This window comes from Cellvibrio mixtus subsp. mixtus J3-8, from assembly GCF_000766945.1.
Classification (GTDB): domain Bacteria; phylum Pseudomonadota; class Gammaproteobacteria; order Pseudomonadales; family Cellvibrionaceae; genus Cellvibrio; species Cellvibrio mixtus_A.
Map to the genome: position 1 here is coordinate 1 of NZ_ALBT01000079.1, position 57,671 is coordinate 57,671.

54 protein-coding genes are annotated in these 57,671 nt (G+C 46.4%); 35 read left to right on the forward strand and 19 right to left on the reverse strand.

The features are described 5' to 3' along the window. Nucleotides 1-132: 132 nt before the first annotated feature. On the forward strand, nt 133-774 hold the full coding sequence (locus tag A596_RS04285) for a hypothetical protein (protein ID WP_039912898.1): 642 nt from the start codon (nt 133-135) through the stop codon (nt 772-774). A 304-nt stretch (nt 775-1,078) separates the two neighbouring features. Here the strand turns inward: A596_RS04285 and A596_RS04295 are convergent, their stop codons facing one another. Further along, a complete protein-coding gene (locus A596_RS04295) occupies nt 1,079-1,477 on the reverse strand; it encodes a RidA family protein (protein ID WP_039912900.1) in 399 nt (132 codons plus the stop codon). Nucleotides 1,478-1,630: 153 nt separating this feature from the next. On the opposite strand from A596_RS04295, the gene A596_RS04300 reads away from it, so the two are divergent. Further along, a complete protein-coding gene (locus A596_RS04300; protein ID WP_039912901.1) occupies nt 1,631-2,218 on the forward strand; it encodes a TetR/AcrR family transcriptional regulator in 588 nt (195 codons plus the stop codon). A 317-nt stretch (nt 2,219-2,535) separates the two neighbouring features. Here A596_RS04300 and A596_RS04305 read toward each other — a convergent pair whose 3' ends face one another. Further along, entirely contained in the window at nt 2,536-2,853 is a 318-nt protein-coding gene (locus tag A596_RS04305; protein WP_039912902.1) for a hypothetical protein, read from the reverse strand. 513 nt (nt 2,854-3,366) lie between these two features. On the opposite strand from A596_RS04305, the gene A596_RS04310 reads away from it, so the two are divergent. From A596_RS04310 to A596_RS04325, 4 genes are all read left to right on the forward strand, one after another. Beyond that, nucleotides 3,367-4,080: a spondin domain-containing protein gene (locus A596_RS04310; RefSeq protein ID WP_039912903.1), complete on the forward strand. Its 714-nt coding sequence runs from the start codon at nt 3,367-3,369 to the stop codon at nt 4,078-4,080. Between the two features lie 11 nt (nt 4,081-4,091). Continuing rightward, complete coding sequence (locus tag A596_RS04315; RefSeq protein WP_052417223.1) at nt 4,092-4,916, forward strand: spondin domain-containing protein; 825 nt, start codon at nt 4,092-4,094, stop codon at nt 4,914-4,916. 145 nt (nt 4,917-5,061) lie between these two features. After that, on the forward strand, nt 5,062-5,799 hold the full coding sequence (locus tag A596_RS04320) for a response regulator transcription factor (protein ID WP_052417224.1): 738 nt from the start codon (nt 5,062-5,064) through the stop codon (nt 5,797-5,799). Then, on the forward strand, nt 5,799-7,313 hold the full coding sequence (locus A596_RS04325; RefSeq protein ID WP_084128037.1) for a sensor histidine kinase: 1,515 nt from the start codon (nt 5,799-5,801) through the stop codon (nt 7,311-7,313). The genes A596_RS04320 and A596_RS04325 overlap by 1 nt, the downstream gene beginning before the upstream one ends. Before the next feature lie 280 nt (nt 7,314-7,593). On the opposite strand, the gene A596_RS23715 is transcribed toward A596_RS04325, so the two are convergent. Beyond that, a complete protein-coding gene (locus A596_RS23715) occupies nt 7,594-8,004 on the reverse strand; it encodes a septal ring lytic transglycosylase RlpA family protein (RefSeq protein ID WP_039912904.1) in 411 nt (136 codons plus the stop codon). Nucleotides 8,005-8,175: 171 nt separating this feature from the next. On the opposite strand from A596_RS23715, the gene greB reads away from it, so the two are divergent. Both greB and A596_RS04340 read left to right on the forward strand, forming a co-directional pair. Further along, the gene (gene greB, locus A596_RS04335) at nt 8,176-8,649 is read left to right on the forward strand and encodes a transcription elongation factor GreB (protein ID WP_039912905.1); all 474 of its coding nucleotides are present in this window, start codon (nt 8,176-8,178) and stop codon (nt 8,647-8,649) included. A gap of 125 nt (nt 8,650-8,774) precedes the next feature. Then, nucleotides 8,775-9,680, forward strand: coding sequence for a ChaN family lipoprotein (locus A596_RS04340; protein ID WP_152600095.1), 906 nt, complete (start codon nt 8,775-8,777; stop codon nt 9,678-9,680). 80 nt (nt 9,681-9,760) lie between these two features. Here A596_RS04340 and A596_RS04345 read toward each other — a convergent pair whose 3' ends face one another. Further along, nucleotides 9,761-11,632, reverse strand: coding sequence for a S9 family peptidase (locus A596_RS04345; RefSeq protein WP_039912963.1), 1,872 nt, complete (start codon nt 11,630-11,632; stop codon nt 9,761-9,763). 17 nt (nt 11,633-11,649) lie between these two features. On the opposite strand from A596_RS04345, the gene tilS reads away from it, so the two are divergent. Further along, nucleotides 11,650-13,002 (forward strand): tRNA lysidine(34) synthetase TilS, encoded by a 1,353-nt coding sequence (gene tilS, locus A596_RS04350; RefSeq protein WP_235425618.1) that lies wholly within the window; start codon nt 11,650-11,652, stop codon nt 13,000-13,002. A gap of 129 nt (nt 13,003-13,131) precedes the next feature. On the opposite strand, the gene A596_RS04355 is transcribed toward tilS, so the two are convergent. Together A596_RS04355 and A596_RS04360 are read right to left on the reverse strand one after the other, a co-directional pair. Further along, a complete protein-coding gene (locus A596_RS04355; RefSeq protein ID WP_039912906.1) occupies nt 13,132-15,387 on the reverse strand; it encodes an FG-GAP repeat protein in 2,256 nt (751 codons plus the stop codon). Between the two features lie 302 nt (nt 15,388-15,689). After that, entirely contained in the window at nt 15,690-17,606 is a 1,917-nt protein-coding gene (locus tag A596_RS04360) for a di-heme-cytochrome C peroxidase (RefSeq protein WP_052417227.1), read from the reverse strand. Nucleotides 17,607-17,675: 69 nt separating this feature from the next. On the opposite strand from A596_RS04360, the gene A596_RS04365 reads away from it, so the two are divergent. Both A596_RS04365 and A596_RS04370 read left to right on the forward strand, forming a co-directional pair. Further along, complete coding sequence (locus A596_RS04365; RefSeq protein ID WP_152600096.1) at nt 17,676-17,951, forward strand: hypothetical protein; 276 nt, start codon at nt 17,676-17,678, stop codon at nt 17,949-17,951. A gap of 142 nt (nt 17,952-18,093) precedes the next feature. After that, nucleotides 18,094-18,480: a hypothetical protein gene (locus tag A596_RS04370; protein ID WP_039912909.1), complete on the forward strand. Its 387-nt coding sequence runs from the start codon at nt 18,094-18,096 to the stop codon at nt 18,478-18,480. A 36-nt stretch (nt 18,481-18,516) separates the two neighbouring features. Here A596_RS04370 and A596_RS04375 read toward each other — a convergent pair whose 3' ends face one another. Further along, nucleotides 18,517-18,909, reverse strand: a complete 393-nt coding sequence (locus tag A596_RS04375; RefSeq protein WP_039912910.1) for a hypothetical protein — start codon at nt 18,907-18,909, stop codon at nt 18,517-18,519. Nucleotides 18,910-18,919: 10 nt separating this feature from the next. Then, a complete protein-coding gene (locus A596_RS04380; RefSeq protein WP_039912911.1) occupies nt 18,920-20,257 on the reverse strand; it encodes a flavohemoglobin expression-modulating QEGLA motif protein in 1,338 nt (445 codons plus the stop codon). A gap of 198 nt (nt 20,258-20,455) precedes the next feature. Between A596_RS04380 and A596_RS04385 the strand changes: the two genes are divergently transcribed. The 8 genes from A596_RS04385 (at nt 20,456) to ruvC (ending at nt 26,440) form a co-directional block, all read left to right on the forward strand. Beyond that, on the forward strand, nt 20,456-20,764 hold the full coding sequence (locus A596_RS04385) for a Rieske (2Fe-2S) protein (protein WP_039912912.1): 309 nt from the start codon (nt 20,456-20,458) through the stop codon (nt 20,762-20,764). Between the two features lie 21 nt (nt 20,765-20,785). Next, nucleotides 20,786-21,253 (forward strand): DUF4124 domain-containing protein, encoded by a 468-nt coding sequence (locus A596_RS04390; protein ID WP_039912913.1) that lies wholly within the window; start codon nt 20,786-20,788, stop codon nt 21,251-21,253. A gap of 12 nt (nt 21,254-21,265) precedes the next feature. Next, nucleotides 21,266-21,958 (forward strand): monofunctional biosynthetic peptidoglycan transglycosylase, encoded by a 693-nt coding sequence (gene mtgA / locus A596_RS04395; protein ID WP_039912914.1) that lies wholly within the window; start codon nt 21,266-21,268, stop codon nt 21,956-21,958. Nucleotides 21,959-22,098: 140 nt separating this feature from the next. Continuing rightward, complete coding sequence (locus tag A596_RS04400; protein ID WP_039912915.1) at nt 22,099-22,356, forward strand: FmdB family zinc ribbon protein; 258 nt, start codon at nt 22,099-22,101, stop codon at nt 22,354-22,356. 47 nt (nt 22,357-22,403) lie between these two features. After that, nucleotides 22,404-24,212: an aspartate--tRNA ligase gene (gene aspS, locus A596_RS04405; RefSeq protein WP_039912916.1), complete on the forward strand. Its 1,809-nt coding sequence runs from the start codon at nt 22,404-22,406 to the stop codon at nt 24,210-24,212. A 113-nt stretch (nt 24,213-24,325) separates the two neighbouring features. Further along, nucleotides 24,326-25,069 carry a YebC/PmpR family DNA-binding transcriptional regulator gene (locus tag A596_RS04410; RefSeq protein WP_039912917.1) on the forward strand — a complete coding sequence of 248 codons (744 nt, stop codon included), beginning with the start codon at nt 24,326-24,328 and terminating at the stop codon, nt 25,067-25,069. Between the two features lie 106 nt (nt 25,070-25,175). After that, entirely contained in the window at nt 25,176-25,793 is a 618-nt protein-coding gene (locus tag A596_RS21880) for a helix-turn-helix transcriptional regulator (RefSeq protein ID WP_052417228.1), read from the forward strand. A 125-nt stretch (nt 25,794-25,918) separates the two neighbouring features. Further along, nucleotides 25,919-26,440 (forward strand): crossover junction endodeoxyribonuclease RuvC, encoded by a 522-nt coding sequence (ruvC, locus tag A596_RS04420; protein ID WP_039912918.1) that lies wholly within the window; start codon nt 25,919-25,921, stop codon nt 26,438-26,440. Nucleotides 26,441-26,476: 36 nt separating this feature from the next. Here ruvC and A596_RS04425 read toward each other — a convergent pair whose 3' ends face one another. Beyond that, entirely contained in the window at nt 26,477-27,070 is a 594-nt protein-coding gene (locus A596_RS04425; RefSeq protein WP_052417229.1) for a hypothetical protein, read from the reverse strand. Between the two features lie 7 nt (nt 27,071-27,077). After that, a complete protein-coding gene (putA, locus tag A596_RS04430; RefSeq protein ID WP_039912919.1) occupies nt 27,078-30,251 on the reverse strand; it encodes a bifunctional proline dehydrogenase/L-glutamate gamma-semialdehyde dehydrogenase PutA in 3,174 nt (1,057 codons plus the stop codon). 190 nt (nt 30,252-30,441) lie between these two features. Here putA and ruvA point away from each other — a divergent pair, with 190 nt between their 5' ends. From ruvA to A596_RS04480, 10 genes are all read left to right on the forward strand, one after another. Further along, nucleotides 30,442-31,056, forward strand: coding sequence for a Holliday junction branch migration protein RuvA (gene ruvA / locus A596_RS04435; RefSeq protein WP_039912969.1), 615 nt, complete (start codon nt 30,442-30,444; stop codon nt 31,054-31,056). A 54-nt stretch (nt 31,057-31,110) separates the two neighbouring features. Then, a complete protein-coding gene (ruvB, locus tag A596_RS04440; RefSeq protein WP_039912920.1) occupies nt 31,111-32,136 on the forward strand; it encodes a Holliday junction branch migration DNA helicase RuvB in 1,026 nt (341 codons plus the stop codon). Between the two features lie 27 nt (nt 32,137-32,163). Next, nucleotides 32,164-32,586, forward strand: coding sequence for a tol-pal system-associated acyl-CoA thioesterase (ybgC, locus tag A596_RS04445; protein ID WP_039912922.1), 423 nt, complete (start codon nt 32,164-32,166; stop codon nt 32,584-32,586). 6 nt (nt 32,587-32,592) lie between these two features. After that, nucleotides 32,593-33,279, forward strand: a complete 687-nt coding sequence (gene tolQ / locus A596_RS04450; RefSeq protein ID WP_039912923.1) for a protein TolQ — start codon at nt 32,593-32,595, stop codon at nt 33,277-33,279. A 38-nt stretch (nt 33,280-33,317) separates the two neighbouring features. Continuing rightward, nucleotides 33,318-33,746, forward strand: coding sequence for a protein TolR (gene tolR / locus A596_RS04455; RefSeq protein ID WP_039912925.1), 429 nt, complete (start codon nt 33,318-33,320; stop codon nt 33,744-33,746). 4 nt (nt 33,747-33,750) lie between these two features. After that, nucleotides 33,751-34,590: a cell envelope integrity protein TolA gene (gene tolA, locus A596_RS04460; protein ID WP_039912927.1), complete on the forward strand. Its 840-nt coding sequence runs from the start codon at nt 33,751-33,753 to the stop codon at nt 34,588-34,590. Beyond that, a complete protein-coding gene (gene tolB / locus A596_RS04465) occupies nt 34,587-35,867 on the forward strand; it encodes a Tol-Pal system beta propeller repeat protein TolB (protein WP_039912928.1) in 1,281 nt (426 codons plus the stop codon). The genes tolA and tolB overlap by 4 nt, the downstream gene beginning before the upstream one ends. Before the next feature lie 45 nt (nt 35,868-35,912). Next, nucleotides 35,913-36,380 (forward strand): peptidoglycan-associated lipoprotein Pal, encoded by a 468-nt coding sequence (gene pal, locus A596_RS04470; protein WP_084128039.1) that lies wholly within the window; start codon nt 35,913-35,915, stop codon nt 36,378-36,380. 14 nt (nt 36,381-36,394) lie between these two features. After that, entirely contained in the window at nt 36,395-37,132 is a 738-nt protein-coding gene (ybgF, locus tag A596_RS04475) for a tol-pal system protein YbgF (RefSeq protein ID WP_039912929.1), read from the forward strand. Nucleotides 37,133-37,664: 532 nt separating this feature from the next. Continuing rightward, nucleotides 37,665-38,921, forward strand: coding sequence for a hypothetical protein (locus A596_RS04480; RefSeq protein ID WP_200882863.1), 1,257 nt, complete (start codon nt 37,665-37,667; stop codon nt 38,919-38,921). A gap of 70 nt (nt 38,922-38,991) precedes the next feature. Here A596_RS04480 and A596_RS04485 read toward each other — a convergent pair whose 3' ends face one another. The 3 genes from A596_RS04485 to A596_RS04495 all read right to left on the reverse strand — a co-directional run bounded on the left by A596_RS04485 (nt 38,992) and on the right by A596_RS04495 (nt 42,101). Then, nucleotides 38,992-40,146 (reverse strand): lipid A deacylase LpxR family protein, encoded by a 1,155-nt coding sequence (locus tag A596_RS04485; RefSeq protein ID WP_235425619.1) that lies wholly within the window; start codon nt 40,144-40,146, stop codon nt 38,992-38,994. Nucleotides 40,147-40,360: 214 nt separating this feature from the next. Continuing rightward, the gene (locus A596_RS04490) at nt 40,361-40,951 is read right to left on the reverse strand and encodes a TetR/AcrR family transcriptional regulator (protein ID WP_039912931.1); all 591 of its coding nucleotides are present in this window, start codon (nt 40,949-40,951) and stop codon (nt 40,361-40,363) included. Between the two features lie 130 nt (nt 40,952-41,081). Then, the gene (locus A596_RS04495; protein WP_039912934.1) at nt 41,082-42,101 is read right to left on the reverse strand and encodes a nucleoid-associated protein; all 1,020 of its coding nucleotides are present in this window, start codon (nt 42,099-42,101) and stop codon (nt 41,082-41,084) included. Between the two features lie 111 nt (nt 42,102-42,212). Here A596_RS04495 and A596_RS04500 point away from each other — a divergent pair, with 111 nt between their 5' ends. The 3 genes from A596_RS04500 to A596_RS04510 all read left to right on the forward strand — a co-directional run bounded on the left by A596_RS04500 (nt 42,213) and on the right by A596_RS04510 (nt 46,376). Next, nucleotides 42,213-42,563: a RidA family protein gene (locus tag A596_RS04500; protein WP_039912935.1), complete on the forward strand. Its 351-nt coding sequence runs from the start codon at nt 42,213-42,215 to the stop codon at nt 42,561-42,563. A gap of 94 nt (nt 42,564-42,657) precedes the next feature. Then, nucleotides 42,658-43,830 carry a PilT/PilU family type 4a pilus ATPase gene (locus A596_RS04505; protein ID WP_039912937.1) on the forward strand — a complete coding sequence of 391 codons (1,173 nt, stop codon included), beginning with the start codon at nt 42,658-42,660 and terminating at the stop codon, nt 43,828-43,830. Between the two features lie 74 nt (nt 43,831-43,904). Continuing rightward, nucleotides 43,905-46,376, forward strand: a complete 2,472-nt coding sequence (locus tag A596_RS04510) for a bifunctional acetate--CoA ligase family protein/GNAT family N-acetyltransferase (RefSeq protein ID WP_039912938.1) — start codon at nt 43,905-43,907, stop codon at nt 46,374-46,376. Between the two features lie 22 nt (nt 46,377-46,398). On the opposite strand, the gene A596_RS04515 is transcribed toward A596_RS04510, so the two are convergent. Beyond that, the gene (locus A596_RS04515; protein WP_039912973.1) at nt 46,399-47,349 is read right to left on the reverse strand and encodes a histone deacetylase family protein; all 951 of its coding nucleotides are present in this window, start codon (nt 47,347-47,349) and stop codon (nt 46,399-46,401) included. Nucleotides 47,350-47,519: 170 nt separating this feature from the next. On the opposite strand from A596_RS04515, the gene A596_RS04520 reads away from it, so the two are divergent. The 3 genes from A596_RS04520 to A596_RS04535 all read left to right on the forward strand — a co-directional run bounded on the left by A596_RS04520 (nt 47,520) and on the right by A596_RS04535 (nt 51,310). Beyond that, the gene (locus A596_RS04520; protein ID WP_039912939.1) at nt 47,520-48,383 is read left to right on the forward strand and encodes a hypothetical protein; all 864 of its coding nucleotides are present in this window, start codon (nt 47,520-47,522) and stop codon (nt 48,381-48,383) included. Nucleotides 48,384-48,423: 40 nt separating this feature from the next. Further along, nucleotides 48,424-49,521, forward strand: coding sequence for a zinc metalloprotease (locus A596_RS04525; RefSeq protein WP_039912940.1), 1,098 nt, complete (start codon nt 48,424-48,426; stop codon nt 49,519-49,521). A 196-nt stretch (nt 49,522-49,717) separates the two neighbouring features. Beyond that, nucleotides 49,718-51,310: a beta-N-acetylhexosaminidase gene (locus tag A596_RS04535; RefSeq protein WP_052417231.1), complete on the forward strand. Its 1,593-nt coding sequence runs from the start codon at nt 49,718-49,720 to the stop codon at nt 51,308-51,310. Nucleotides 51,311-51,440: 130 nt separating this feature from the next. On the opposite strand, the gene A596_RS04540 is transcribed toward A596_RS04535, so the two are convergent. From A596_RS04540 to dusB, 5 genes are all read right to left on the reverse strand, one after another. Continuing rightward, the gene (locus tag A596_RS04540; RefSeq protein WP_039912944.1) at nt 51,441-52,763 is read right to left on the reverse strand and encodes an OmpP1/FadL family transporter; all 1,323 of its coding nucleotides are present in this window, start codon (nt 52,761-52,763) and stop codon (nt 51,441-51,443) included. 269 nt (nt 52,764-53,032) lie between these two features. Next, nucleotides 53,033-54,319 (reverse strand): phosphoribosylamine--glycine ligase, encoded by a 1,287-nt coding sequence (gene purD, locus A596_RS04545; protein ID WP_039912945.1) that lies wholly within the window; start codon nt 54,317-54,319, stop codon nt 53,033-53,035. A 131-nt stretch (nt 54,320-54,450) separates the two neighbouring features. Continuing rightward, a complete protein-coding gene (purH, locus tag A596_RS04550; RefSeq protein ID WP_039912947.1) occupies nt 54,451-56,031 on the reverse strand; it encodes a bifunctional phosphoribosylaminoimidazolecarboxamide formyltransferase/IMP cyclohydrolase in 1,581 nt (526 codons plus the stop codon). 128 nt (nt 56,032-56,159) lie between these two features. Beyond that, nucleotides 56,160-56,456, reverse strand: coding sequence for a DNA-binding transcriptional regulator Fis (fis, locus tag A596_RS04555; protein ID WP_039912949.1), 297 nt, complete (start codon nt 56,454-56,456; stop codon nt 56,160-56,162). Then, entirely contained in the window at nt 56,453-57,442 is a 990-nt protein-coding gene (gene dusB, locus A596_RS04560) for a tRNA dihydrouridine synthase DusB (protein WP_039912950.1), read from the reverse strand. Before dusB ends, fis begins: the two co-directional genes overlap by 4 nt. Between the last annotated feature and the right edge of the window lie 229 nt (nt 57,443-57,671).

Here is a 57,671-nt window from a genome sequence, read left to right on the forward strand (position 1 = left end):
TTATCTCCCGCTAAATATGAAGAGGCGTATTTTCAGAGGCTTGAAAGTGTCTAGCGAAGCCTGGGAAGTCCAAAAATCTTGAAAAATATACTACAAGCGTAGTCGGTTTTTCTTTGAGAAAATAGGTGCTTTATGAAATTAGTAAATTTGCTTATTGTTATGTTTTTGTCGAGTTCTGCGGTGGCCTCAAATGAGGACAATATCAAACAGAGGATTTTAGATGTAAATGCACCGTTCTGTGTGGAGCTTAAAAAGGAACTAGAGCTTGTATCTTATAACTACGAAAAATTTGCGCCTAATGGAAATCTTGAGAAGAAACAATTTGTTGGCGGGAGTCGACTAAAAAACAATCCGAATGATTACTATCTGCGGGTGAATGCTTATGACATTTCCAACGATGGTGTAGATGATCTTATTGCTACTGATTGGATTCAGAAAGGTCAAGGAAACTTCTATTTAGCTGTGTATGTTTATTCAAATCGAGGGGATCTTTATGCAAATAGGATTGAATTAAAAAAATTTTTAATGGATAAGAAAATCAGCCCAAGACACAAAGATGGGTATTTCCCATTGATTTTAGAAAAATTTAATATTACATCAAATTATGGTGATGAAATTGAAGAGAATTTTGTTGGTTATAACTTAATTAGGCCAATAGTTTTTAAGGGAGATATTCATCTTCTTGCTGAGAAAAATAGTGAAGGTAATAAGAAACATCTTATTTTTACTATAAAAGGAGAGTTAAAAAACTTAAATTTAAGTTGCGTTATTTGAATGTCGAATCAAGAGTTCCGGACTGCTGCAAATAATTTGAATTTGAATCAACAACAAGCTTCAGATCTCTTAGAAACAACGCAGGAGACCTATCAGAATCAATTGGAAAATCGCTTAAATCAAGCGCCTTATGACATTGATATTAACGATTTGCCGCGATCCAACATGAGAGCTGTATTGCTAGATCTGGTCTTTAATGGGGGCCAAGGGTTGATTGGCAACGAATAGGATCAGATGACAAACTCATTATCAATTGTACTAGTCGCGATCTGATCTGCATCAATCCCTCGACGCAGTCGATTTTTTATTTTGCTTGCGGCAAACGTGCAATCACCTTGATTTCAACATCGAAACCGGCCAACCAGTTGACGCCGATGGCGGTCCAGTTTGGGTACGGTGCTTCACCGATGTTTTTCTCTCTTACCGCCATGAAAGTTTCAAATTGTTTTTCGGGATCGGTATGAAAACTGGTCACATCTACCACATCCTGAAATGTGCAACCCGCTGCTTTTAAAACATTGTTTAAATTATCGAAGGCCAGTTGCACCTGGCGCGCAAAATCCGGTTCGGGTGTGCCATCTATTCGACTTCCAACCTGCCCGGAGATAAAAAGTAAGTCGCCGGATTGTATTGCGGCTGAGTAACGGTGTTGCTCATAGAGCGCATGCCGCTCTGCCGGAAAAATTGCCTGACGCTGGTTCATTGTTGATTCCTCTATAAAAGTGACTGATAGCCAGCCCTATGGACTAAGCAAATGTTGAGTTAACGGATCGATCCATTTAACATACGGCGCGTATGTAAATAATAAATACATACGTTTCGTATGTAAATAGATGAATTCCGGAGGGCTGGTTGTATGAAACGAGCTGAGAAAGTCGAAGATACGCGCCGCAAGCTCATCCAGGCGGCACGTAGAGCCTTTGCTGAAAAGGGTTACGCTGCGGTTTCAATGGATGACATTACCGCATCTGTAGGTCTCACTCGTGGTGCTCTCTATCACACCTTTGGTGACAAGAAAGGGTTACTACAGGCAGTGGTGGATCAAATAGATACGGAGATGGCATCTCACGCCCATGCAGTGGCAAGTGAAGCGGCGAGCTTATGGGACGGGTTAATCGCCGAAGGAGTCGCTTACGTGAAAATGGCCCTCAACCCGGAAGTGCAACGAATAGTTTTGCTCGATGGTCCAGCAGTTCTTGGCGATCCATCCCAATGGCCGAGTCAAAATAATTGTCTCCAGATGACAATTCGTACGCTCGACAAATTGATTGAGGAAGGTACGGTCAATCCTGTAAATACCGAAGCGGCAGCGCGCTTATTAAATGGGGCAGCATTGAATGCTGCATTATGGATCGCTGCTAGTGACACTCCCGAGGACGTCGTTGATAAAGCGATTGAAGCGTTTCTGTGGATGGTCGATGGGTTGAAAATCACCAAGCCATAAAGTGAAACAACTGGCAACTTGAATTTTCCAATTAACAAAAAAAGTTTCAACATCGGCTAGCTTAATAAGGATAAAAAAATAGTATTCACTCTTAATGAGAATAGAGAGGATGAGATCCTGTTTATTTTCCACGTAGCGGCATTCGTCTCAGACGATTTTAAATGATGAAAATACTAGTGAGGTATAACAAAGTACTGATCCAATCGGGCAAAAAGATTTTTTCTCAAAAAACATGGGAGGCAATGTATTCGTAACATTGCCGATGAAAAGCCGGGACTCGCAGGACTTGGATTGCGAACCCCGACCCAACCAAAAATCTACATCGATAACTGTTCCCTAATATGCAAATCAATCCTGTCAATCACCCGCGCAATACTGTTGAGTGCCCATTGCGGTAATTTCACGCGCTCATTAACTTCATAAAACAATTTTTCCAACACATGCGTTTGGCAATACAGTTGGTAAATCGCATCTTCATCCGTTATGACTGGCCATGGTTTGCAAAGTACAGTGATCGCTTCGCCGGCGGGCGAATGAATTTCAAGGCGGGATTTTTTGTAATACGCGTATTGGATTTGATCGAGTTTAATAATGCAAACGGAAGGTGAAGCGGAGGGAGGAGTAACATTATCCATAATAGTGTCTCTGTGTTGAGGTAAGGTATCCCACCTCCATGAGGTTGCAACTCATGGAGGCGACTGGACAAGGTTGCAACCACCGGCCTCAACAACACCGGCCCGCCCGAAGGCGGCCTCATCCAGCCGCCATAACACAGGCGTAGCTGTACGAGGACACAAAACACCAGAAGTGTCGTGTGCCTGTTGAGAATTACCGGGGGTTGCAATCCCGACAGCGTTTTTTTCGCTGCGGGGGCAGAGTAGTGGAAGCGGTTGGTGCTGTCAATTCGATGAAATAATGAACATCGTTCTTACAGGCGTTAGTGATGACATTGGTTTAATTTCAGTTAAAGGGGCAGCAAAAAGAACGAAGAGGGAGTATGAAACAAGAACGTTTTATATTCGGAGAATCATGTGAGTGAAACAGATGCCAGTGAACAGAATCAGCATGCTTTCGTGATAATTTCGTGATGATTGCGCATAACGTTTCGCGCATTCTGCCTGTGCTAATAACTTCACAGGAATCATATTATGAAAAAAAATCTTATCGCTGGTTTGATTTCACTCTCTGCACTTCCGTTGCTGATGGCTACCCAGGTATTTGCTGCTGACTACAGTGTAAAAATAGAAAACCTCACCCATGGCACCTACTTCGCCCCACTGCTTGTTTCAGCGCATCCAGTAGGAATAACGCTTTTTACTAGTGGCATGCCTGCTTCAATAAGCCTGCAAAAAATGGCGGAAGGCGGTGATATTAGTGGCCTTGAGGCTGATTTGATGGCAGTAGGCGCAACTAATGTTGTTAATCCAGCCGCGGGATTATTAATGCCAGGGAAATCTACTATTGCACACCTCGCAAACCCGGCTGCTGCGAATACCCAGCTATCGATTGTCGCCATGATGGTGCCAACCAATGATGGTTTTGTAACTTTGAACAACCTCACGCTACCTACTACGCCAGGTATCTATACCTATCTTTTGAATGCCTATGATGCTGGTACTGAAGCTAATAATGAGATTCGGGGTAGCGGTGCAGTGGGTATGGCAGGTATGCCGGTTCCGCCGCCACTGGATGCACTTGTCGGTACAGGTGGTGCGGGAATCGGCGCAACGGCTGAAGGTTTTGTGCATATTCATCGCGGGGTATTGGGAGATCACAATTTGACGGGCGGCATGAGCGATATAAATGCATCGAGTCAACGTTGGTTGAACCCGGTGGCTCGTGTGACTATCACGGTTCAATAAGGAGCGTTACGATGAAGCATCAATTATCCAGCCTCATTTGTATTGCTCTCGTGCTTGGTGGCTGTGGTGGAAGTCATTCAACATCACACACTAAATCGTCCAGTTCGATGGCAATAAGTAGCATGATGGCTGCCAGCAGTAATACGGCAATGATGAGTAGTATTGCAACCGTTAGCAGTCAAATGGCTAATTCGAGTATGGCCGCTACGACCGAATTAAAATATTCGATAACAGTGACCAACCTCACCGCAGGGCAACCTTTTTCACCACTGACCTACAGTTTTCATTATTCGGGGTTCAGTCCATTTACTATCGGAATGCCTGCGACGATTGGCCTGGAAAAAATAGCCGAGTCCGGTGCAAACGATGATTTTTTAGCAGCGGCAATGGCTAATCCTGATGTTGTACTGGCTGATCATGCTGCCGGGTTAACCCTCCCCGGTGAAACCAAAATGTTAAGCGTAAACTTGAATAGCGAAATGGCGAACATCAACCAACTGCGTTTTAGTGTGGTGAGTATGTTGGCTAACACTAATGATGGTTTCAGTGGCGTTAACAGTATTGCCATTGGTGAGCTTGCTGTGGGTGAGAGCCTGACAATAAATGCAATGAGTTATGACGCAGGCACGGAAATGAATAGCGAGTCTCAAGCTACAATACCGGGGCCAGCAGGTGGGGGCGAAAGCTTCGCTGCACGGGATGACATGGTTAATCATGTCACTATGCACCCGGGAGTAGTTACCCGAGACGATGGCAAGATGGATTCAACGCTCACGCAAATGCACCGCTGGGATAACCCGGTTGCAAGAATCGTCATTACTCGTCTAACACCTTAAGCGGAATTTTCTGAAGTTATATTTGATAACTTCAGATTTTTTGCGTTTTTTAACGGCTGTTAAACCTTGCAAATTGCATACTTATTGATTTCGCATTTGCTCTTAATAAAAACGATACGCCGCATAAAAATCGGAGAAGTTACATATGTCAAAAACCAATGTTGCTGCGTTATACCCATCGTCACGTCATCGATTCCTGATTATTGAAGACGAAGCGGACCTTGGCAATTTGATTAAACTTTATTTGCAGGATTTTCATGCCGATATCGAATGGGTTGGACGCGGGGACATTGGTCTTCAAAAAGCATTAAGTGAACAGTGGGATTTGATCATTCTGGATCTCAGATTGCCAGGTATGGACGGATTGGAAATTTGCCGCACGCTGCGCAGCAAAGGATTTGAATATCCACTAATGATGTTAACCGCTCGTTCCACCGAACTGGATCGTGTATTAGGTTTGGAATTGGGGGCTGATGATTATCTCACCAAACCATTTAGCTCACTCGAGTTGGCGGCGCGCGTACGCGCATTGCTGAGGCGCGCAGCGCGCGCACAGCACATAGATGCACAAGAGCCTACGCAAATTACCATTAACCAACTCAGCCTGGATAAATTGCAACGTCGAACGTTATTAAACGATATTGATATTGAAACCACTGCCCGCGAATTTGATTTGTTATGGTTTTTTGCCAACAACCCTGGACGTGTTTTCAATCGTGCTGAATTATTGGATAAGGTTTGGGGATACGGACACGAAGGATATGAGCACACAGTAAACAGCCATATCAATCGCTTGCGCGGCAAAATTGAGCGAAATCCATCTGCGCCGGAATATTTATTAACGGTATGGGGCGTTGGTTATAAATTCTGTGAGAACAACTAATGATGAATCGTTTAAAGCCAGGCCTGTTTTCTAAATTGTATGTGCGTTTGGCGCTGGCGTTTGTGGGGCTGTTTTTGCTGCTGGGGCTTGCCTTTTTAGCACTTGCCAATTGGAGTAACAATCGCTATTACGAAGAGGTAACCCAAAACCTTAATCAAAGCCTGGCAATGTATATTGTCCAGCGTGCACCACTTATCCACAATAACATTGTCAATCAAGCCGCTATGGTTGAATTGGCGACATTGGTAATGACGGTAAATCCCATCGTTGAAGTGTATTTGCTGGATGAGACAGGCAAGGTGCTCTCACACACTTTACCTGCCGATACAGTGTTGCGCACGTATGTCTCTCTTCAACCGCTACAGGATGTGTTGGCGAAAAAAAATCCTTTTCCTGTTTTGGGAGAGAACCCTCGCGTACAGCACGGGGAGCAGATTTTTTCAGTCTGGCCAGTGATTGACGATAACAAACTTGCGGGTTATCTCTATGTGATTCTGGGGGGGCAAAATGTACAAAGTCTTAGCGCTACACTGCGCGGTAGTTATATTTTAAAACAAAGTTTCGCCGGGCTTGTAGTAATTTTATTATTTGCAATCGTTAGTGCGTTATTAATTTTTGCTGTGCTCACTAATCCTTTACGCAAATTGGCACAACAAATGGATAATTTCCAACAACAGGAACTTCAACCCCACACATTGGAAAAACCTGTAACTGTAACTCCAATCAGCGATGAAATAGCTTATCTGCGCTCTGCATTCATTGCCATGCGCAATCGCATCCATGAGCAAATGCAAAAACTGGAAGAAACGGACCGTTTACGGCGCGAACTTATTTCCAATGTATCTCATGATTTGCGCACGCCACTGTCCTCCATGCAAGGGTATCTGGAAATGCTGACTCGCCCGGCTATTACCGCGGAGGATCACCAACATTTTATGGATATTGCATTCAAACACTGTCGCCGCATGACCCGGCTGGTGAAAGAGCTATTTGAATTAAGTAAATTGGATGCGGGCCGGGAAGTACCACAATTCGAAAATTTTTCGCTAGCGGAGTTGTTGCAAGATGTGGTTCAAAAATATTCTCTGCACGCACAACAAAAAAATATCAGCTTGAGGGCTGCGTACACCGATCAATTATATATGGTCAATGCTGATATTGCCCTGATTGAGCGAGTCCTGGAAAATCTTATTGATAATGCCCTGCGCTACACCCCAGAAAATGGTCATGTAGAAATTACCCTTACACAAAAACCACACTGTGTGGAGGTTGGTGTGCAAGATACCGGTATTGGCTTGGCTGCAGAAGATATTCCCCGCATTTTTGAACGGTATTATCGCGCACAAAATCCAACCGGCTATCACGAGCAAAGCACGGGATTGGGATTAGCGATCGTAAAACGAATATTAGAATTACACGGTAGTGTAATCCGGGTGGAGTCGATTCCCCAGGAGGGAACTCGCTTTGAATTTCTATTGCCGATGCAAATGTCAACTAAAAAAGCAGCAGCATAATTTTCTCCAGTCGATAAGGCATAACAACTTCAAGAGAATAGCGAAATGGTAAACAATAATTCGGAGTTCTTACTTAATGCCGCACTGTTAAGGCAAGTGATTTATATAAGCCTAATTATTGGAAATTTTTTATTTATCATGCTCCATCCAACAGATTTTCGTATTAGCGTTGTTCATGCTCTTTCTGTTGTACTTTAATGAGGTGATGATCATCAATAGGCTTGGAAACCCCTATCACTTCACTTTTTAACGCTTACCTTGGTGGTAGAAGTGGTTTGCGTTATTCAATGACTTCAATTTTTACCTCAATGATACCTGACGATACACTTGCTATGCTGCTAAATGCAGATTTCGAAAGATCAAGGATTCGGCCTCTAATAAAAGGACCGCGATCATTAATTTTCACGATAACCGTTTTTCCATTCGCCAAATTAGTAACCCTGACTTTCGTACCAAAAGGCAAGTTCTTATGGGCTGCTGTATTTAGTTTATGATCGTAAATTTCTCCGCTTGCAGTTTTCTTCGCTTGATGCAGGTTTGCATAGAATGAGGCTTTGCCTGTTTCGGTATAGCTTGGTCGATCCCTGGTCGCCGTAGATTGTGCAGAAGGATCTACTGGTTTCATTGAGCTACAACCCCACATAAAAGCAGAGATAAGTATTGCAACCAGTGTCTTTACAACGAATCTCATATTGTTTCCCTCTCTATTATCTGTTGCTTAAGACTGAATGATAAAGAATTAATTCACCGGAATGCGAGCAGAAATATTATCCAATTGGTTTGGAAAACTTGACTAAAGCGGCCTCTCCGTGATCATTTTGTTTATAATCGCCGCTCTGTGTAAAAAGAAAGGGTGAATAGATTGCATACGCCATTGATAACACAACAAGGGTTAGAAGATCTAAGAAAAGAACTTGATGAGCTGTGGAGGGTTGAGCGGCCGGATGTTACGAAAAAGGTGTCCTGGGCGGCAAGCCTGGGGGATCGCAGCGAAAACGCGGATTATCAATATAATAAAAAGCGCCTCCGGGAAATAGATCGCCGTGTTCGATACCTGCGCAAATGCCTGGAGAATCTTAAAGTAGTGGAATACCGCCCGGAGCAGGAAGGGAAGGTTTTCTTTGGCGCCTGGGTTGAAGTTGAAGACGATGATGGCCGAATTTTGAAATTTAGAATTGTTGGCTACGACGAAATTTTTAATCGCAAAGACTACATATCCATCGATGCTCCGATGGCCCGTGCATTATTAAAAAAACAGGTGGGTGATGAAGCCGATGTAAAAACAGAGGCGGGCACTACAACCTGGTACATTAATTCAATCCACTATGAAAAATAGTTTTCGAATTGAATGTTATGTGAAGGGCGCGAATTAATTGGAGTGAACGTTCATGGCATATTGATTGCTGTGTGCTTTGTCTAATTGTTGTGTCCAGCCTTATTCAATTATTGGGATTGATTGCCATGAGAAAATATACTGTTTCCGGATTGTGGATTATTTTATTACTAATACTGTCGGGGTGTAGCCAGTTTTTAACACAGCCAGCGCTTCAGGCCGCGGATATTAAAGAAGGTGCTCTATATGATTTGCGCAGCCAAACGCCAGTTTCACGCGATCAATTAATTAATAATATCCTCGCCAGTGATTATGTAGTGCTCGGCGAGCGCCATGACAATCCACAGCACCATGAGTTGCAATTGTGGGTGCTGCAACAACTCCAGGCGCAGCAGTGGCTTACGCAATTAAGCCTGGAAATGATTACACCGCAACAACAAAAAAACTTCACGGCACTTTCTCCGGCACTCGCGGAAAATAAGGCAGCACTGCAAAAAGCACTGGCATGGCCCGATGATGGCTGGCCATGGAATGACTATGATGATTTGGTGCAATTGGCGGTGAAAAATTCCATTCCGTTGAGTAGTGCCAATGTAGATCAGGACGAGATCAAGGCATTGTATAAAGGGGACAAACCATCGCCGCATGTGTTGTTGAGCCCGGAAGCAAAAGCGTCGCTCTTGCGCGATATAGAGGAATCCCATTGCGGATTTATCAAGGAACCGCAAACCAGCAATATGTTATCAGTCCAATTAGCGCGCGATGATGCGATGGTCACCAGTTTACTGCACACCAAACGCGGTGCAGCGCTAATCGCGGGTGCATTCCATGCGCGCAAGGATTTGGGTTTTCCGTTGCATTTGCAACAGCGCGCTGCTGGTAAAACACTAGTGTCGCTCGCATTTGTAGAATCGGATGAAGTGGCTACCCAGGAAAAACTGGCGGCCCTTGCGCAACAATATGATGTAATTTGGGTTACGCCAGTACATACCCGTGAAGATCCTTGTGCGGCATTTACCAAATCCAAATCCTAATACATCAATTTTTAATGGTGATGTTTTTGCCCGGATTTTTCCGGGCAAGCAACTGTTTTAAAAAGCGATTTGAAAAAAGTTTACCGATCAGCAAATACTTTTTGATAAAACGCCAACTCTGCCTCCAATGCGCGCTGGATTGTTTGCGCCTGGCGAAAACCGTGGGCCTCTTCGGCAAAAGCCACATATTCGGTATAAATCCCTTTTGCGGTTAATGCATTGACCATCGCTTCTGCTTGCGCAGGCGGTACCACTTTATCTTGTAAACCCTGTAAAAAAATCACCGGACAATTTAATTGTTCAATGTGATGTATTGGCGAGCGAGCGCGATAAGTTGCCTGTTCTTGTGGGTAGGCACCAACAAGTGAATCAAGGTAATGCGCTTCAAATTTATGCGTATCTTTTGCCAGTGCCTCAAGGTCACCAATACCGTACAAACTTGCACCGGCTTTAAACGCATCGCTGAAGGTTAATGCGGCTAATACGGTGTAACCACCTGCGCTGGAGCCGCGAATAGCCACTTTATTTTGATCGACAAGGTTTTGTGCAATTAAAAAATCTACGCCACTGCATGCGTCGATTACATCGGTAACACCCCAATTATTTTTTAAGCGATCACGATATTGGCGACCATAACCGGTGCTTCCCCGATAATTGACATCCAGCACTGCAAAACCACGGCTGGTCCAGAACTGGATTTTTAAATTCAATCCGGTTTCGGTTGCGCCGGTTGGGCCACCGTGGCACATCACCAATAACGGTGGGAGGGAATCGAGCACCGGTGAAACCTGTGCATTGGTTGGGCGATAAAAAAATCCGTGCGCATATTCACCATCGCGTGTGGGAAAGGTAATGGCTTCTGCTTGCGCAATAATATCCTGTGTAACAGGCGAGCTATTACCGGTGACTGCATTGATAGCATGCCCGCTGTAACCTTGCAGTTGTGAACCTTGTATTGCGCTAGCGGCCAGAAACCAGGCGCGATTATTATTGCAATGGATGGCTGAAATATCGCGAAATTCTGTTGCAATGGGTTGCAATTTTTTTGCGGCAATATTGATAACACCAATTTGCCAGGTCCCGCGTTGGCTATAGCAACAAAAAATTTCCTGTGCATTTAAAAAACCGTAAGTGCTCATGCCGAACACCCATTGCGGAGTGGCAAATTCCGCGTCTAGCGCAACAATTATCTCGCTACTGTGGCTATTCCAGCGATAAATATTCCACCAATTGCTGCGGTCAGAGATAAAATATAATTGATTGTCTGGCGACCATTGCGGTTGGAAAATGGATTCGGTTTTGCCCCCGGCAATGATTTGTTCCTGCAGAATATTTCCGTGGTTATCCAATTGTGCGAGCACACACTCAGTGCCATCCCACGGCATTTGCGGATGATGCCAGCGCAAATAACTTAAATGATTTCCATCCGGGGAAATGCGGGGGTTCGAATAAAAATCAGCGCTTTGTGCGAGTGTGGTCAGGGCGAAGTTGTACAAATCAATTGCGATAATATCGGCAGCAGGACTATGGGTACCTACCGTGTAGTCTTCACGCACGGCTAATAAACGGTGGCGTTGTTGGTCGTAGCAAAAATCCGCATAGCGATAAGCACCCGCAGGGCTAATGGGTTTGGTTTGTTGTGTTGCAATCTCATATTGATAGAGCCGTTGATCGCTATCCTGCACATAAAAAATAAACATTTCAGTGGCGAGATAAGACGAGCCGCCATATTCCTGTGCGCGTGTACGAATGCTTAAGGGGGCCGGGAATAGGTCGGCGCGTTGACCCGCATGTTCACACACCAGCACATTGCGCCCTTTTTCTTGCGGGCGGGTTTCCAGCCAGTAAAGTCGATCACCTACTGCTTGTGGATCACTGATGCGAACACCCTGGGCAGTGAGTAATTCTGTAGTAATGGGGGATGGCCAGTGGCCGTAATGATGGCTATTCATAAAACGAACTTTGTCTTGTGAGTGAATCCGCATTAATCTACGCATTTAATCCCACAATGCAATGCCAAATTATGTCGGAACCCAATACCGGTTTTACCCCTGAACAATTGCGCGCCTGGTTGCCGCCGCTCGATAAATCCCCCGCCGCAGTGTGGTGGGTTGGTTTTAGTGGTGGCCTGGATTCAACTGTGCTCCTGCATGCGTTGGCGCAATTGAATTTGCCTGTGGCATTGCGTGCTCTGCATATCAATCACCAGATTTCCCCCAATGCCGATGCATGGCAAGCGCAATGCGCCAGGTTGTGCGCTGAATTAAACATCCCCTTTCTTGCGCAAAAAGTGCAGGTAAAAAATACCGGCAAAGGAATTGAGGATGCTGCCCGCGAAGCGCGTTATCGCGTGTTTGAACACCATGTAGGCAGCGATGATTATTTATTCACTGCACATCATAGTAATGATCAGGCCGAAACATTGTTGTTGCGGTTGATGCGCGGCACTGGGCCGCGTGGTTTGGCTGGCATCGCTAGTGAGCGTGAATTAATGGGTGGTGGAAAATTAATTCGCCCGCTGTTGCATTTTTCCCGCGCAGATCTTGAAGCTTATGCGCATGCTCACCAATTGCGGTGGAGCGATGACGAAAGCAATCAGGACGATCATTACGACCGCAATTTTTTGCGTAACCGGGTAATGCCGTTGTTGCACAATCGTTGGCCGGCTTTTATGCGCAAGTGGCAGCAAACCGCCGAATTATGTGCTCAACAGGAAAATTTATTGGATGAATTCGCGCAGCAGGATTTTGTTCGCGCTACTCCACGCGCTGAACGGATCGGGCAGAGTATTGATTTGGTGTGGCTGAAATCTTTATCGGTCGCGCGCCGGCAACATTTATTGCGATACTGGTTGCGACAATTGAAATGCGAATTACCGGAAACCGCGCATTGGCAGCAGTTGGAAATTCAATTATTGAATGCGCGAGAAGATGCCGCGATAAAAATTACCTGGAATAAACATTCGCTACAGCCTTATCAGGAGCGATTATTTTTATTACCGGGTGAACTGCCGGTAATGGAGCTTCAGTTGGTAGAAACCATCGCGGCAAATATCGAGGCAAAATATTTGCGCGCGGATTTACCGGATTTGTATATTCGTTATCGCACCGGGGGTGAACGTTGTAAACCGGCGGGGCGCAGGCACTCGCAACTATTGAAAAAATTATTGCAGGAATATCAGCTGGAGCCCTGGCTTCGCGATTCGGTGCCGCTTCTATACAGTAAAGAAAATCTGGTTGCCGTCGGCGATTTATGGGTTTGCGACGGTTATGTGGCGCAGGTTGGTGAACCGGCATTGCAATTGGTGTGGTGCCAACGCTGATATTTATGGCACTGACTTTTCGGCGAAATTTATAAAACAATTTGCGTTTAGGATTTGGATTGAATATTACGCAATAAAAAACGGGAGGCTTTTGGCCTCCCGTTTTTTTATGGGGTGAAAGCTGCTGTATTAGAACAGGTAAACCGCTCCGGATGCTTCCAGGCTGTTGTCGTTTTGATCCAAAACGCCTGCCGGCAAGCTTGAAGCACTGCTACTGCTTTGGCTGGAATTTGACGTTGCCGATGCATAGCCGCGACCCGCTTCGCGATGTGCACCCACGGCCAGGGTTTGGCCATCGCCGGATAAATCTACATTCAAGCCAAAGCGATCATCTTTGTCGGTGTTGCTGGCTTTAACGTAGCTTTGTTGGGTCCACACACTGTTGTTGCGAGTGTATACAAATACGGCACCGGCACGTTCCGCACTGGTGTCGCCCTGGTCGCCATTAATACCTTTGGCGTTGCTTGGATCGCGGAACGAACCTACGGCAAGGGTTTTGCCATCTTGCGACAGGCTGACATCACCACCGAACTCGCCACCGATAGTGACTGTGGAGGGTTTTAAATAAGCTTCCTGGGCCCAGGTAGTTCCTGAACGCGCGAATACATACACGGAGCCCGAGAACAGTTGTTTGGCGATTTCCTGTACCTTGGCTTTATCAATATTGTCAGCGTTGCTGGTATCCAGTTTATCCGTAGTATCACCCCTTGCGCCGACCACCAAGGTATTGCCATCACCGGAAATATCCACGCTGGAACCGAACAGGGTAGAGAAGAAGGTGGTTGCTGGTTTCAGGTACGCTTCCTGGGTCCAGACTGCATTGGTACGTGTGAATACATAAGCTGCACCATTATTCAAACCATAACCGGTGTAATAAGCATCTTTACAGGTGAGGTCCATGGTGTAAGTGCCATCCGTGTTGTTCTGGTAATAGCAAGAGTTATCAGCCTGGTTACCATTCACGCCTTTGGCCTGGCTATCTTCACCGATTGCACCCACTACAATCGTATTACCATCAGCGGAGAGCGCGATGCTGGTACCAAAAGCGTCCCCTTGCTCGGCGTTGGAGCCCTTCAACTGGGCTTGTTGCATCCAGCCATCTTCGCGGCGAATAAAGATATGTACCGAACCGGAGTTGGTTCCGCCGCTATAAGAACTGGTTGAGCTGCTTGAGCTGGATGAAGATGAACTACTTGAGCTGCTGCTTGATGAGGACACACTGGAGCTGCTGCTACTGGACGGGTAATAAATAACACAAGCGGGCATGGAGGAAGATGTGTACATCTCAATTCCGCTTTTCGATTTACTGTCACTGGTTGCACCCACTGCCAGGGTTTTGCCATCACCGGATAAAGCCAGGGTTTCACCGAAGCGCAATTCAAGGGCAGCATAGCTGGCTTTGACATAGGCATCCTGGGTCCAGGTTTTGGCTGCACGGGTAAATACATAGACTGCACCGGTATTAGTGCTTCTTGCAGTGTAAGTATCATCGGCAGGATTGGAAGAGTTGTAAGTTCTGTCCTCATAGTTGTCCTGGTTGCAGTTGATGCCGGTGGATAGGCTATCTTCCAGCAATGCCGAGACTGCCAGGGTATTGCCATCATCTGATAATGCAACTTTATAGCCGAAGCGATCATTTGCCAGGAACCTGCTGGCGTTAACGTTAGGTTGTTCGGTGTTGGAGGCTTTCAAATAAGCCTCCTGGACCCATACGCCATTTTCCTTCACAAATACATACACTGCACCGGAGTTAGTGCTGTCGTTGTTGGTTTGGTCGCCGCCACTGCCAGTGGCTTTACTATCTTCTGCGGGTGCCCCAACGGCGAGGGTCTTGCCATCGGCAGACAGGGCGATGCTCCAGCCAAAGGTGTCAAACGTATCGCCATTGGATGCTTTCAGGTAACCGATGGCTTTAATCATTTCGGTTGCGGTAAAAGTAAGATCGGATTTTTTACTGCAACCCGTCGCATCACACGCTTCTACGTAATAGTAGTTATTGACCCAGTCGTGCACATGCACACCGATTTCATCGGTAGCCGTTGTGGCTGTCAAATCACCACCAACCTGGGTGATGCCACCAGTTGCTGCATTGTGCTTGTACAGCCTGTAAAACGTAGCGCCTTCCACGGCACTCCATTGGAAACTGAGTTGCTTTGGATTTTGGGCTTCTACCTTCACGCTCGGCCAAATGCCGGAACCATTTGCCGGAACCGAGGCGGCGCTGAAGCTGCTGCGTGACGATGAGGAAAGGCTGGAAGACGAAGAACTGGCTGAGGACTTTTTGTCGCTACCGCCACCGCAAGCGGTTAACAACAATGAACCTGCCAATAATGATAAAAGCAGGGCGGAGCGCTGTATCAGCGGCGAGAAACGATCAATATTCATTCAGCAAGTTCCTGAGGGTTAAAACTGGTCGGTGATTCTGTGTGTCGCGACGTCTGGTGTCAATCAAATCGCCAGCGACAGGCACTAATGATTTCACCTTACGGGCAAAACAGGGTGGCATAAAGACCGTCAAACAGGGGAATTGGTTCATTGCCCCTGACGGTTCTGTGCAATTTGATTTATGCAGCTGAACGCTTGTCTATTTATGCTGCTACACAATCTACCTTGAATCGTATGGCTAGAGTTGTGAGCAATTGTCAAAGCAGCTGGCCGTACCTGCGGCCAGCTACTTTGTTGTGGGGTCATAGGGTTTTCAGGTATTCAACCAAGGCTAAACGCTGGTCATCGTTGATGGGCGGCAATTTGCGCATCTGCGGTTTACCATCTGCGTCCTTCACGGGGCGACCATTGCTATCCAATACAAACACAGGGGTAACTCCGGCGGTATATTCATGGCCTTTATTAGAGTTTCCGGGCAGGCTGGTATCGAACACAAATAATGAAGGATATCGGGCTGGGTCGCGCTGCACGAAACCGACTTTGATCGGGTCCAGTTCCAGGGCTCCAACTGTAAAGCGGTTGGGGCGACAGGCTTTGCCACCAGCGATTTCCCCATCGCTACAACTGGGCAGGAATAATTCATACAAGCTGGGCACGGAACCGTTGTGTAAGTAAGGTGCAGTTGCCCAAATACCATTTAGCGGGCGCGCTTTATACGCAATCAGGGTGCGCGGATCCTTTTTATTCACGACTTCATAATCCAGGTGGCGCTGCGTGCTCTTGATTGGATTGTCGCTGGCGGGCGCTGATTGTCCGGATGCCCCTGCTGCAATTCCTCCTGTTGCCAGGCTTAGGGCCGGTAACACCGGTGTCACCGCATCAAAGTTTTTGGAGCTTGGATCGCGCGGGTCCAGTTTTTGCCCCTGGAACAGGCCGCTTTTGCCGGTGTACTTCAACGCGTTTATTGCCATCAATGGGTCGGTACCAATGGTCTGGAGGCTGGAAAATTGCGCAATAACCCGGCGATTGGGATCTGTGCGCTCAATAGCGCTATGGCAACCCAGGCATTGATATTCCATAAATATTGTGCGGCCTTTTTCTGCCAGGGCCTGGTTGATTGGCGGTAAAACCTGTTGCCTGGAGAGGTCCTCCCAGCGCGGTGACCACAGGTTTGCAAGACTGTGCTCCATCAGCTGCAGGTTGCGTATATTGACTGACGAGCGATAACCCCTGATACCGTCCTGCTGGTGCAAATCAAAACTCGCAAAGACACCCAGCGCCTCACCAACGTTACGCCCGATTGGGCCATCACCCTCGTTATCACCAATGCCATTCCATTGGACGAAATCGTGTTGCGGTGTATCCCACAAAAAGGGATAGCTGACAGGGGCATTGGCCGGGTTAACGTTAGCCGGGTCCTGGGGTGTTAAATGGTTAAGGATGCGGTTATAAATACGGCCGAAGGCATCCAGCCGCGCATAACCATAAGCGACTGATTGTTCGCCAACACGCGGCTCATTGGCTTGGTTATAGCGATGGATTTGCTGTGCTGCTTGCACCAGCTCTGCCCGGAAGGCTTCCTTTTGTTCGGGATATTTTTCTTTCAATACATTGCGCGCGAGGCGCTCGAATTTTTTGGGTTGGTCGATACTGGCTTGCAATGAGCTGGCAAGGTTTTTCAGCATCAAATCCATATCCGCCAAGGGGGCGCCACCGTCGATACGGATTGCTGTGCCCTTGTAATTGACCTGGCTGGTATGGCAAGCGGCGCAGGTAAAGCCGATGTATTCCTTTCCTTCATAGTTATCTTTAACCCAGCCGACCGGCAACGAATCCGGATTTTCTGCGGAGGCTTTCTGTGGCAGATAGCGCAGGCGATTCATATTTTCATCGCTACGGAATAATTGCTCGCGATCCGGCAGCTCCAGGTGCAGGAACAGATCGTAGGGAATCAGGTTGGATCCCTGGGTAGCATTGTAGAACCACACGCTTTCAGCGGCACTCCAGTTTTGTTCAGGGTAAACCACGCGCTCAGCGCTGTCGCCAAGGCTGTCCTGCTGTAGCACTTTGGCATTGCGCTCACCAACATTTGTGTCTTGTGGCGGAAAGGTGCAAGCAGATATTCCAGTCAGTGTGATCGCCACCGCGAGATGTGCAATCCGGAATGGTGAGTGACGAAAAAACGATGATAAAAAATGGTAGCGAGTATGAAAGTCCATGTTTATTCCTTTATAACTAAAAGCAAAAGAGTAGCGGACTAATGATGATTTGTTTATTGCGTGAACAGTTTGGCCCGCAATATTCAAACAGTCGTCCATCAAATTGTTATAGATGAAAAAACGGCAAAAAATAAAGTTAAAAAAAGCACCACGCTTAAGGAACTATTCAGTTTCGCCCAAGCCTTAAAGACTGACATTAGCAGATTGTGTCGTGTAAGGCATCGGCGATTCCGTACCTGTGATGGCGAATTGTCACCTTTGCATCCGCAATCTGGTAATAAAGTAACACCTGAAGGAACGCTTCAGGGTATTTTGCGGTATCGGCAGCTTTTGCTTGAACTGTAATAAATAGTGCGTAGACTGCCGCCTCGCCGCATCAGAAGGACTTCTTACGGAACCGAGTGGCGAATAATCAACCAGCAGAACAGCATCGCAGTATCGGGTTTAAGGTGTTGGACTGTACATAAAAAGCGCAGCAGGAAGTTCTATGTTATTGACTCCATTGTTTGTAGATACGCCGTTAAACAATCGATTGGGCCAATCTGTCCGTGTAGGTGTCTATCACCTCCAACATCAAGGGCGCGACTACGTATTTGTCGCTGCACCTACCCAGCAAGCCTCCAGCTTTGTCGGTAAGAATGCCGAACCTTTTGCGTTCCAATTGCGTGAAAAACTGGCGCTGGATGCGCGTCGCATGGAATTAATTGAAGTGCGCGAAACGCTCGATGATATTCATCTTTTTCGCTGGCGTTTTGAATGGGTGGGAAATTCACCGTTATCCGCGCGCAGTGAAGAAATTACCTCTCCCGGTTTGCGTGCGACATTACTGGCATTAATCAATGTGGAGCAGGAAGCCGCTGTTGCCAACGGCTGAGTGAACTGCCAATCCAATTAATTAATCAGGTCTGGATTATTCAGGCGTATCTTGCGGTGGTATTGGCGTATCTTTTTTATCTTTACGCCAAAACCAGCGGCTGGGTGCCCTGGTAAATTTTTCGAACTGTTCCTGTTTATGTGCGGCATTGGTGAACCAATAATAATCATTGGTGGTTTTTGGTTTAAACCAACCCTTCACCGGCTCGATAAATTCGATAGCGAGTTTGGGCATCCCCAGTTTGCGATCTGAATTAAAACTGTGGTTCCAATGAACCAGTAAGTCGCGTTTGGCCAGTGCGATGGCCAGCTCTTCAGTATCTGCCTGGATTAATTTACAAGTGACAAAGCCAATTACAGGTTCCGGTGCATCACTGTAATTTTCAAAAAAAATATTCTCGCCAGAGAGTACAACTTTGTAATACGTCATAAATTTACAATCAATCAATTTCTGCGTCGGTAGTGCCATACGAATATTGTGGCGTCGGCAGTTTTTCAAATATTTTGCTGAAGTGTTGTTGAGCGCGGGCAATGTTCATCACCGATGATATGCCACTGGAAAAACCAAACCACACATATAAACCATTCAGGTTTTTAAACATGGGCGGTAAATATTTTGGCCCGGCGATCACACCTTCCAGATAGCGCTCGTACAACAGTGGTAAGTCATCCAGCGTTACCTTGCCCACAAATAACATGGGAATAATTTCGGGAACGCCGGAGTTAATCGCACTGCGAATAAAGTTTACATTTTCAACAAAGCCTTTTACGTAAGAAATATCCTTGGTAAACACCGATCCACCGGTCAGGGTACCGCCGCGAAAAACGCGCTGGGTTACGCGATAACTGTCGTGCTCCGTCACGCCGCGCTCAAGGAAGTAGTTATACACATCGCAAAAATCAGCGCCTTGTTCGGCGAGGTCCACTGCAACCACGCGATCACTGATTCGGCGTGCGCGCTGTGGAAACGAACTGAACGTCAGGGTTTCCAACAACACCGCCATCCCTTCCTGGATCGCAGTAATGCGCGGCGAACCCACGCTCAACCAGGTTGCCCAGGGTTGTTCGCGGCCATTTAATGTGGTGCCGATGTGAACCCAGCCTTCATGGACTTCCAATACTTGTAAATCCAGTTCGGAAAAAAGTGAGCGGCGATTGATTTTGATACAGTCGCCACCTGCCGATGCATCGGACACAATGTCATCACTGATTTGCACACGCACTTCGCCCGCACCAAAATAATCATTCATCCGTTCGCGCAAAATTTTTACGGCTTCTTCTGCACTGATATGGTTAGTGTATGGGCGGTTCAAATGTTCAACTGCAGGCAGGGAAAAAATATGGCAAAGTTTTTCACCCATCTGGCGCAAACTTTTACGATCACCGCGTAAATTATCACTCGCAGAACCGTAAAGTTGTTTGCTGAAATAACCAAATTGGCCTGTGCCGCGATGTCGCAATAATTCAATCACTATCTGGTATTGATCAATCGTGGCTTGCAGGATTTTCCCCAGCGCATCGTCGTGGCCTAATTGCCGGCGCACATCATTTTTTAATTCTTTAAATAGCTGCTGGATGTTGTCCGGGTCAAATGCCAGTTTTTGCCGCTGGTAAAAATCTTTATCCAACGCTGGTAATTCACGCCCTTGTTGTTCGCGGAAACGTTGTTCAATGCCCGCCGGCCATTTAATGGCATCGAGAATGCGAATGGGTTTTTGCAGGGATACCAGGCGCGTTGAGAGTTGTTTCAGTCGCTCCAGGTAAGCAGGGTCGGTCATATCAAGGCTGCCACATTTGAGTGCGAGAATGCGCCGGTTACGGAACTCAGGCCCGGTTATTCTATCGTTAACTGACAGGTTTGTGGCTAGAATTTGTCGTAGTAGCCATGTTCTGTGTGCATGTAGCTGGCGATACGTGAGGGAAATCGCCAGAATGTTTGCCGCTTGGCAGCTTTTAATTCCTGTATGAGGTCCGGCATGCCCTTTGTCGCGTTGGAGAAATTGCATTTGCTTTACGACGGTTACCGTAAGGCGGTAACTATTGGCGGGCGTCCGTTTTTGTTATTGCAGGAAAACGGGCGCGTCAGCCTGATTAAAAATGCCTGTCCCCATGCCAGTGCGCCGTTAACCCACGCTACTTATAATGATGGTTGTTTACGCTGCCCTATGCATGGTATCGAGTTTGAGTTAAGTACCGGACGTTCACGCAGTGCTGCCTGCGTAAATGGTTTGCAATTTATCCCGCTAGTTTACGAAGGCAATCAGATCGGTATTGATGCCGGTTAATTTTTATCAAGGATATACATTATGCGTTTCATTTTTAAATCACTGATTATCCTCGTTATTGTGCTCGGCGTTGGCAATTACCTGGTCTATCTCAAGACAGGCCAGTTCCCCCTTGCCAAGGTGCGTGAAAATTACAATGGTGATTGGTTGGCGGCGGTAAAGGAAACTTTCTCATCGGGCGATTTGTTTGCGGAAGCGAAAAAAACGGTTGATGGTTTAACGCAGGATGATGCGGCCAAACCGGCTCCGACAAAAGTGTATAAATGGACCGACGCCAATGGTCAGGTTCATTATGGTGATAAGCCGGACAGTGTCGGTGCCGAGCAAGTGGAGGTAAAAATTCAAAATGCTATTTCTCCCCCCGATCAGGATGCTACGCAAACCAATACTCAAAAATCAGTAACTTCCGGCATGCAAACACCGCTGGAAAAAGCGCGTGCCGCTGCCGATAAAATGCAAACCCGCACGCTGCCAGAGGAGGCCAACTAGGTTTATCCGTGCATGAAAAACGTCTGGCGCTCCATAAAGTTCCTGTTGAAATGGCTACTGCTAGTGTTGTTCGCTTATCAACTATGGATTTTTTTCCATGTGCTGGTATGGAAGTGGGTGAATCCGGGAGAAACCAGTTTTATGGAGATTCGCCTGGATGAACTGCGGGAAACAAATCCCGAAGCAAAACTAAAATACCAGTGGGTTGATTACACCGGAATCTCCAACCATTTAAAGCGCGCGGTCGTTGCTGCGGAAGATGATCGTTTTATGGCGCACAATGGGTTTGATCTTCGCGGCATTGAAAAGGCGCTGGAAAAAAATGCGCAACGTGGAAAATCCGTTGCAGGCGGCTCATCGATAACGCAGCAACTTGCCAAGAATTTATTTTTGTCGCCATCGCGCTCCTATGTGCGCAAAGCTGAAGAGGCTGTTATCGCGCTGATGATCGAGTGGCTTTGGGACAAGCGCCGTATTCTTGAGGTGTACCTGAATGTGGTGGAGTGGGGTAACGGTATTTTCGGTGCTGAAGCGGCGGCGCGACATTACTATAAAGTCCCCGCTGCGCAGGTTGGCCCGTCAGCCGCTGCGCGTATGGCGGTGATGTTGCCCAACCCGCGTAAGTATGAAAAAGCTATGCCTGCCTGGGTGGTGCGTCATGCTGCGCGCGTCCAGGCGCGGATGCGTTATTCGCAAATTCCCTGATAAACCGCAAGATTCCCCGCTTTGCACTCATTTTTGCTGCTATTGCGCGGTTCTCGCCGCCAGCCTTTTACGTTACAATCGCGACCCTTTTGCAGTCTCTGCATTCCGTAATTGATGAATTTCTGATCAAGGTGAAAGACGTGCCTATTTACGAATACCAATGTGAATCCTGCAACCATGCGTTGGAAGCCCTGCAAAAGCTGAGTGATGCGGCTTTGGTCGATTGCCCGGCTTGTGGTAAGGCCAGTTTGAAAAAGCAGATTTCTGCGGCCGGTTTCCGCCTTTCCGGCGGCGGTTGGTACGAGACCGATTTCAAATCGGGCAAGAAAAAGAATCTCGCGGGTGAGGGCAGTTCCGGTTCCTCCTCTGCATCCAGCTCCATCACAGCATCCAGCTAAGCCAAAGAGCCAATCCATTTACTGTCGATAAATAACGGGAAAAACCTATGCGCAGCCAATATTGTGGCGCTTTAAATGCCTCTCATATAAACCAGGAAGTCACCCTCTGTGGATGGGTGGATGGTCGTCGTGATCACGGTGGGGTGATCTTTATCGACCTGCGTGACCGCGAAGGTGTGGTGCAAGTAGTGTTTGATCCTGATGGGAAAGAAAATTTTGCGTTGGCCGATAAAGTGCGTGGCGAATATGTATTGCAAGTCACTGGTAAAGTCCGCGCCCGTGCCGCTGCGACAGTTAATCCAAATATGCCTACGGGTGAAATTGAAGTTTACGGTACGGCGTTGACCATCCTCAACGAGGCCAAAACCATTCCATTCCCGTTGGATGGTTATACCACCGTCGGCGAAGAAACCCGTTTGAAATATCGCTTCCTGGATTTGCGTCGCGCTGAAATGCAGAAAAACCTGCGCTTCCGTAGCAAGGTGACCAGTGCGATTCGCAACTACCTGGATCGCAATGGCTTCCTCGATGTGGAAACCCCGATCCTGACCCGTGCAACTCCGGAAGGTGCGCGCGATTATTTGGTACCTTCGCGTACCCACGACGGCAAATTCTTTGCGCTGCCACAATCACCACAATTGTTTAAGCAATTGCTAATGGTTGCCGGCTATGACCGTTACTACCAAATTGCTAAATGTTTCCGCGACGAAGACCTGCGTGCGGATCGCCAGCCGGAATTCACCCAGATCGATATCGAAACTTCCTTTATGAGCCAAGAGCAAATTATGGAAGTGACTGAAGGTATGTTCCGCGAATTATTCAAAGATTTGTTGAACATTGAATTCGCTGAAATCAAACACATGCCGTTCTCTGAAGCGATTGCCAAATACGGTTCAGACAAACCGGATATGCGCATTCCACTGCAACTGGTCGATATCAAAGACCTCGTTACTGAGGTTGAATTTAAAGTATTTGCCGGCCCGGCGAACGATCCAAAATCGCGCGTGACTGCGCTGAAAGTTCCCGGCGGCAATGAGAAATTGACTCGCAAGCAAATCGACGATTACACCAAGTTTGTCAGCATCTACGGTGCAAAAGGTTTGGCGTACATCAAAGTGAATGACAAGTCTGATCTGGAAGAAGGTTTGCAATCACCGATCGTGAAAAACCTGCCAGTGCCAGTGCGCGCCGCGATCCTTGAGCGTGTTGGTGCAGAGAACGGTGATTTGATTTTCTTCGGCGCTGACAAGCACAAAATCGTTACCGAAGCGCTGGGTGCATTGCGTTGCAAGCTCGGTGCAGATTTGAATCTGTACACCACCGAGTGGGCACCGTTGTGGGTTGTTGATTTCCCGATGTTTGAAGACGATGACAAAGGTGGCTGGACGTCAATCCATCACCCGTTTACTTCACCAAGCTGCACGCCGGAACAATTGGTTGCAAGCCCTGGTGATGCATTGTCGCGCGCTTATGACCTGGTGTTGAACGGTACTGAATTGGGCGGTGGTTCAGTGCGTATCCACTCGCCGGAAATGCAACAAGCGGTATTCCAGATTCTTGGAATCAGCCCAGAAGAACAACGCGAAAAATTCGGCTTCCTGTTGGACGCGCTGAGCTACGGTGCACCACCACATGGTGGGCTGGCATTTGGTCTGGATCGTTTGATTATGTTGATGGTGGGCGCAAGCTCGATCCGCGACGTAATCGCCTTCCCGAAAACCCAAAGCGCCGCCTGCGTCATGACCGATGCGCCCGGTACAGTAGACGAACTGCAATTGCGCGAACTGCACATTCGTTTGCGCAATCAGAAAAAAGCAGCGGATACTGCAACTGAATCGCCAGAGTATGGTATGTAATTAACGGATTTTTAAATCCTTAAAAATTTAAATCCGTAAAAAAAGGGTGGGCGATGCCCACCTTTTTTATTTTTATCTTTGACTGTTATAGAGCAGCTGAATGGGAGCTATCAATGGCCGGACATTCCAAATGGGCTAACATGAAACACCGCAAGGCGCGCCAGGATGCCAAGCGTACGAAAATTTTCACCAAAATTATTCGTGAATTAACAGTTGCAGCGAAAGGTGGCCCCAATCCGGCAGATAACCCGCGCTTGCGCGCAGCGGTTGAAAAAGCCTATTTAAATAACTTAAAAAAAGATGTAGTTGAACGTGCAATTGCACGCGGTGCCGGCACTAATGAATCCGATGCATACGAAGAACTGACTTATGAAGGTTATGGCGTAAATGGCGTTGCGTTTATCGTTGAGTGTATGACCGATAATCGCAATCGTACCGTTGGTGATGTTCGCCATGCATTTGATAAACGCGGCGGCAATCTTGGCACTAACGGTTCAGTTTCCTATTTGTTTACCCGCAAAGGCCAAATCAGTTTTGAGCCTGGCTTTAATGAAGATGCATTAATGGAAGCTGCATTGGAAGCAGGCGCTGATGATGTGGTTGTGAATGAAGATGGTTCTGCGGATGTGATGACTGCCTTCGAAGATTTTTTTGCAGTAAAAGATGCGCTCACCGCCGCCGGTTTTACCTTTGCAGCGGCCGACTTCGCGATGATTCCTTCCATGACTGTCTCGTTAGATAAAGATGCCGCCGAAAAAATTATCAATTTAATCGACGCGCTTGAAGACCTGGACGATGTGCAAAACGTTTATACCAATGCTGATATTGCGGAAGAAATTATGGAGCAGTTGGGTTAATAAACACCGCACTCTTTAAAAAAGCTGCAATGTCATATTGCTGTCGTATACAAAACCGCCGTTTTAGCGAAACCTCAAGGTTTTTAGATTCCGCGAGGTGAATTTTATGGATATGAAAATCAATAAAGAAGCATTGCGCCGCGAGCGCGAACTACGCGCCTGGACCCAAAGTCATTTGGCCGAAGTTGCCGATTTAAGTATGCGCACGGTACAACGCATTGAACGTACCGGTGATGCGTCGATGGAATCGGCTGGTGCGTTGGCAGCGGCATTGGAACTGGAATTGTCAGCGCTAATCGATGTTCCGGTTGTTGTTAACTCCGTAGTGCCCATCAAGCCATATCGCTATAAATTATGGGGCCTAATTGGGGTAATCGGTTCAGCAATCGTTGCGTTGGGTTGGTGGTCCAATGCAGCCGCTGAGCAAGTGATGGTGAGTCTCTCCATCGAAACGCCAGGCAATATTTATTCGGACATGATGCTATTGAATGAGTTTGGCAAGGAGAGCGAAATAAATCTGGAGAACCAGTTTCGCCTGGTTTTTAGTTCCAATCGTCAAGGCGAGCAGGTGCTGATCTCGGCGAAAATCTATAATTTTGTTGGAAATGAATACCGGTTATTTTCGAGCCCGGCGATGTTGGTTGAGGATCAAAAACCTGCATCCATGCATGTAATTTTTCCCGATGGGCAACGTGTAAACCTGCAACTTGTAGCAGATTTTTAAAATAATGAAGCTGGTGATTTGGAGCGTGGTATGAACGTGGCTGGCCCGCTTGTAAAAAATCTCGCTTGCGTCTCCTTATTTCCCATGCAACACTGCGCCATAACTACTGTATAAAGATACAACTTATGGCGCTTATCCTCGGCATCGATCCAGGCTCCCGCAAAACCGGTTTTGGCATTATCAATGTCATTGGCAGCAAATCGGAATATGTCACCAGTGGTGTTATCAGGATGAAAGATACTGATGAATTGCCTGCGCGCCTGAAAGTTATTTTTGATTCGCTCACGCAAATTATCGAGCAATATTACCCGCAGGAAATGGCGATTGAACAAGTATTCATGGCCAAGAATGCAGCTTCGGCATTAAAGCTGGGGCAGGCCAGGGGCGCTGCGATTGTGGCGGCTACTGCGCAAAATGTACCTGTGTCTGAATACGAAGCGCGTAAGGTAAAACAGTCGGTAGTAGGTAATGGTGCTGCCGATAAATTGCAGGTGCAGCACATGGTGAAAACCTTGCTGCGCCTCCCTGCATCACCACAAGAAGACGCCGCCGATGCTTTGGCTGTTGCGCTTTGCCATGCAAATACCCGTGATCATTTAATTCGTATGGCGGGTTCATCCAGTTTTCGCCGTGGGCGGATTGTTTAAGTTTTTTCCGTCACTCTTTTAAAAACAACAATCCTTTTAAGTCCGGCGCATCGGTTGTGGTTTGTCATCAACATCCAGTCGATGGCTCGCGCGGCTATTGGCAATCAACAGCGACTCCAAGCGGTAAATCGCATGGAGCTTGGCAGAATTAATCCCCAACCAGTGACGCAAATCATCCACTTTACAACTTGAATATTTTTCAAAAGGGAAATGATGCAGGTTGCGCATTGAGACGGTATGGCCGCAGTTGAATCCCAACTCAAATGCAATTAAATCCTGGCGACTGAACTTATAAGGTGCGGGGTAAACATGCGTGATAATCCAGCGGAAAAAATAAATGTGCCATGTATGGATGTGATCGCTGGTGCCCATGGTAAAACCAATCACAAACGCTTCATCTTCATTACGCAGACCGCGCCCGAGTAAAACATGTAATGCATCGTGGCGGGCTAAATTAATTGCGCCGGGAAAGGCGATAGGGCTGGCGGGGTTTTCAAATAATTTTACCCGCCAGGGAATATCATTTGATTCTGCTGCTGGCAGTGTTGCAATTACATCCTGCAATGTGGCCTCACCATTATGCAAGCCGGGGTTCCATTCGTGCCATTTAATATCAACATAGCTATTCATAAATCCCTCACTCGGTATTGGGTGCAGAGGGTTTTTGTGTTAGCAACTGGATATTGCCACCGACAGCGGCTAAATAATTGCTGATAGTTTTCTCGCGCACAAAACGTAGCAAGTAATGAGGCCCACCCGCTTTGGGGCCGGTGCCGGAAAGGCCACAACCGCCAAACGGTTGCACTCCCACCACTGCGCCAATCATATTGCGATTGATATACACATTACCCACATTGATTTCCCGAGCAATTTTCTGGCCGATTGTTTCGTTGCGGGTGTGAATTCCCAATGTCAAACCAAAACCGGTGCGATTAATACTTGCGATGACGCTTTCCAGATCCTGAATGCGGAAGCGTATTAAATGGCAAATCGGCCCGAAATGTTCTTCCTGTAGTTCATTAATGTTATGAATTTCAATTAATGTCGGTGCAACAAAGTTGCCGTGCTCCAATCCGGCCGGTAAATGTGTTTGCGCAAGTAATCGGCCTTCGATTTTTGCGTTGTCGATATGGGTAAGTAATTTTTGTTGTTCCTGCTTATCGATTACCGGGCCAATATCGGTGCGGGTTTCGCACGGATTTCCAATGATTAAACAATCCATAGCGCCTTTGAGTAATTCAATAACCCGATCAGCAATTTCTTCCTGCACAAATAAAACTCGCAATGCGGAGCAGCGTTGGCCTGCGCTACCAAAAGCGGAGCGAATAACATCTTTTACTAATTGTTCGGGCAAGCACGTTGAATCAGCAATTAATGCATTTTGGCCGCCAGTTTCGGCAATCAAGCTGGCGATACTGGAATCGCGCGCGGCTAACGCGCGGTTGATTGTCCATGCGCTTTGCGTTGAACCGGTAAAGGCAATGCCCTCAATTCGTGCATCGCCGGTTAATGATGGGCTGAGCTCGCTGCTGGAGCCGGGTAAAAAATAAAGTGCTGCGGGTGGTATTCCGGCCGTGAGCATTAACTCGATAGCACGAAAGGCAATCAAGCAGGTTTGTCGCGCCGGTTTGGCTAACACGGTATTGCCTGCAACAAGTGCAGCGATTATCTGACCGGTAAAAATCGCCAACGGAAAATTCCATGGCGAGATACACACAAAAATGCCGCGGCCTTCCAATAGCAATTGATTGTGCTCGCCTGTTGGCCCCGGCAAGGGTAGGGGATTGGCGAGTTTTTCCAGTGCTTGCTGTGCATAGTAATGACAAAAGTCGACAGCTTCACGCACTTCATCAATAGCATCGTTCAATGTTTTTCCTGCTTCACGCATCAATAGTGCGATAAATTCTGCGCGATGTTCTTCGAATAAATCGCCGGTTTTATCCATTAGTATTGCTTTATCTTTTACGGGATATTGCCGCCACTGCGATGAAAATTCGGCGGCCTGGTCAATGGCTGCTTTTGCGGTTTCAGCGCGAGCCTGCATGCAAATTCCAACCTGTTCATTGTTATTTGCAGGATTAATGATGTTTATCACGGAACCTGCTTTCACATAACCGCCACCAATAATCGGACAGGCATACCATTGGTGATCAAGCCATGGTTCTATTGCATCCATTAATTGTTCCCGTTGCCTGGCGATTTGGATATTAATGCCATGGGAATTGCGGCGTGATTTATTTACATTTGTATGGAGAAATAATTCTTCAGGTAATGGGAGGCGTTGGGATGATTCCGTAATTTTATGTAGCGGGTGATCCGCTAAAGATTCCAGTGAAGCATCTTTGCTATTCAATTGATTTACAAAAGAGCTGTTTGCACCATTTTCCAATAGCCTGCGCACCAGATAGGGTAATAACTCCGAGTAATTACCGACGGGTGAATAAACCCGGCAATGTATGTGGGGATGGTCAATCAATAGTTGGCGATAGAGCGATTCCCCCATTCCGTGCAGTCGTTGGAATTCCACAGGCTTACCTTTAGCCATGGCGATCACACTGCACACAGTTGTAGCATTGTGCGTAGCAAATTGTGGATTTAAATGGCGACTGTGTAATAAAAATTTTGCACAGGCAAGATAAGAAATATCGGTTGTCGCTTTTGCTGTAAATACCGGATAACCACTGAGGCCGGCACGCTGCGCCCAGTGAATCTCGCTATCCCAGTACGCTCCTTTTACCAGGCGCACATTAATACTAATTTTCAGTTCGTCAGCGAGCTGGTCAATAAATCCCAATACAGGTATCGCGCGTTTTGAATACGCTTGCACCGCCAAACCAAAACCATTCCAGCTGCGTAATGCAGGATGACGTAAACAGGCTTCAATTAATTCGAGGGATATTTCAAGTCGCTCGGATTCTTCTGCATCAATTGTCAGCGGAATATTTCCTGCGCGTGCTTGTTGTGCCAATTGCACCAAAATTCCGGGAGAAGTTGTTGTTCCAATTAAATCGGCAAGGATTTGCGCCCGTTGCAATGCTTCATAGCGTGGATGCAGTGCACTTAATTTTATCGATAAACTGTAACGATTTTTTTGATCACTGTTGGCGAGTTGTGTAAGTGCAGAAAAATAATTGTGTTGGTATTGTTGCGCGACAGGATGAGTGATCGCTGCTTCACCTAGCAGGTCAAATGAATAATGCCAGCGCAATTCCGGTTCTTTGCTGTTGATTGCATGGGCGCGCTCCAGCGCTGAATTTATATCGGCAGCGAACACAAATGTATCTGCTAGCCAGAGCAAGGCTTTTTCCAATGCGGTGTGAATAACCGGCTCACCCAAACGGCGCAGCAGGTTTTGCAAAATACCGGCGCTGTCCACCGGTTCCAGCAATCGCTCGCCCCATACCAGACCCCAGGTGGCAGCATTAATCATCCAGGGGTGTTGCTCATCCAATCGATTTTGCCAACGGGCGGAAGCAAGTTTGTCAGCTATAAATGCCCGGGCGGAAATCTTATCGGGAATACGTATGAGTGATTCGGCCAAACACATGAGTACCACGCCTTCGCGTGTATTTAATCCATACGCTTGGAGAAACTCTTGCGGCCAATCGTTGTGCCCGGCTGTTGAGCGTTGCCAACGGGTTAGAAAGGCGAGGGTTTGCTGGTTGATGTGCTGGATTTGCTGTTCATCTTGGTCCAGCCAATGAACTAATTCCGCAAGGTAAGCCGATTCATCAACCAAATAGTGATCACTAATGGCCTGACGCCAGCCATCCAATGAGCGAGCCCTGGGGAAACAGCGAGAAGAAAACATAGGTTTGCTACCTCTGGGTTTTTCTCGTACATCTGGAGCAAGTATGGCACCGGAACCGGAATATTTCCGAGGTGCCGGCTGGCATGGGTGACTCTTGTGTCTAAACTCCATTACAATGCCAACCAAAGCACTGTCTATAAAAACAGTTAAACCCTGTAAAGCCTTATCGGCCCTGATGGAAAAGCATTCTATGATCGGACGTTTGCGCGGAATTCTTTTGGAAAAGCAGCCACCGTATTTGCTGCTGGATGTGAATGGTGTGGGTTATGAATTACAAGCGCCTATGACGACGTTTTATCGCCTGCCATCACTGGGTCAGGAAGTTGTCCTGCACACGCATTTATCAATTACCGAAAACCTGCATCAATTATTCGGTTTTAGCGAGCAGCGCGATCGTTCACTGTTTCGCACTTTAATTAAGGTAAATGGCGTTGGCCCAAAATTGGCGATTGCGATTTTATCGGGTATGGAAGCGGACGATATTGCCCGTTGTGTGCGTGATGACAATATTAATGCCTTGACCAAAGTGCCTGGCATTGGCAAAAAAACCGCCGAGCGTTTGGTGATTGAGTTGCGCGATCGCCTGAAAAACTGGGATATGCCACAAGGTGATATGCTGGCACACAGTGAAATTCAGAGCATTGCGACGGATAACGATATATTTGCAGAAGCTGAAAGTGCGTTGATTGCGCTGGGTTATAAACCGGTAGAGGCTGCAAAAATGATTTCCCTCGCCAGCAAACAAAAGCCGGATGCGAAAAGTGAAGAGTTGATTCGTATCGCCTTGCGCAGTATTGCAGGTTAGTTTTTGTCCACAGAATGAAAATCACCGGGTTCATGCTTATAGGGTCAAAGCCTCATGATAGAAACTGATCGCCTGATTGCGCCTACCGCGAAAGAGCGCGAAGACCACCTTGACCGCACTGTACGCCCCAAATACCTCGCTGATTATGTTGGTCAGCCAGCTGTGCGCGAGCAGATGGAAATTTTCATTGGCGCTGCCAAAAAGCGTAATGAAGCATTGGATCACACCCTGGTATTTGGCCCGCCGGGTTTGGGTAAAACGACGCTGGCAAATATCATCGCCAACGAAATGAATGTTTCACTCAAAAGTACTTCGGGGCCGGTATTGGAAAAAGCCGGTGATCTGGCTGCTTTACTCACTAATCTTGAGCCGGGCGATGTGTTGTTTATCGATGAAATTCATCGCTTAAGCCCTGTGGTGGAAGAAATTCTCTATCCGGCGATGGAAGATTTCCAATTGGATATTATGATCGGTGAGGGGCCAGCCGCGCGGTCCATCAAGCTGGATTTGCCGCAATTTACCCTTGTTGGTGCAACCACTCGCGCTGGATTACTGACATCCCCTTTGCGTGATCGTTTTGGTATTGTTCAGCGTCTGGAATTCTATAATGTCGCCGATCTCACCCATATTGTCGCGCGTTCAGCGGCTTTGCTGGGGGTGAAAATGGATTATGAGGGCGCTGGCGAAGTAGCCAAGCGTTCGCGCGGTACCCCACGTATTGCCAATCGCTTATTGCGCCGTGTACGCGATTATGCAGAGATGAAAGGTGACGGCACTGTCACTGCAAAAATGGCTGATAGTGCGCTGAATATGTTGAATGTTGATGAGCGCGGTTTCGATCATATGGATCGCCGTTTATTAATGGCGATGCTAAATAATTTTGATGGCGGGCCGGTTGGTGTGGAAAGTTTGGCCGCAGCAATCAGTGAAGATCGCGGAACTATTGAAGATGTTATAGAGCCATATCTCATACAGCAGGGGTTTATGGCGCGCACACCGCGCGGCCGGATTTTAACCAATAATGCGTATGTGTATTTTGGAATACCGGTTCCGAAACGGTTGCAAGATTCTATCGAGTGAGTGAACCAAGTAAGGATTTAATGGGTTATGCAGCCATTTAACATTCCTGTAAGAGTGTATATCGAAGACACAGATGCTGGCGGAATTGTGTACTACGTGAATTATCTGAAGTACATGGAGCGCAGTCGTACAGAATTTTTGCGCGGTTTCGGCTATGATAAGCCCGCAATTTTAGAGGGCGGTTTATTATTGGTCGTTCATTCGGCACAAATTAATTATCGCCGCCCTGCGCGCCTGGATAATTTGCTCAGCGTAACTGCGCAAATCCATAAACTGGCGCGAACTTATGTAGAGTTTCAGCAGCAGGTGCTGCGTGGCGAAGAATTATTGTGTGAGGGGTTAATTCGTATCGCCTGTGTCGATGCCGAGTCTATGAAACCTAGCGCGCTTCCCGCCACTATGTACCAGCATCTGGATCAATCGTTTCGTCTTAATACTATTGAGAGTTAATCAAGCATGCCTGCAACGGAAAACAATCTGTCAATTGCGCATCTCATCCTGAATGCCAGCTTTTTGGTACAAGTTGTGATGCTTATTTTGGTTATGGCCTCAGTGATTTCATGGGCAATGATTTTTCAGCGCGAACGCTATCAGCGTAAAGCATCAGGTGCTTTCAGTTATTTTGAAAAACAATTCTGGTCAGGTATTGACCTTAACCAGTTGTACCGTCAAAGCAATGGACGCAATGAAATGGTGGAAGGGATTGAAAGTATTTTCCGCGCAGGCTTCAAAGAATTCACCCGGTTGCGTCAAACTGCCGGCGCAGATTCTGATGCGGTGATGGAAGGTTCTATGCGCGCTATGCGCGTTGCATTAGCAAGAGAGCAGGAAAAGCTGGAAGAAAACTTGCCATTCCTGGCCAGTGTTGCCTCGGTGAGCCCTTACATTGGTTTGTTTGGAACCGTATGGGGGATTATGGTGTCATTCCTTAATATCGCCAATGCTGGACAGCCAAGCCTTGCTACCGTTGCCCCTGGTATTGCAGAGGCATTGATTGCCACTGCAATGGGATTGTTTGCAGCTATTCCAGCGGTACTCGCCTATAACAAATTTTCTGCTCGCGCAGAAAGCTTGTTAAGCAATTATCAAACTTTTGCTGAAGAATTTTCAGCAATTCTCCATCGCCAGGTTCACAGCAAGTAACGCTGTTTTACAGTGATTGAAAAAACAGGTTAATAGACATGTCTGGATTTGGACCACCGATTAAAAAGAAATTGAAAGCGGAGATTAACGTTGTACCGTTGATCGACGTAATGCTGGTGTTGTTGATCGTATTTATGATTGCTGCACCTATGATGACTCAAGGTATCAAAGTGGAATTACCGCAGGCTGCTTCGGAGCCGGTTGAAAGCAAAGAAGACGAGCCTATTACCGTATCGGTAAAAGCTGATGGAAGTTATTACATTGATTTGGCTGGCGATCCGGAAGCTCCGCGTCCATTGGCGGAAATTAAATCGATTGTAAGTAAGGTGCTCAAGGAAAAACCCAATACACCGGTATTTGTCCAGGGCGATAAGAAAGTCGATTACGGGGTTGTAGTGACCTTAATGGGTGAGCTTAAGCAAGCGGGGGCGCCTTCAGTTGGTCTGATTACAGAGCCAGCGCGCTAACGTTATGAAGTTTCAAAAATCTCTATCGCTTCCTCTATTTCTCAGCGTGTCTTTTCACACGTTGTTACTGGTGTTGTTTTTGGGAAATTGGAATTTCTTTAAAAAAGAAGAAGAACCTTATAAGCCCCATTATGTCACAGCTACGTTGGTGGATTTAAAACCTAAAGCTAAAGCCCAGCCACAACAAACTAAAGAACAGGTATTGGATTCAAAACCTTATGAAGATTTAAAAAACAACAAAAAGCAAGAAGAGCAACGCCGTATGGAAGCAGAAGCTCTTGTGCAACAACAAAAAGAACAAGCGGCCAAAGAGGCAGCAGCTGAAGAATTAAAGAAACAAAAAGTTAAAGAAGAGCAAGCAAAAATAGCTAAAGCCAAAGCAGAAAAAGAGGCTGCAGAGAAAAAACGTAAAGCTGAGGAAGAAGCGCGTAAGGCTGAAGCGGCTAAAAAGACAAAACGTGAACAGGAAGCTCAGGAAGAGCAGCGTCGAATTCAAGCCGCACAGCAAAAAGAAGCGAAGCACATCAGTGACACTAATGATGAAGTTAATACTAAAAGTTACGAAGAGATGTTGATTGAGCGCGTTGAGCAGAACTGGAGTCGTCCGCCATCTGCGAGGCGCGGAATGGAAGTCACTTTAGAAGTTAATATGCTGCCGACGGGTATTGTGACAAGTTTGAGAATCATCAAAAGTAGTGGTGATCCGGCATTTGACCGTGCAGCAGAGCAAGCAGTGAAACGCGTGGATCGCTTCACTGAAGTCATGCAAATTCCGCCGGACATATTTGAAAAATATTTTCGCGTGTTCAGATTTACATTCAGCCCAGAGGACTTAAGGTCGTGAAGCGATATTTACTACTATGTTTAATTTTTGTAGCAGGCATTGCCCATGCACAATTAAATTTGAAGGTAACCAAAGGTGTGGATAACCCCACTAAAATTGCGGTTGTTCCGTTTTCCTGGGCGGGGGGGCGCCTCTCGGAGGATCTTGGCAAGATCGTGGGAAATGATCTGGAATTTTCGGGTCAATTTGAGGCGATTGCTGCTGATCGCATGCTGTCATTTCCGCGCTCAGAAGCTGAGGTTCATTATCGTGACTGGAAGGCCCTTGGCTCAGAATATCTACTCATTGGTTCAATTACCCAGCAGGCTGATCGTTATTACGCCAGTTATGAACTCTTCGACGTGGTCCAGCAAAAACGTGTTTTTGCCAAGCTAACAGTTGATGGTACTGAGGCACAACTGCGCGATATGGCTCATCACATTAGCGATAAGGTTTATGAAACTATTACAGGAATCCGCGGTATATTTTCTACCAAGCTGATTTATGTTGAGGCGTTTCAAAAACCGCAAAAATATCGGTTAATGCTTTCGGACATTGACGGGTTCCGCCCACGAATGCTGCTCGAAACCAAGTTCCCGCTTTTGTCTCCAGTCTGGTCGCCGAATGGCCAGCGTGTTGCCTATGTATCTTTTGAAGTTGATAACAAACCAGCAATTTATATTCAGGACATTGCGACTGGTCGCCGTCAACAAATGACTAATTTTCGCGGCCTGAATGGTGCGCCAGCCTGGTCTCCTGATGGTCAAAAATTGGCCATGGCTTTATCGAAAGATGGCAATCCTGAAATTTATGTTATGAATGTTTTGACGCGTCAGCTAACGCGTATAACCAATCACTTTGCTATTGACCATGAACCGACATGGTCTGCAGATGGCTCATCGATTTTCTTTACTTCTGATCGAGGCGGCAAGCCACAAATATATGAAGTTAATGTCGCATCAATGCAGCAGGAGCGAGTGACATTTGATGGTGATTACAATGCGCGTCCTCGTGTGTCCCCGGATGGTAAAAGCCTTGTTATGTTGAATAAGCGTCCGGGCACTACTCACCATATTGCTGCTCAAGATATAAAATCTGGCAATTTACGTATTTTGTCCGAGACAAATCTGGATGAATCGCCTACTATAGCGCCCAATGGCGCTATGCTAATGTATGCGACTCGTTCTGGTGGTAAAGGAGTGTTGGCAGCCGTGTCCCTTGATGCGCGTGTCAAAATCATCCAGCCTCCAAAACAAGGTGATGTGCGGGAACCCGCATGGTCGCCATTTTTTAAGTAAATCCCCGTTCAAACTAGATCAAAACTTCATTGGAGTTACACACACATGATCACCAAGGCACTTAAGCAAGGTCTCACTCTGGCGGTTGTTATGTCTTTCCTGGTTGGCTGTTCAAGCAGCGATAACAAGGGTACTGAAACTGCTCCAACCACTGGTACTGCTACTACTCCAGCTGTTACTGAAACTGCTCCTTTGTCAAATGTTGTTTACTTTGACTTTGACCAATACTCTTTGACTGCTGAGAGCCGCGCTGTTCTGTTGGCTCACGCTGACAAATTGAAAGGTGCTTCAGTAGCTGTGCGTCTGGAAGGTCACGCTGACGAGCGCGGTTCACGCGAGTACAACTTGGCTCTGGGTGAAAAGCGTGCTAACGCAGTTCGCGATTTCCTGGTAACTCAAGGTGTTAACGGTTCTTCTTTGGAAGTTGTAAGCTTCGGTGAAGAACAACCAGCTGCTACCGGTCATGACGAAGCTTCTTGGGCTCAAAACCGTCGCGTAGAAGTTAAATACTAAGAGTCTAAACCCGTATGCTTAAAAATCTGATTGCTGTGGCAATTTTAGTTGCAGCTCCAGTCTTACAGGCGCAGGTACGGGTTGTTGAGTCTTCACCTCAGGGCTTAGGCTCTGGGGTGGCTCAGCCTGGTTTGCATGCATCTGCCGAGTCTGATGTATATTCCCAAATTCGTGCACTGCAGGAAGAAATTGCAATTTTGCGTGGTCTTCTTGAAGAGCAAAACCACCAGTTAAAGCAATTGAAACAATTGCAACTGGATAATTATATGGATCTTGATCGTCGGATATCGGGTGGCGGTGCTTCTGTACCAACAACTACTCGTGACGAGCCTTCCAAACCAACCAAGCCTTCAATTGAATCCAATTTGACTATCCCTGATAGCGCCAGTGAAGCTGACGTTTACAAGGCAGCCTATGACTTGCTAAATCAGAAAGATTTTGACGGTGCAGTTGCAGCATTTAAAGATCATTTAAATCGTTTTCCCAATGGCAACTTTGCTAGCAATAGTCATTATTGGTTGGGCAAGGTTGCAATGCTGAAAAAGGATTATCCGCAGGCGAGAACCTGGTTTACTGAATTAATTGCGAATTTCCCTGATGCCCCGAAAGTACCAGATGCCCAACTTGATTTAGGGAAGGTTTATTTTTTAACAGGCGAAAAAGCGAAGGCAAAATCCTTACTAACAGAAGTGGCGACGGGCGGTAGTGACGCAGCTCGATTGGCACAAAAATTTTTGACTGATAATTTTTAATTTAATTATTCGCTAAAAAAGAAAGGGGCTTTATACAAAGCCCCGTAGCGATTCCATGAATGGATAACAGCCATTTCCTTTTAGCCTGGCATCCTGCCGAAACCTGATAATTTCCTTCCAAGTCCTTTTTAATAGTTCCTACGATATTTCCCTATCGTTAATCTGGTTTCATTCCTTCCAACCACCTTGAATCTGTTCCTTGACAATACCCTAGCTCCTTTTCCTCCTTGCCCAGCTGCTATAACTCCTGTAATTCTCCCTGATTGCTCCTGCGCCATCCTGGCAAACTTAATAATTCCAATTACGCTTTCCTTGCATGCTTACCGTTTCCTTCAGTACCTTATTCATCCTTGATGTGATCATTATCAAGAAAATTGAGTTAGAGCGATAGTCGCCAATTTCGCTTTCGCTTGTAGGAAATTGACTACATTCAGCTGCGGTTGTAGCGAAAGACGTATAATTAGAAACTGATTGGATTCTAATGATGATCCCTATATCGGTGATAAATAGAATATTCAAGAGGCAAATACAGATGCGATTCCTGTTAAAGATGTCACCTTATTGGTTTGCTATAGGGCTTGGGATTTTCTTAAGCAACCCTGCTATGGCTGCGGAAAATAATGAGCAGCTAGCGTATAGGCTCGATTATGTTGTCACCCTCGTGCCTGAAAAGTCTGGTGCCGTAGTAAAAATAAAAGTCGATAAAGGACAATTACTCCATAAGTTCTCTTTTAGTAATGAGAGAAATATATATTCAGATTTGCATGCGAATGGAAAATTAACTACTAATGGTAAAAGGATTGAATGGGAGTTGCCTTCCGGAGAGGCAACTTTGTCGTACTTTGTTTTATTAACAAATGAGCGGTCATCTGGAAAATTTGACTCCAGGGTTACTGATAAATGGGCATTGTTTCGTGGTGATGATTTAATTCCTGCTGTTCATACTTACGAAGTCCCAAATGCTTATTCGAATGCAACCTTAACTTTCAATCTGCCAAAGAATTGGAAGAGTGTTGAGACAGGTTGGCAGCGGAAAAGTGGAAATGTTTTTTCTATTGATAATCCTGAGCGCAGATTTGATCGCCCCACAGGATGGATGATTGCAGGCAATATCGGAACTCGTCGTGCGACAGTTAAAAAAACGGGAATTGCAATTAGTGCTCCTTCTGGTGAAGGTATGCGTCGGATGGATGCACTCACGTTTTTTAATTTTGTTTGGCCTGAGTTACATAAAGCGTTTGAAAAAACGCCACAAAAACTATTGGTCGTAGGTGCGGGAGATCCAATGTGGCGAGGTGGTCTTTCAGCATCAAATTCTTTATTTCTACATTCGGATCGGCCTTTGGTAAGCGAAAATGGTACTAGTCCGTTACTGCATGAATTGACGCATATGGTTACACGTATTAGCGGTAAAGTAACTGAAACAGCAAATGATGATTGGATTGCGGAAGGCCTTGCTGAGTTCTACTCATTTGAATTGTTATACCGTGCTGATGGAATGACTAAAGCTCGCCGTACTAAAATAATTAGTGGCCTTTCCAAGTGGGGAGGTGAAGTCGAGCATTTGCGCAAAACCAAATCGACAGGACCTATTACTGCGCGCGCAGTTGTGCTGCTTGATGCGTTAGATAAAGAAATTCGCAAGCGTAGTAATAATAAATACAGCATTGATGATGTAACGCGCGAGTTAATGACGCACCGTAAAGTTTCTCTTGAGGATTTAACCCAGGCAACACAAAAGTTGATTGGCCCAAAGGTTGAAGCACTCAATTCACCTTTATTGAAGTAAAAAAATAAAAAGCCCCAAAGCTTGGATAAAAACTTTGGGGCTTTGCATTAATAACTTTTACACTCTCTTTTTACAAGCTGCGTGCAACAATAATCCCGCCCCACAATAAACTGCGATCACCTGCACCAACGTTAATTTCCGAACTGTGACCACGTAATACATAGCTGATTCTGTACCCATGTTTAAATGCAAATGTATAGCCAGCCCAGGCTTCAACGAGCAGCGGATTTAACTCGCTGTGATCATAAGTTACCGAGCTATTACGAAATTGACCTTGTAAAAACGCATTGTAAGCCCTTGCTTTGAATGCAACGCCTGCCCAGAAATAACGCTCATCAACAGCTTTCGCATTACTTGAGTAAGACGATTTTTCACCGTAACTAGCCAGTTCCGGATTGAACGATGACCAGGGGCTATGGATTCTGCCGCTGCGGAAGCTTAAGCTCCAGCTTGCTTCTGTCAAATATCCAATTGAGGTCTGGATGGTGCTTTTAACTTCAAGGTTATCCGATGTGTTATCGAAATATTGTTGACGCGCTAATACATAGCGTCCTGTTAATTCACCGCCCTCACTAATTTGATTATCCCAGCCTTGAGGTTTCTCGCTATTAGTCACTTCGTGCACAACATCTTGTAGTTCGCCAACTAAGCCGAGGCCGAGAGCCCCAACAGTCAGGGTGCTTTTCCAGGCAACATTATCAACTAAATCAATTTGTTCCCGGGAGCTGGATAAATAAATCAGGCTAGCGTAAGGGCGATCATTGGGGTTAGCCTGGCGAATGCTGATGTTTTCGGGCGTAAAGCCAAACACGCCAATCTCACGACTAAATGTTTCCTGAAATCCTAATGATTTGTGTTCATTGCCAAGCCATTTATCCAACGCAATTAATGGTTTGCTCAAGGACACAGATGCGGTACGTGCATTATCCCCGGTTTGGGTAAAGTTGATGCCGTAGGTGTAATCCTGATCGCGACCACCAGGAACCAGCACGTCATTATCAAAAGCTAGTGCCCAACTTTTCGTTGCCCTGGCGTTATCGCTATCTAGATGCAGTGCAGGGCGCTTTTCCTCCTCAATCAAACTGGCCAGTTGCACCCATTCTGGTTCTTGCCTTGCCAAATAGGGAATATCTGCAGCAGCTGTAAGTGAGCTGATGGCAAGCAACCAAAGGGCAATCAAATGTGATAGGCCAATAATGGCGCCCTTATGTTTTAACGCATTCACGATGGTAACTCCTTCTTATGGTTACCTAAAATGGATAAAAATGGCACTTCGATAAAATAAATGACCAGTCGTATTGTTTTTGATGCAAAAATGGGTGCAAAAAATGACCCTGCGCAGAAATTTTCATTCTGTCAAAAACAAAAAGGTGACCAGTCGTCTTATTTTTATCTGGAAAAAAATGTCCAAAAGGACATTCTGAAGTGCAGTAACTAAATCAAACCTGTGGCTTGGTAAACAATTCGGGTAGTACGGTTAAAAAGGCGTCTAATGGTTCCCGGCATTTGGATGCCTTCATTCGCATTAATGTCCCTTCCCACGCGTTGAATAAAAATTCAGCCAATACGGGGGAAGGCAAATGGCTTTTCAGGCCATCTTTTATACGCGCTTCTTCCAATACATCCTCAATAGCCTGGGTACTGTTGCGTAGCATCTGACGGACTTTAATACGAATTGCTTCGCTTGATTCCGACATCTCCTGGCACATATTTCCAATAAAACAGCCGCCATTGAGGTTTTCCTCACAACCGCCAATATTCTCCACAAAAAAACGGGTAAGGCGTTCTTGCGGGCAAATACTGCGATCATTGAGCAAGTGACGATTCTGTTCCATGCGCTCTTCAGTTACTTTCTCCAACGCTTCAATCGCAAAATCCTCTTTGCTTTTGAAATAGGTGTAGAAAGAACCTTTCGGCACATTCGCAGCATTGACTATGTCCTGAATACTGGTGCCGTTGTAACCGCGAGTGGCCATTACTTTCAGGCCGGCATCAAGGAGATGGTCTTTTTTCAGTTCACGTTTGCTCATGGGGTAAATATATGACCAGTCGTCTGTGTTTTCAAGCGACGGTTTAGGTTAAATTGTTATAGGAATGAGGGTTTTAGTTATGTGTTGCACGAAAACGTCTCGTTATTATTGTTTTAGGGTAAATGGATCTCTAATTTGATTCTTTAAGATGTTTGATCAAGCGTGCCTTGAGTGCAGGCGGCAGGTTTCTGATAGTCAAAACATCCTGATCTGCATCATATTCAATTTCTCGCCCAAGGCAATCGGAAGCGAAGCTCATACTTAGGTTGTCGTTACGTCCGCTAATACGCACATAACTGCGGATTTGCCCGGCATGAGGGATAAATTCCGGTTTGATATCCGGTTTGCTCGTTTCTACATAGCGCGCAAAGCGCTCTGGTTCATAGCTTTTTACCTCTTCAGCGAGGTTTTGTGACAAATCGGCGATAGTTACCGCCTTGCCCGCTTTATTTTGTTCCAGGCAGTAATCCACCACCTTGCTACGTGTAATCCTGGCGGTGGCCTCATCGAGTGTCTGGCTGAAATCATCTACGACTTTCAGGAACTCGGCCGTTTCCTGTTTAATGTCTTGTTTGTCAGTAAATGCGATAAATTGCGTAAACGCCTCGGATATATCCTTATCACTCCGTGAACGGATCAAGGTAAGGTAAGTCGTTGAGTCTGTATCCACCCAATCCTGTAGCTGGATTTTGGCGGCAAGGTTGAATCCACTGGTGTCGAGGTGGAGCGAGTCATCCATCGCCAAATCGCCGTCCAGGTACAAGCCACTTAAATGCTCGACCAGATACACGTGTAATGTATCGCCAACCTCCAGCTTCTCTTCCACAAAAAATACATAGGCATCCAATAGCGATTCAGCACCTTCCAGTGATTGCTGAAACTGTTGCATGGCTTTGTGTGTGAAACTGAGAAAGCTCAGGCGATCTTCACGCGAATCTTTTAACCAGGCAGGCAACGGAAACTCGCCAATTTCATCAGAAAAGCGCCCATAACTTTTACCGCCTTTACGGATAAATTGCGCTTTTAGTTCATAGGCCAATTCTTCCAGCTTGCCGTTAGTAGCAAACATTTCACTGCGTAATTGCAATTCAAAGGCGCTGCCGGGGGAGTGGCGATAAATTCGATGAGCAATAATTGCGGAAATAGCCATAAGGAATCGCTTAACTATCTATTGATGGATCTGGATTAATGGGATGAACTGGAAAAGGCCGCTATTATAGGCGTCACATCGAATTTTCACAGACTTGATTCCGGACACTATATGACTATTCAACGTTTAAACCCCACACCGCGCTGGTCAGACGCGACCATATTCAACAATATCGCTCATTTTGTAGAGGTTCCCAATAATACCGATTGCTCAATGGATGATCAGGTTGCCCAGATACTGGCGCAAGCAGAAATTACCCTGGCGGAAATTAACAGCGATAAATCGCGTTTGCTGTCAGCCACTATTTACATCACTGATAAAACTAATGTGCCGGCATTAAATGCTGCCTGGCAGGCGTGGTTGCCCGTGGGTTGCGCGCCATCGCGGGCGTGTATAAAAGTAGAATTGCTTGATCCGGCGATGCTGGTGGAAATTGCGTTTGTTGCCGCGGTGAGACAATAGCGATTCTGGTCATTGTGGAGCGGTTAAACGGGGATTTTTGCCTATACTTCTTGCTGTTATGTCGTCCTGACCGGTGTTTTAACAGGAGCTATTTATGGCAACGCCGATTGATCAATATTTAAATATTCTTGCAAAAAAAGATGGCTCGGATTTATACCTGAGTACCGGTGCGCCACCCTGCGCAAAATTCCAGGGCGTATTAAAACCGCTTTCTAGCGAGACCTTAAAGCCGGGCGAAATTGAAGCTATCGCCAATGCCATTATGGATGAAGAGCAACGCGAGGCGTTTGTGCGCGACCTGGAAATGAACCTCGCCATTTCTATTCACGGTGTAGGGCGGTTTCGCGTCAATATTTTCAAGCAGCGGAACGAAGTGGCGATAGTTGCACGCAATATAAAAACCGATATTCCCCAGTTCGATGCATTAGGTCTCCCCGAAGTATTGAAAGATGTAATTATGACCAAGCGCGGCCTGGTGTTATTTGTGGGCGGCACTGGTTCCGGTAAATCCACCTCACTTGCGGCGCTGATCGATCATCGCAATTCATCCAGCGGTGGCCACATTATTACTATCGAAGACCCGGTGGAGTTTGTGCACAAACATAAGCGCAGTGTGATCAACCAACGTGAAGTGGGTGTGGATACGCGCAGTTATAAAGCCGCGTTAAAAAATACATTACGCCAGGCACCGGATGTTATTTTGATCGGCGAGATTCGCGATCGCGAAACTATGGAACATGCCCTGGAGTTTGCTGAAACCGGGCATCTCGCAATTTCTACGTTGCATGCAAACAATTCCAACCAGGCGTTAGAGCGGATTATTAATTTATTCCCTGAAGAGCGGCGCCCGCAATTATTGATGGGGCTTTCACAAAACCTGCGTGCGTTTGTATCACAGCGTTTATTGCCAACGGTAGATGGAAAGCGTTGCGCGGCGGTAGAAGTATTACTCGGTACCAAAACAATTCAGGAATTGATTTTAAAAAGTCGCCTCACCGAAATTAAAGAGATTATGGAGAAATCTGAAAATCTCGGCATGCAAACATTTGATGGTGCAATTTTTAAATTATATATGGAAGGGAAAGTCAGTTTTGATGATGCTATTGCCAATGCGGATTCACCCAATAATTTGCGCTTGCGTATTAAGCTCGCAACTGAAGGTACCGTTGTACCCAGGGCAGAACCGGTTGCCGCAAAACCCAAAACGCCACCTGCCAGTTTTGGGGAATTAAGTTTACAAAAAATTGACGAAGAGGAAGGGAATTAAATTTTTGCTAAAAAACCGATAACCCAAATCCATATCAGCGTTTAAGTGTTCCATGCGTTTAATTTGAGTGTTCCATGAGCGTAAAAAGTATCGAGCAGTTATTAAAACCCCATTCGATTGCCGTCATCGGTGCATCCAACCAGCCTAATCGTCCGGGTAATGCCGTGATGCGCAATTTATTGCAAGGGCAATTTGATGGGCCGATTATGCCGGTCACACCGCATTACAAATCAGTGAACGGTGTATTGGCATATCGCTCGATTGATGAATTACCCATGGTTCCCGACCTTGCGATTATTTGCACGCGCGCAACGCGAGTCCCGGCAATTATTTTGCAATTGGGGCGCAAGGGAACACGCAATGCAATTGTAATTGCATCCGGCCTTGATAATTTATACACCGCGCAAGGCACCAACTTGCAAGAGCAAATGCTCGCGATTGCTAAAGAATGGGGCGTGCGTATTTTGGGGCCGGATTCGCTCGGCATTATTGTACCGGCACTCGGATTAAACGCGAGCTATGCGCATACCAATGCACTGCCGGGAAAAATTGCGGTGGTCTCTCAATCCAGCGCCGTATGTGTGACTTTGCTTGATTGGTCAAAGCGCCGTCGTATCGGTTTTTCTTATTTTATTTCGCTCGGCGAAGGGATTGATATCGATTTTGACGAGATGATTGATTTCCTTGGCCGCGATGCAAACACGTCTGCAATTCTGCTTTACATCGATGCGATTTTTGACGGGCGCGCATTTATGTCTTCCGCGCGTGCCGCGTCGTTTAATAAGCCGATACTGGTAATTAAAGCGGGAACTTATTCCGAGTCAGCACTGGTAACATCGCGTCTGCAGCCTGAACAAATTGGCGCCGATCCTGTTTATGACGCTGCGTTTCGACGTGCGGGTATGTTGCGTGTTGGTGACTTGCGTGAATTGCTAGCGGCAGTAGAAACGCTTGCGAATGGAAAACCAATCCATAATGAGCAACTGGTAATTCTTGCGAATGGTAATGGCCCTTGTGCAATGTCTGTCGATGCATTGTTGGAGCGTGGCGGTCGCCTCGCAAAATTGGATGATGTGGTTGTGCAGCAGTTACAAAAAATTATCCATACCGGTGGTCGTCCAACCAATCCTATTAATGTATTAGGCGATGCATCACCAGAAACTTATCGCAAAGTAATGGAAGTGTTATTGCAAAGTAACAGCATTGATAACTTGTTAATTATGCAAGCACCTTCGGCGTTAACACCGGGCGAAATTTATGCTGATGCAGTGATTGACGCGTATAAAAACTATCGTGGAAAAAAACCGAATGTTTTCGCTAACTGGATGGGAGAAGATGCGGCGCAAGAAGCGCGCTTGCGTTTTGCAGCGGCAGGCATAGCCTCTTTCCGCACGCCGGAAGGCGCCGTAGGAGCGTTTATGCATATGGTGCAATACCGGCGCAACCAGAAATTATTATCAGAAACCCCGGAATCCATTAGCGATAAAGTGCCTTATCAGCCTGCACATGCGTCCGAATTGATTGAACTGGCATTAAGTGAAGATCGAGCACAACTCAGTTCTGCCGAATCGTTGCAACTACTGTCTGCCTATGGCATTACCGGTGTTGATGCCGCGACCAAAAATTTCACCACAGCCAATACCCCGCACAAGTTGCGTGTGCAAGTGCAAACAGATCCGGTATTTGGCCCGGTTATTTTATTGGGGGAAGCTGCCAGTCATTGGAGTATTCGCAAGAGTGCAGTGGTTGCATTGCCGCCATTAAATATGGCGCTTGCGCGCTACATGGTCATTCAGGCATTGGCGGAAGGAAAAATTCGCGAGCGTGAAGGTTACGCGCAATTAAATATGCCCGCACTGTGTTTGTTATTGACGCAGGTCAGTCAAATTGTGATTGACCATCCGCGTTTGTATTCATTGCTAATTAACCCGGTGCTGGTAGCGGGTGAACAAATCCATGCGTTGGAAGCCGGTATCAAATTGAGGCTGGATAATCATCTCGCGCCCCTGGCAATTCGCCCCTATCCAAAAGAATTGGAAGAAACCTGCGTTTTGCGCGATGGACAAACCGTCATCTTGCGGCCAATTAAATCGGAAGACGAATTATTATTGCAACAGTTTGATAACTCGCAAACCAAAGAAGACAGGTACAAACGTTACTTTGCCGACTTGCCACAATTTTCCCACGAACAAATGGCGCGGCTTGCACAAATTGATTATGCGCGCGAAATGGCATTTATTGCTGTATCACAAGCAGATTCCACCGCGGAAAAAATCCTGGGAGTAGTGCGGGTACAAACAGAACCGGATAATCTTCACGCAGAATTTGCTATGGCAGTTCGCAGTGAATTAAAGGGAATCGGTTTGGGCGCGCGGTTGTTGCAAAAAATGATTGATTATTGTCGCAGCCAAAACACCAAAGAACTCAACGGGATTACTATGCTGGAAAATGCCGGCATGGCTAACCTTGCGCGTAAACTGGGTTTTAAAGTGCGTGTTAATAGTGATGAAGGTTTAATTGATATGCGCTTGGTATTGCAAGAGTAATTAACATCCCTGTTAATTAAATTTATGACGATAATTTTCCCAGCGCTTTAATATGTGCAAGCACACACCGCCCCAATCCTAATAAATCGTAACCACCTTCCAGCATGGATACTACGCCCTGGCATTGATTCTCCTCCGGAAATTTTTTACTGCCATCCATTAATTGGCGTATCTTTTGAGTAACCCACGCATAATCCTGTTCGACCAAACTGATGGATGACATATCGTCATCAATGTAAGCGTCGAATCCTGCTGAAATAAAAATAAATTGTGGTTTGAATTTTTCTAATGCCGGAAACCATTGCGCGCTAATCGCATCACGAAATCCCTGGCTGCGACAAGTAGCCGGCAGCGGAGTGTTAATGATGTGCGCCGGAACATCATCAATTTCAGTATTGGGATAAAACGGATACTGAAAGCTGGAACAAAAAAGTACACGTTCATCGTCTAGGAAAATATCCTGGGTACCATTGCCGTGGTGCACATCAAAATCCACGATGGCGATACGCTGTAATCCATACGTTTCCAAGGCATGTTTGGCGGCGATAGCAATATTATTAAAAATACAAAAACCCATCGCGCGCGCGCGCTCGGCGTGATGACCAGGCGGACGCACATTGCAAAACACCGCGTCGGTTTCTTTGCGCATAATCATATCCACACCCAATACACCGGCACCGGCGGCATGGCGTGCGGCGGTTAATGTTTGCGGTGAGAGATAAACATCGTCTGCAAAAAAATGGATACCGGATTGTGGCACTGCGCGCGCAACGCGCTGTATGTGCTCCGCAGTGTGCACACGTAACAATTGTTCGTCGGTAACGGCAGGTGCATCGCGTTGGTAGAGCAGGGCATCAATACCGCTGGCTAATAATTGATTGGCAATTGCATCAACTCTGCCCGGACATTCTGGATGTCCATCCGGCATTTGATGTTCATGGCAACTCGGGTGGCTAATTAAGGTAGTAAGCATAATGGTCATTAATCCTTCGCAATATGGCCACTATAAACGCTTCAGTGATAGCTTGTGAATATTTCACAAAGGATTCGGGATTAATTAACGGGGCCACATTGATCACCGGCCTATACTGCCTACTGTCGACTAATGATGTCGACGCGTCACTAACCTAAAAGGAAATTTTTATGAAAAAGTCACCCCTGTGGCTCGCAGTTTTGTCTGCACTGGCCATTCAATCTGCTCTTACTGCAACTGCTGTTTCTGCTGCTGTAGCAACCCCCGAAAAAACTACCAGCATTGTGACCCGCGATTTGCTGGCACAATCAGACCTGGTATTTTCTGGAAAAGTTGTGAGTGTGGAATACAAAGATTCCGTCGATGGTCTGCCCCATACTTTTGTTACATACAGTGTGGATCAGGTGATCTCCGGCCGTCCCGACGGCTCACAAGTAACCTTGCGTTTCCTTGGTGGACGCCAGCAAAAAGGCGAAGTGGTTCGTTACCTTGAGGTGTCTGAAACACCGCAATTCCAGGTCGGGGATACCGATGTACTTTTCGCAAGCAAAAATAACAGCAGTATTTGCCCATTGGCAAAATGCACATCTGGTCGCTTCCGTAACCTGGATGGTGTATTAGCCAGCGATGATGGCCGTGCAATCATTGAAAAAACCGATAGCAGTTATGCAATTTCTAACACGGTTATTACCAAAGAAGCAGCAGACAACGGCGAGGTTGGACATGGTGCTAATGCGCTGGCAAGTGTAGCGCGTGAGCCTGTATCACCTGTTGTCCCTGCTTCTGCAATAAAAGCAGAACAATTTATTGCCGATTTGCGTGAGCAGGCGAGGGAAGTCGCCAGCGCTCGTGCCGATACTCCGGTATTTGTTTCTGCATCGATTAGAGACGAGTTTAAATCAGCAGCAATGACTCCCGAAGCTGCGCCTGCTGATGCTGCTCCAAACTTGTTGCGCCGCATTACTACCCCAACGGATTTTGATCGTTGGGAAGAAGATGCTGTGCGCAAAAATAACGGCAACCCGGTTCTTTAATCATTCATCTTTTTAAATGTCTTTTGACAAGGAAACTATCATGAAAAAATTATTATTAACGTCGTTGGGCCTGGTAATGACCCTGAGCGCGATGAGCGCGAGTGCTGTTGGCTGGCGCACCTGCGATGGCAACAAAATTAAATGGGATAGTAATACAGTTACGTTTCGTGCAAGCAATGTCAGTTTTCCCGCCGGTTCAGCATTTGGAAATTCACTGCAAACTTCCATTAACCGTGTAAATGACAATCCCAGTAATTTTAATTTCTCATTATTGTTTGGCGATACTTCTGTAAAGCGCGATAACGGCCAAAACGAAACCTGGTTCACTAGCGACCCTGATGTGCACGGCGGTGCTCCGGCACGCGCGTTAACCTGGTATCACTGTTACTGGGCATTTGGCTGGCATTATGGTATCGATGAAGTGGACGTCGTGTTTAACACCGCTGAAACTTATACCACCTCTATGAACAAAACCAGTTTGTGGGCGTTTGGTGGCAGTGCGCGTCCATTTGAAACCACAGCTGTTCATGAATTTGCACACGCAATGGGATTGCTGCATGAAAATCGCTGGTACAGCATTATGGGGTCGGATTGGACTCACATCCATGCTAACGGTGATACTGCGCGCTCCTATTTGGGTGAAGATGGTGCGGAAGGCTCGGTAATTCTTTACGGAACCCAAGCCAGTGCAATGGAAGATTTATCGCTCACTAATTTTAAATATTTGGGAAAGGATGGTGAGTACTCCACACATCAACCAACACAATTATTTAACTCGGCGGGCTCAGTGCTGAGCTGGTTTACCGATGCCGGTGAACGCCGTTATCGTGTCAACAAAGGCCAATCAGTGCAGCTGGAATTGACCGGTGAGAACAATGGTAAAACCACCCAGACGGTAAAAATTGCTTACTACATTTCCAGCAATAATTTAATCAGTACCGCTGACCGTTTGATTGCTACGGGTACCGTGACCCTGAGTCGCAATCAACCTGCAACGTTTAAAAGCAATCTGGTTATCCCGGCGGATCTCACATCAGGTACAAACTATTGGGTAGGCGCGATTGTGGATTACGATAATGCCGTGACAGAAACAGTATCGGTTAACAATGCATCTTACTTGCCAATCCGTGTAAATTAATTTTCATTGAATTGGAAAACAAAAACCCGCAGCAGTGCGGGTTTTTTTATGCGCGTTATATATGTCATGTGCTGGTAAAGAATTGATAAAACAGTGTTGGCTTGCGGTTCGCTGGTTAATATTGATACGCACAATTTATTCGTTATTAACGAATAAATAAAAACAACGACATAAAAACAAACAATGAGAGTCAACCATGTATAAATATATCCTATTAATATTTTCATTAATGTTGATTGCCTGTGGTGGCGGTTCATCGGGATCATCCCCGACCACTTCTTCGAATCAGGCCTCAGTTCAATCTTCCTCTCAAGCAACCAGCCAGCCTGTTTCAAGTTTATCTGTTTCAAGCCAATCCTTTTCAAATACCTCATCCACCCAGGCTCGTCAGCAGGCATTGGTTCCGTGGCCTTCAGAGGTTAGCGAACAAAACGGTGTTGCAAATCTGGGAGTACAAGCGACGCTGGAATTCGATGGTTCAACACCAACCAGCACCCGCGCACTGACCGCATTATTAAATGTGTTGGGAATTTCTGCGGTTGAAACTGCACCTTATAAAATCCAGTTGTCGCTGGTGAGCCAGCCGGAATTAGGTGCGGAAGGTTATCGTTTGGTGATTGCGGAAAATATTCACATCAGTGCGCAAACCGACGCTGGACTTTTTTACGGTGTGCAAACATTGAAACAATTATTTCCTGTCAATGCGCAAGCAACGTATCAGTTGCCCAAAATAACAATTACGGACATTCCTCAATATGCATGGCGCGGTAGCATGGTCGATGTCGCACGGCATTTTTTCAGTATTGATTATCTGAAAAAACATGTTGAGCGAATGGCGGCATTTAAATTAAATAGACTGCATTTGCACTTATCTGATGACCAGGGCTGGCGAATGGAAATAAAACAATATCCCAAACTCACCAGCGTTGGTGGTTCAACGCAAGCGGGCGGTGGTCCGGGTGGTTTTTATACACAGGAAGAATTGAAGGATCTCGTTGCATTTGCAGCACAACACAACATAGATGTTATTCCTGAATTAGATATGCCCGGACACGTGCAGGCAGCTATTGCTTCATACAATGAACTGGCTTGCGATAATGTCACTAACTTAAGTGTTTATACTGGCCTGGATGTTGGTTTTAGTTCTTTATGTTTAACAAAGCCGGACGTGATTTATCCATTTGTAAAAAATGTATTGACTGAAGTGGCGGAGGTTTTTCCATCACAATATATTCATCTTGGTGGAGATGAAATAAAACATAATTTATATCCTGAATTTATTGATAAGGCACAACAAATTATCAAAGAGTTAAACCGCACCATGATTGCCTGGGAAGAGGCGTCTGCGGGGAAAAACCTGGAACCGGGTACATTGTTGCAATTGTGGAATGATAATTACAATATCCAGTCTGCGTTGGATCGTAATATCCATTTAATTCTTTCTCCTTGCAGTTATTTTTATCTGGATCACGGCAATTACAATGGCCAGCCGGAGACCTATACCTGGTGCCGCAAACAAGGTGTCCCGATGGAACGTGTTTACAGTTTTAATCCGCAGAAATATTCGTTAGTTACTGGTATAGAAGCGCCGGTATGGAGCGAGGTTATTACCTCGGAAGCAGCGTTGGATAACCGAATTTGGCCGCGCCTTGCGGCGGTGGCGGAAATTGCCTGGACCCAACATTCTGCACGTGATTATCAGCAATTTATTTTGCGTTTGAAGGAATTAAAACCCTATTTTGATAAAGAGGGAATTCAATATTATCGCGAGCCACAGTTGGGTTGGTAAAAATAAATTGAAATCAGACGCTTGGTAGTAAAGAATTTATAATAAATCCGAAAAAGGAGTTTTAAATAAATAGATAATAAAAAAGCGGAGGTTCATCCTCCGCTTTTTTATGCGATGTTATGACACAGAATTAAAAAATCCAGTTAGCTTGCACGCCCACTACATTTACCGATGCATCAAAATTACCTTCAACATGGTGACCTGTTTGCAAATTGGTATTGTTGATATGGGCATCATCAACTTTTATGTAAGCGTAACCCAGGTCCATTGAAAAATCGTTGGAGAAGCGGTAATTAAAACCACCGGTAAACCATAAGCGATTTTCATCCGGGATGCGCGGGTTTACCAATGCCGGGTTGGTTTGCGGTGCCTCATCATAGGCAATACCAAAACGCCATGACCATGGGCAGTCAGATTTATAACTAAGGCCCAATGCATACCGCATTGAATCTTCGTATTCCAAATCCAGTCGGCTCACGGTGAGATTATTGCCAGTGTTGATGACATCAATGGTGTTAATGCTGCTCCATTGGGTCCAGGCAATATCGGTGTGGACCCACCAATAATCGGAGAAACGATGTGAAGCACTAAATGTTAGGGTATCGGGCAATTCAACACTGGCTTTTGCGTCACCCGACAATGTATTTAATGTTGCCGCGCAAATAGTGCCGGTTGTTGGCGCTGGTGGTGCACCGGTAGGGAACCCGGCACCGGGCCTGCACAATGCATTTAACGTAAATGTTGCATCACCTTCCAGGTCAAACTCTCCGCCTTGCCTCCACAGCAATCCGAAGCGTGTGCGATCAGTAGGTTTAAAAAATAGACTTACATCGCCAACAATATCGTCGTCATCGCCCTGGATTTTTGCGCTGCTGTCGGTTGCCGGTTGAGGATTCACGCCAAGTGTTGAGTCGACCTGGCTTTTCAGTGTTACATCAGCAGTTTGATAATCCAATCCCACACCTAATGACCATTGCTCATTTAATTCAATTGCAAGCACGGCATTGATATTTGCAACTTCGAGCTCGCTATGTGTTGCAAGGTAACGGCCAGTCCATTCATCACCGTATTTACTGGCTAATCCATAAGGTGCATTTACTCCGAGGCCCAGTGTTAATTTTTCGGTGAGTGGTTGTACCCAATAAATATTGGGTACGTAACCTGTCTCGTTGGTTTTACCTGTTGTTCCATTAGTGTTGGAGTTAGTGTTATTGAATTCCGCGCTGGTAAATATCGCATTTACACCCAATGTAAGAGTGGGGTCTTTTAATTCACTCAGCGATGCAGGATTAAAAAATACACTGGTTGCATCTTTGGTATCGGATGCAGTGCCTGCAAACGCTTGCCCTAAAAAGGCGGGGCTTTGTTCGAGTATTTGAAATGATGCAGCGTGGGATAATACGGGCAGCATTAAACCAATGCTGGTAACGAGCGCGCGACGAGTGAATCTCATAAAGCCTCCTGAATACAACAAATTGATTCAACCAGGTCTTCTTAGTCTAGTTGCCTTCTTAGTCTAGTAGATGGTTAAAAAGTTTTTATCAGAGGGGGAATAATCGATTGGGAAATGTAAATGTGTGGAGCAATGCGACAAAATGCTGGCAGGTTTGAACAAATTGAAAATATTGCAGACTAAAAATATCTGTAGATATGAAATTTAAAGATATAAAAAATGCATCATTGAAAATGATGCACTTTCAAGACTACAAGCACCCGGAGTGTTTACTGTTTTTCGCGAGCGATAGCGCGGTATGCAATATCGTTACGGTAAAACATTCCGTTCCAGCTAATTTGTTCAGCGAGTTTATATGCGCGTTGTTGTGCTTCAGAAACACTGTTGCCCAGCGCAGTAGAACAAAGCACGCGACCACCATTAGTGACAGTGTTGCCATCTTTTTGCGCAGTGCCTGCGTGGAAAACTTTTTCGCCTGCAACTTCTGTAGTTGGTAAACCTGAAATGACATCGCCTTTGTTGTAACTGTCAGGATAACCGCCAGCGGCCAATACAATACCTACTGATGCACGAGAGTCCCAATCAGCAGTGGTTTTATCCAGGTCACCTTTCAATGCTGCCAAACACAACTCGACCAAATCTGATTGCAAGCGCAACATAATCGGTTGGGTTTCGGGATCACCAAAACGGCAGTTGTATTCGATAACTTTTGAATTGCCCGCTGCATCAATCATCAAACCGGCATACAAAAAGCCAACGTAGGTATTACCTTCAGCAGCCATGCCATTTACGGTTGGATAAATAATTTCTTTCATCACGCGATCATGCACCGCTTGCGTCACAACCGGTGCAGGAGAATAAGCACCCATACCGCCAGTGTTCGGGCCGGTGTCGCCATCGCCAACGCGTTTATGATCCTGGCTGGTTGCCATCGGCAATACATTTTTGCCGTCGACCATCACAATAAAGCTGGCTTCTTCGCCTGCCAAAAATTCTTCAATTACCACGCGGCAACCGGCATCGCCAAATGCATTGCCTGACAGCATATCGCGCACTGCATCTTCAGCTTGCTGCAATGTTTCGGCAACGATTACACCTTTACCGGCAGCGAGGCCATCCGCTTTAATTACGATCGGAGCACCTTTTTCGCGCAAGTAGGCGAGGGCAGGTTCCACTTCGATAAAATTTTGGTAATCAGCAGTAGGAATTTTATGGCGCGCTAGGAAATCTTTAGTAAAGGCTTTTGAGCCTTCCAATTGCGCTGCACCTTTGCTTGGACCGAAGCATAATAAATTGCGCGCTTGAAAATAATCTACCACGCCAGCAACCAGTGGCACTTCCGGCCCAACAATTGTCAAGCCAACATTATTTTGTTCAGCGAAATTTGCCAATGCTTCAAAATTTAAAACGTCGATAGCAACGTTTTCCAATTTTGCTTCCAGTGCGGTACCCGCATTGCCCGGAGCAACAAATACTTTTTCGACTTGCGCGCTTTGCGCCGCTTTCCATGCAAGGGCATGTTCACGGCCACCGCTGCCAATAATTAATACGTTCATAAAATTAATATCTTTTTAAGTCGTTTACGTAGGTTGGGCAGCAATGCCCAACACTAATTAATTTTTTGATCACTATGTTGGGCATTGCTGCCTGCGCGGCGCGGCCCAACCTACGAAATTAACGAATTCAATTAATGACGGAAATGGCGCATACCGGTGAATACCATCGCCATACCGTGTTCGTCGGCAGCAGCGATAACTTCCGCATCGCGCATCGAACCACCGGGTTGGATTACGGCGGCAATACCGACTTTCGCCGCGTTATCAATACCATCGCGGAACGGGAAGAATGCGTCGGAAGCCATTACGGAGCCGGCAACTTGCAAGCCTGCATGCTCCGCTTTAATTGCAGCGATACGCGCGGAATTTACGCGGCTCATTTGGCCTGCACCCACACCAATAGTGTGTTGGTTTTTTGCGTAAATAATGGCATTGGATTTTACAAACTTGGCGACTTTCCATGCGAACAATAAATCTTTGATTTCTTCAGCTGTTGGTGCGCGCTTGGTGACGATTTTCAAATCGCTTTCAGTGATGATGCCATCATCGCGATCTTGTACTAATAAACCGCCGTTGACGCGTTTGTAATCCAGACCTTTAACGCGCACCGAACTCCATTCACCGGTTGCCAGCAAACGTACGTTTTGTTTTGCTTTAACAATTTCGATAGCTTCTGCGGAAACGCTGGGTGCGATAATAACTTCTACAAATTGACGTTCAACTATCGCTTTGGCAGTTTCTGCATCCAGTTCGCGGTTGAACGCGATAATGCCGCCAAATGCAGATTCGCTATCGGTAGAGTAGGCCAGGTCGTATGCGTGTTTAATCGATTCTGCGACCGCAACACCGCACGGGTTTGCATGTTTAACAATAACGCACGCGGGTTCACTAAATGATTTTACAGTTTCCAGTGCAGCGTCGGTATCAGCAACGTTGTTGTAAGAAAGTTCTTTTCCTTGCAATTGTTTTGCAGAAGCAATACCTACTTCCTGCGGATTTTTTTCCACATAGAAAGCGGCTTTCTGGTGCGGGTTTTCACCGTAACGCATTTCCTGTGCTTTGATAAATTGGGTGTTGAAAGTGCGCGGGAAATCAACGCTGCCGCCCTCTACCAGGCGACCAAAATAATTGGCAATAGCGCCATCGTAAGCAGCGGTATGTTCATAGGCTTTAATTGCCAGATCGAAACGGGTTTTTAATGAAGTGCTACCGTTGTTTGCTTTTAATTCGGCAAGAATATTGGCGTAGTCTGATGCGTTAACAACAATATTTACGTGGGCATGATTTTTTGCAGCGGCGCGAACCATGGTGGGGCCGCCGATATCAATATTTTCTACCGCGTCCTCCAATGAGCAATCTTTATTGGCGACGGTTTTTTCAAATGGATACAAATTCACAACGACCATATCAATCGCACTGATACCGTGTTGTGACATCACGCCTTCATCAATACCGCGACGCCCCAAAATACCACCGTGAACTTTCGGGTGCAGGGTTTTTACGCGGCCATCCATCATTTCCGGAAAACCGGTGTAGTCGGAGACTTCAATTGCGGGAATCTTGTTTTCGGTAAGTAATTTAAAAGTACCACCGGTCGATAAAATTTCTACGCCCTGAGCGTGCAAGGCCTGGGCAAATTCAACAATGCCGGTTTTATCAGATACGCTGATCAGTGCGCGTTTGACTGCAACAAGATCGGAAGTAGTAGACATACACAGTTCCTGTAGATGAGAAAGTTAAAGCGGAAAACGGTAATACCAAAAATAAGAGTTGCTAAAAAGCAAAAGGGGTGGAAACGAATTACCACCCCTTTTTTATTTGCCATGCGGCGCTGGAAAAATTACAGCAGGCCGTATTGCTTCAGTTTTTTGCGCAGAGTGCCACGGTTCAAACCTAATACTTGTGCAGCGCGGGTTTGGTTGTGACGGGTGTACTTCAATACGATTTCCAACATCGGTGCTTCTACTTCAGCGAGTACCATTTCGTAAACGTTGCTAACGTCCTGGCCGTCCAAATGTTTGAAGTAATTTTCCATGGCTTGCTCTACACAGCCGCGCAGTGATTGAGCTTGTACTGGTTGGTTCGGGTTTGCAGCTTGTGCTGGGGTTGATTCAGCAAAGAAAGTTGCAGTATTCATGCGGCTTTTTCCTCTTTCGTAAGCAGCTGTTCAAAGAAATTTTGAATGCTGGTTTGTTGTTCTTCCGCGTTATCTATAGCGTTAAAGGTTTTGCGAAATACTTCGCTGCCAGGAACCGTTTGCAAATACCAACTCGCGTGTTTGCGAGCGATACGCGGCCCCATAAACTCACCATAAAAACGGTATAGCTCACACAGATGGGTACATAAAATATCCCTGACTTCCACCAGGGATGGTTCGGGTAATTGCTCACCGGTACGCAGGTAATGCGCAATTTCCCGGAAGATCCAGGGGCGACCTTGCGCGGCCCGCCCAATCATCACCGCCGCTGCACCTGTGTGATCCAATACAGCTTTGGCTTTTTGCGGTGAATCTATATCGCCATTGGCAAACACCGGAATGTTCACGGCATTGACAACGCTGGCAATAGTGTCGTACTCGGCCTCGCCCAGAAAGGCGTCAGCGCGGGTGCGACCGTGAAGTGCGAGGGCCTGTATGCCTGCATCTTCGGCAATGTGTGCAATACGCACCGCATTGCGTTGTTCGTTGCTCCAGCCGGTACGGAATTTCAGTGTGACGGGAATGTCCACTGCACTCACTACGGCGTGCAATATTTCAGTTACGAGTTGCTCGTCTTTGAGCAGGGCCGATCCGGCGGCTTTTTTGCAGACTTTCTTGGCCGGGCAGCCCATGTTGATATCAATAATCTGCGCACCGTTAGCGGCGTTAAGGCGCGCTGCTTCCGCCATCATTTCCGGATCGCCACCAGCAATTTGCACTGCAATCGGCTCGGCCTCACCGGTATGGTCCATCCTCAGGCTACTTTTACGGCTGCTCCAAAGGTTTGAGTCAGCCGTCAACATTTCCGACACCACCAGGCCAGCGCCCAATGAGCGGCATAGCTGGCGGAATGGCCTGTCAGTAACACCGGCCATGGGCGCGAGTATGACCTTGGAGTCTATGCAATAAGGGCCGATGTTGAACACGTGTAATTTGCCGTTAACTCAGTTTGCCAATAACAGCGAAGGCTGGCGCTAGCAGAATCACTCCGCTTAAAAACTGAGCCGGGCCTTGCGTTAAAGGGGCGCCATGATACCCGTTTGGGCTGGGGTTGGGAACGTAAAAAACGTAAAAAACGGTGTTTTTTTGAGCGATAAAAACAGCCTTTTTTAGTGATTTCGGGTTGCAAAAAAGTGTGATTTGGGGCAGCAGTTG

Excerpts from the sequence above, each read along its gene's own strand:
- A596_RS04490 (WP_039912931.1), bottom strand. The coding sequence starts at position 40,951 with ATGAGCAAACGTGAACTGAAAAAAGACCATCTCCTTGATGCCGGCCTG.
- A596_RS04320 (WP_052417224.1), top strand. The coding sequence starts at position 5,062 with ATGTCAAAAACCAATGTTGCTGCGTTATACCCATCGTCACGTCATCGA.
- A596_RS04370 (WP_039912909.1), top strand. The coding sequence starts at position 18,094 with ATGTTATTGACTCCATTGTTTGTAGATACGCCGTTAAACAATCGATTG.
- purD (WP_039912945.1), bottom strand. The coding sequence starts at position 54,319 with ATGAACGTATTAATTATTGGCAGCGGTGGCCGTGAACATGCCCTTGCA.
- mtgA (WP_039912914.1), top strand. The coding sequence starts at position 21,266 with ATGAAAAACGTCTGGCGCTCCATAAAGTTCCTGTTGAAATGGCTACTG.
- tolA (WP_039912927.1), top strand. The coding sequence starts at position 33,751 with ATGAAGTTTCAAAAATCTCTATCGCTTCCTCTATTTCTCAGCGTGTCT.
- A596_RS04375 (WP_039912910.1), bottom strand. The coding sequence starts at position 18,909 with ATGACGTATTACAAAGTTGTACTCTCTGGCGAGAATATTTTTTTTGAA.
- A596_RS04495 (WP_039912934.1), bottom strand. The coding sequence starts at position 42,101 with ATGGCTATTTCCGCAATTATTGCTCATCGAATTTATCGCCACTCCCCC.
- ruvB (WP_039912920.1), top strand. The coding sequence starts at position 31,111 with ATGATAGAAACTGATCGCCTGATTGCGCCTACCGCGAAAGAGCGCGAA.
- A596_RS04525 (WP_039912940.1), top strand. The coding sequence starts at position 48,424 with ATGAAAAAATTATTATTAACGTCGTTGGGCCTGGTAATGACCCTGAGC.
- aspS (WP_039912916.1), top strand. The coding sequence starts at position 22,404 with ATGCGCAGCCAATATTGTGGCGCTTTAAATGCCTCTCATATAAACCAG.
- pal (WP_084128039.1), top strand. The coding sequence starts at position 35,913 with ATGATCACCAAGGCACTTAAGCAAGGTCTCACTCTGGCGGTTGTTATG.
- A596_RS04315 (WP_052417223.1), top strand. The coding sequence starts at position 4,092 with ATGAAGCATCAATTATCCAGCCTCATTTGTATTGCTCTCGTGCTTGGT.
- A596_RS21880 (WP_052417228.1), top strand. The coding sequence starts at position 25,176 with ATGGATATGAAAATCAATAAAGAAGCATTGCGCCGCGAGCGCGAACTA.
- A596_RS04480 (WP_200882863.1), top strand. The coding sequence starts at position 37,665 with ATGCGATTCCTGTTAAAGATGTCACCTTATTGGTTTGCTATAGGGCTT.
- A596_RS04295 (WP_039912900.1), bottom strand. The coding sequence starts at position 1,477 with ATGAACCAGCGTCAGGCAATTTTTCCGGCAGAGCGGCATGCGCTCTAT.
- A596_RS04285 (WP_039912898.1), top strand. The coding sequence starts at position 133 with ATGAAATTAGTAAATTTGCTTATTGTTATGTTTTTGTCGAGTTCTGCG.
- A596_RS04515 (WP_039912973.1), bottom strand. The coding sequence starts at position 47,349 with ATGCTTACTACCTTAATTAGCCACCCGAGTTGCCATGAACATCAAATG.
- A596_RS04380 (WP_039912911.1), bottom strand. The coding sequence starts at position 20,257 with ATGACCGACCCTGCTTACCTGGAGCGACTGAAACAACTCTCAACGCGC.
- A596_RS04325 (WP_084128037.1), top strand. The coding sequence starts at position 5,799 with ATGATGAATCGTTTAAAGCCAGGCCTGTTTTCTAAATTGTATGTGCGT.
- ybgC (WP_039912922.1), top strand. The coding sequence starts at position 32,164 with ATGCAGCCATTTAACATTCCTGTAAGAGTGTATATCGAAGACACAGAT.
- ruvC (WP_039912918.1), top strand. The coding sequence starts at position 25,919 with ATGGCGCTTATCCTCGGCATCGATCCAGGCTCCCGCAAAACCGGTTTT.
- A596_RS04305 (WP_039912902.1), bottom strand. The coding sequence starts at position 2,853 with ATGGATAATGTTACTCCTCCCTCCGCTTCACCTTCCGTTTGCATTATT.
- A596_RS04345 (WP_039912963.1), bottom strand. The coding sequence starts at position 11,632 with ATGAATAGCCATCATTACGGCCACTGGCCATCCCCCATTACTACAGAA.
- A596_RS04540 (WP_039912944.1), bottom strand. The coding sequence starts at position 52,763 with ATGAGATTCACTCGTCGCGCGCTCGTTACCAGCATTGGTTTAATGCTG.
- ybgF (WP_039912929.1), top strand. The coding sequence starts at position 36,395 with ATGCTTAAAAATCTGATTGCTGTGGCAATTTTAGTTGCAGCTCCAGTC.
- tolR (WP_039912925.1), top strand. The coding sequence starts at position 33,318 with ATGTCTGGATTTGGACCACCGATTAAAAAGAAATTGAAAGCGGAGATT.
- A596_RS04360 (WP_052417227.1), bottom strand. The coding sequence starts at position 17,606 with ATGGACTTTCATACTCGCTACCATTTTTTATCATCGTTTTTTCGTCAC.
- A596_RS04535 (WP_052417231.1), top strand. The coding sequence starts at position 49,718 with ATGTATAAATATATCCTATTAATATTTTCATTAATGTTGATTGCCTGT.
- A596_RS04410 (WP_039912917.1), top strand. The coding sequence starts at position 24,326 with ATGGCCGGACATTCCAAATGGGCTAACATGAAACACCGCAAGGCGCGC.
- A596_RS04300 (WP_039912901.1), top strand. The coding sequence starts at position 1,631 with ATGAAACGAGCTGAGAAAGTCGAAGATACGCGCCGCAAGCTCATCCAG.
- A596_RS04520 (WP_039912939.1), top strand. The coding sequence starts at position 47,520 with ATGAAAAAGTCACCCCTGTGGCTCGCAGTTTTGTCTGCACTGGCCATT.
- A596_RS04310 (WP_039912903.1), top strand. The coding sequence starts at position 3,367 with ATGAAAAAAAATCTTATCGCTGGTTTGATTTCACTCTCTGCACTTCCG.
- tolQ (WP_039912923.1), top strand. The coding sequence starts at position 32,593 with ATGCCTGCAACGGAAAACAATCTGTCAATTGCGCATCTCATCCTGAAT.
- A596_RS04390 (WP_039912913.1), top strand. The coding sequence starts at position 20,786 with ATGCGTTTCATTTTTAAATCACTGATTATCCTCGTTATTGTGCTCGGC.
- A596_RS04385 (WP_039912912.1), top strand. The coding sequence starts at position 20,456 with ATGCCCTTTGTCGCGTTGGAGAAATTGCATTTGCTTTACGACGGTTAC.
- ruvA (WP_039912969.1), top strand. The coding sequence starts at position 30,442 with ATGATCGGACGTTTGCGCGGAATTCTTTTGGAAAAGCAGCCACCGTAT.
- A596_RS04505 (WP_039912937.1), top strand. The coding sequence starts at position 42,658 with ATGGCAACGCCGATTGATCAATATTTAAATATTCTTGCAAAAAAAGAT.
- fis (WP_039912949.1), bottom strand. The coding sequence starts at position 56,456 with ATGAATACTGCAACTTTCTTTGCTGAATCAACCCCAGCACAAGCTGCA.
- purH (WP_039912947.1), bottom strand. The coding sequence starts at position 56,031 with ATGTCTACTACTTCCGATCTTGTTGCAGTCAAACGCGCACTGATCAGC.
- A596_RS23715 (WP_039912904.1), bottom strand. The coding sequence starts at position 8,004 with ATGAGATTCGTTGTAAAGACACTGGTTGCAATACTTATCTCTGCTTTT.
- A596_RS04500 (WP_039912935.1), top strand. The coding sequence starts at position 42,213 with ATGACTATTCAACGTTTAAACCCCACACCGCGCTGGTCAGACGCGACC.
- A596_RS04355 (WP_039912906.1), bottom strand. The coding sequence starts at position 15,387 with ATGAATATTGATCGTTTCTCGCCGCTGATACAGCGCTCCGCCCTGCTT.
- A596_RS04510 (WP_039912938.1), top strand. The coding sequence starts at position 43,905 with ATGAGCGTAAAAAGTATCGAGCAGTTATTAAAACCCCATTCGATTGCC.
- A596_RS04425 (WP_052417229.1), bottom strand. The coding sequence starts at position 27,070 with ATGAATAGCTATGTTGATATTAAATGGCACGAATGGAACCCCGGCTTG.
- A596_RS04340 (WP_152600095.1), top strand. The coding sequence starts at position 8,775 with ATGAGAAAATATACTGTTTCCGGATTGTGGATTATTTTATTACTAATA.
- putA (WP_039912919.1), bottom strand. The coding sequence starts at position 30,251 with ATGTTTTCTTCTCGCTGTTTCCCCAGGGCTCGCTCATTGGATGGCTGG.